This is a genomic window from Streptosporangium sp. OZ121, from assembly GCF_051918885.1.
GTDB lineage: Bacteria > Actinomycetota > Actinomycetes > Streptosporangiales > Streptosporangiaceae > Streptosporangium.
Genome location: NZ_JBPXMC010000026.1, coordinates 57,672 through 114,748 on the forward strand (window position 1 = coordinate 57,672; position 57,077 = coordinate 114,748).

Here is a 57,077-nt window from a genome sequence, read left to right on the forward strand (position 1 = left end):
GTGCCCGGCGACCGTACGAGCCCCCTGCGGGAGGCCGGCTGGGACGAGGCGCTCACGCTGGTCGCCGACACGATCAGGGCCACACAGCGGCGGTACGGCCCTGACAGCGTCGGCGCCTTCGGCGGAGGCGGGCTGACCAACGAGAAGGCGTACACGCTCGGCAAGTTCGTCCGGGTGGCGCTGCGGTCGTCGGCGATCGACTACAACGGCCGGTTCTGCATGTCGTCGGCGGCCACCGCGGCCAACCGCGCGCTCGGGGTGGACCGGGGGCTGCCGTTCCCGGTGGCGGACATCGCCGAGGCCCGGACCGTGCTGCTGGCCGGCGCCAACCCGGCGGACGCGATGCCGCCGTCCATGCAGTACCTGCACGCGGGGCGGGCCGCCGGAGCCAAACACATCGTGGTGGACCCGCGCAGGACGGCCACCGCGGCCGACGCGTACCTGCACCTGCAACCGCTGCCCGGCACGGACCTGGCGCTGGCCAACGGCCTGCTGCACATAGCGATTCGCGAGGGCCTGATCGACGACGCCTACATCCGGGACCGGACCACCGGCTTCGAGGCCGTCCGCGCGGCGACCAATCCGTACTGGCCGGGCCGGGTGGAGCGGATGACGGGGGTGGCTGAGGCGAGCCTGCGCGAGACGGCCCGGCTGCTGGCCGGCGGCGGCCCGGCGATGATCCTCACCGCGCGCGGCGCCGAGCAGCACAGCAACGGCACGGACACGGCCCAGGCGTACCTGAATCTGGCCCTGGCCCTCGGCCTGGTCGGCAGGTTCTGCTCCGGGTACGGGACGATCACCGGGCAGGGCAACGGGCAGGGCGGCCGCGAGCACGGGCAGAAGGCGGACCAGCTGCCCGGCTACCGGCGGCTGGACGATCCGGCCGCACGGGCGCACGTCGCCGCCGTGTGGCGCGTCGACCCGGACGAACTGCCGCGGCCGGGCAGGTCCGCGTACGAGATGCTCGACCGTCTGGGCACCGACGGCGGAGTCCGGGTGCTGCTCGTGCTGGCCAGCAACATCGCCGTCTCGGCGCCGGACGCCAACCGGGTCGCCGACCGGCTGAACGCCCTCGACCTGCTGGTCGTCTCGGACATCTTCCTGTCCGAGACCGCGGCCATGGCCGACGTCGTGCTTCCGACCGCCCAGTGGGCCGAGGAGGAGGGCACGATGACCAACCTGGAGGGTCGCGTGCTGCGCCGCAGGCGGGCCCTGCCGCCGCCGCCCGGGGTGCGCACCGACCTGGAGACGCTGACCGACCTGGCCGGTTTGCTGGGCCGGGGACGGTACTTCAGCGCGGATCCGCGCACCGTCTTCGACGAGCTGCGGCGGGCCAGCGCGGGCGGGATCGCCGACTACGCGGGCATCAGCTACGAGCGGATCGAGGCGGAGCAGGGCGTGTTCTGGCCCTGCCCGGCCGACGACCATCCCGGTACGCCGCGGCTGTTCGCCGACCGTTTCCCCACGCCCGACGGCCGGGCCCGGTTCGTCCGCGTCGAGCACCGCGACCCGGACGAGCTGCCGGACCGCGACTACCCGTACGTGCTGACCACCGGCCGCAACATGCGGCAGTACCAGAGCGGCAACCAGACCAGGCGGGTGAGCGCCCTGGCCGACGCCCTGCCGGGACCACGCGCCGAGATGCACCCCGATCTGGCCCGCCGGCACGGTGTCGCGGACGGCGACATGGTGGAGTTGCGCAGCCGCCGCGGCCGGGCGGTGTTCCGGGCCAGGCTCGATCCCGGCATCCGGCCGGACACCGTCTTCGCCCCCTTCCACTGGGTCGGCGCCAACCTGCTCACCAACCCGGCCCTGGACCCGCACTCCAAGATGCCCGCGTTCAAGGCGTGCGCGGTCGCGATCGCCTCCATCGACGAAGGGACCAGACCAGTGCACTCCACACCCCGCTTCCTGCAAGGCGTGTTCACCTTCGAGGGCAAGGGACTCGACCAGCCGGTGCCGGTCGACGGCGCGCTCAGCTACGTCGTCCCGGCCGGGACCGTCGCCCAGGCGGTCTACTTCCGCGGCGGCAACTCCAGCGACGAGCTGATCTGTGTGGTGCTGATGCGCGACGGCAAGCCGATGCGCTGGTTCCCGATCGGCGCGAAGTCCGACGTGCACATCCCGCTGCGCGTCGTCGAGGACCTCGATTCCGGCACGGCCGTGGAGCTCTACCTCTCCGCTCCGCCGGGGGTCGCCGGGATGGTCGTGGCCGATCTGGGCCTGATGGAGGTCTGATGAGGCGGCGACTCGTGGTCATCGGCAACGGGATGGCCGGCGCCCGCACCGTCGAGGAGATCCTGGCCCGCGGTGGCGGCGATCAGTTCACCATCATGATGTTCGGCGACGAACCGTACGGCAACTACAACCGGATCATGCTGTCCAACGTCCTCGCCGGCGTCGAGGAGGAGTCCGGGATCTTCCTCAACGACCTGGCGTGGTACGCGGCCAACGGCATCACTCTGCACTCCGGCCGCCGGATCGCCCGCATCGACAAGTACGCGAAGCGGGTGTACGCCGACGACGGCACCGTCACGCCGTACGACAAGCTGATCATCGCCACCGGCAGCCGCGCGCACGTCCCGCCGATCCCCGGGATCAGCCGGCCCGGCCGCGGCTTCCACCAGGGCGTCTTCGCGTTCCGCACGCTCGACGACACCCGCGCCATGATGCGGTACACCCGCGAGCACGAACGCGCCGTGGTGATCGGCGGCGGCCTGCTCGGACTGGAGGCCGCGCGCGGCCTGCAGAACCACGTCAGCCACGTGACGCTGGTGCACGCCGCCGGGCATCTGATGAACGCGCAGCTCGACCCGCAGGCCGGCGAGATCCTGCGGCGCGGCGTCGAACGGCTCGGCATCGAGGTGGTCACCGGCGCGCGCACCACCGAGATCCTCGGCAAGCACACGGTCACCGGCATCAAGCTCGCCGACGGCCGGCACATCCCGTGCGACGTGGTGGTGGTCGCCGCCGGCATCCGGGCCAACGTCGAGGTCGCGGAGGTCAGCGGGCTGGAGGTCGAGCGCGGCGTCGTCGTCGACGACCAGATGCGCTGCCTGGACGAGCCGGACATCTACGCCGTCGGCGAGTGCGTGCAGCACCGCGGCCAGACGTACGGGCTGGTCGCGCCACTGTGGGACCAGGCCAGAGTGCTGGCCGACCACATCACGGGACGGAACCCGCTGGCCGCCTATCACGGCTCGCGGGTCGCGACGAAGCTCAAGGTGGCCGGTATCGACGTCGCGGCGATGGGCCTGAAGCAGCCGGAGCAGGAGGACGACGAGACGCTGGTCTTCAGTGAGCGGAAGAAGGGCGTCTACAAGAGCGTCATCATCCGGGACGGCCGGCTGGTCGGCGCCACCCTGATCGGTGACGTCAGGAAGGTCGCGTTCTTGATGCAGGCGTTCGACCGCGGGCTGCCGCTGCCGGAGGAACGGCTGGAGCTGATGTTCGACCTCGGCGCGCCGCCCGCCGAGGTGAGCGCCGCCGAGCTGGCCGACGACGCCCAGGTCTGCAACTGCAACGGCGTCTCCAAAGGCATGATCACGGCCTGCGTGGCCGACGGCGTCAAGACGGTCACCGGGGTGGTGGACCAGACCAGGGCCGGCAAGGGCTGCGGCACCTGCAAGGGCCTGGTCACGCAGATCGTCGAGTGGGCCGCCGGAGGAGCGATCGAGGAGGACCCCGCGGCCTCCTGGTACGTCCCCGGCGTGCCGATGCCCAAGCCGGAGCTGATGAGGGTCATCCGCGAGCGCGGGCTGAAGTCGGTCTCGGCGGTGTTCGCCACGCTGGCGCCGGGCGGCGAGGAGGACGCCAGGAGCAAGATGGGCCTGGCGTCGCTGCTCAAGATGATGTGGGACGACGAGTACGTGGACGAGCGCGACGCCCGGTTCATCAACGACCGGGTGCACGCCAACATCCAGCGCGACGGGACGTTCTCCGTGGTGCCGCAGATGAAGGGTGGTGTCACCACTCCGGCCCAGCTGCGCAGGATCGCCGACGTCGCCGACAAGTACGGCGTGCCGATGGTGAAGCTGACCGGCGGCCAGCGCATCGACCTGCTCGGCGTCCCGAAGGAGAACCTGCCGGAGATCTGGGCCGACCTGGACATGCCGTCCGGGTACGCGTACGGCAAGAGCTTCCGCACGGTGAAGACCTGCGTGGGCTCAGAATTCTGCCGCTTCGGAGTGGGCGACTCGACCGCGCTCGGCATCGCCATCGAGGAGCGCTACCAGGGCGTCGAGGGGCCGGGCAAGATGAAGCTGGCCGTCACCGGCTGTCCGCGCAACTGCGCCGAGGCATACGTCAAGGACCTGGGCGTGGTGGCCATCGACGGCGGCAAGTGGGAGATCTACGTCGGCGGCGCGGCCGGGGCCCACGTGCGCAAGGGCGACCTGCTGGCCACCGTCGGCTCCGCCAACGAGGTGATCACGCTGACCGGGCGGTTCCTCCAGTACTACCGGGAGAACGCCAACTGGCTCGAACGCACGTACGCGTTCGTCCCGAGGGTCGGCATCGAGCGAATCCGCCGGATCGTCGTGGACGACTCCGACGGCATCGCCGCCGAGCTGGACGCCGCGATGGCGAGGGCCGTGGCGGCGTACCGGGATCCGTGGCGGGAACGGGCCGCGCCGGTCACACCCGGACAGTTCCGCCCATCGCTGCCGCTGATCGAGCAGCCGAGGGTGCCGGTGCGGGAGCCCGTACCGGTCGGCACTCCAGGGCCGGTGGTGCCGGCGGTCGGCTCGGCGGTGACCGGCCCATCGTCCTCGCCGGAACGGGAGGCGTGATGGCCGGCATGACGACCGGGCACCGGCTCGGGCCACTGGACGAGATCCCGGTCGGCGAGGGCCGGGCGTACGCCGTGGGGGACCTCGTGATCGCCGTCTTCCGGCTCCGCGACGGCGGTGTCCGCGCGGTGTCCGCCGTGTGCCCGCACGCCGGCGGCCCGCTCGCCGACGGGCTGATCGACCGGCGGCTCGTGGTCTGCCCGCTGCACCAGCACACCTTCGACCTCGGCACCGGGTGCTCCACCACCGGGCAGCCGCCACTCACGGTCTACCCGGTCCGCGTGGACGCCGACGACCAACTCGTACTGGAGATATGACCCGTGCCCGTATCGAGCCGCTACATCTGCCCGGCGGCCGAGACCTCCCTGCCGACGATGCGCTTGGCGCCGGACTCGCGGGAGCAGCGGGCGCAGTAATATCAACGGCCGTCGACCTCCACATCCCGTGCAGGGTGTCATGGAGCCGGTCGGTGGCCTCGTCACGCACCCGGGCGACCAGCCGGGCCAGCGTGATCACGCTCGGCCGCGACCAGGAGCACGCCAAGGTGAGCGTCGGCGCGGACGGCAGGTCAATGCGATGCGGGGTGTGCATCCTCGGTGCACCGCATCCCCCACGTCCGGACCACCTGCCGGGGCGCGCGATCGGGCCAGGCCGGCGGGGGGCTCAGGGTGGTCTCGGAGCAGTGGAGTCCGTGGTACGAGTATCGACCGTAGGTGGGACCGGCTCCCGGATCGATGTTGCGGGCGACGTACCAGAGGTAAAGGCCGTCCGCCCCCCAGCCGGGCGAGGAGTAGTTCAGCACCCTCAGCACGTCTTCCAGGTTCTCGTCGTACACGTAGAGGATGAAGTCCGCGCTGACGCCGTTCGTCCGGTAGTCCGGATTCTCGGCTCTGACCTCGTCCCACGCCTGGTGCATCGTCGTGTTCCGGATGTTCTTCATGATCACGAACCATTCCTCGATCCAGGGGCCGTAGGACCGGTATGTGCCGTCGGGCAGCTTGCGCAGCAGCCCGTATTTCAACGGCGCGTCCTCAAGGCACTCCTCGGGCTTGTCGTGTGTGATCACGCAGGCCAGTACGGTGCCGCGCCGCTGGCCGTACACGCTGTTCAATTGGGCGCGGAAGGACTTCCACTGCGCGGCGGTCTCGGCGATGGCGCCCTTGACCGCCCGCTCGAAGTTGTCGTTGATGCGCCCTCGCTCCGTCCGGGCGTGGCCGATGCCCGTGCCGGGCGGCAGGTCGATGTCGCCGTGGTCCTTGTTGATCGTGTCATGGGTGACGCGGTTGCGGCAGAGCAGGCCGAAGCAGTCGGTGGTGAGGTGCAGGGGGACGTCGGCCGGGGTGATCAGCGGCGCGGCCATGTCCAGCAGCTTCGACGGACCGTTCTTCCCGAGCCCGGGAGGGTTGTCGAGGCTGATGGGGCGTGAGGTGTCGGTCACGTCGGTGTAGTTGCTGTGTGCGTAGAAGTCCTGGGCGCCGTGCAGCAGCGCGCCGAAGTTTGTCAGGACCTCGCATTTTCTGGTTCTGATGAGGTCGCCGAAACAGCCGGTGATGCCCGGGTCGTCGAACTCCAGTGTTTCGTTCACGAGGTGCTCTGCGGCGCTGACGCCGTCGCGGAAGTGGCCTTTCAACTGGCTGATGCATGCGATGAACTGGGTGGAGGCGGCGTGCCTCGTCCGCGGGTAGGTGGGACCGCCGGGTGGGTATTCGAGATAGTCGGCGTTGTCGCAGTGCGCCTCGGGGTCGAAATTGTCGCCGGCGTCGGGCTCTCCGACCGCTCCCGCGTTGCTTTTGCCGCCCGCCAGCACACCGAGACTGCGCGGTGCGAAGCACTCTCCCTCAAGACTGGACTGGTCCGGTCTGCAGGCGAGGGCACGCCGCGTGATGCGTTCGTGTTCGGCTGTCTGCCCGAGGCCGTTGATGGTGCCGAAGGCTTGTGCCGGTGGCGCGGGGACCATCGTGAGGGCGGCCAGCAGTGACATCACCACCAGCGTGAGGACGAAGGACGGTGTGCGACGGACCGGTAAGGACGGCATCGGACTCCTTGTGGATCGGCTCGTGCGGCAGCGCCGCCCCAGTCTTGGGAGACCGGGGTGCGGCCACGGGAGAGGACGGGGCCGTGGCCAGGGGGCTGTTCGCCGGCGAGGTTCACGGACCGGGTGGGGATCGCGGCCATCCTGGCAGCTGCTCCCGGGCTGTTACATGAGTAAGAATTACTCAGTGACCGTATGAAGCCGTGTGAACACTGACCAGGTGACGGCGGCGCAGGCTGTGCTGTCGCCTGGGTGAGCAGGATCCTGACGTTTCCCCGCGGAGCGTGGACACCCGGTTTCATGCAGCCAGTGCGGTGACTCCAGCAAGCCGATCTTCATAGACGACCGGGGGAGGTTCCCGATCGCGGAGTGCCTGCGACGGTGGTTGGGGTGTCGGCCTCGGGGAACATCGGTACAGCGGTTAACGCCAAGCCGGTGATCAGGAGCGGCTGTCCACGCCCGAGCGCGACCACCGCCATGGGCTCGGCGAGGAGGTACGGCGCGGCCAAGACCTCGCCCGCCGCGACCCGGCCGCAGCCCAGCGGGTCCGCACCCGAAACGAACAGGCCCGCGAACGCACCGAAGCGCAACAGCGCCAGGCCGCCGCCCGGGCCGCCAGCCGGACACCTTCTCACCGGCCACCCACCCCCAAGGGCCCCAGCCGTGGGTTGGGCATGTGAGCGCAGGGGCGGACGTGGCGGAGCGTTCGGAGCCTGCTGCGGGCGCTTCGGTCAGGGCATGGTCGTCGCGGCCCAAGGAGGGCGCACGGGGGGACGCGCGGCGCGCCCCCCTTGATTTCGCGTCGTACCAGGTCAACTAGAGTGCAGGGAGGGCCGGATCGGATGAGGTAACCGGTCTGGAGCCTGCTCGTTTGGGCGGGGCGCTGCGCTGGGCCAAATGATGGCTGTCGGCCACCTTCGCCCGGGGTCCGGGGCTGGCCGTCGCGGCCCGGAGTATGGCGGTCGCCTCCGCGGCCCTCAAGGCCCCGGGGTTCTCGCTGCGCTCGCCCCGTGGCCTTGACCGCCGCAATCGCCGACCGCCTTACGGGCCACCACGACGACCACGCGGCCCGAAACGAGGAAATGAATCTACGTCGTAAGACCCTCCGCGCTTCGCGGTAGGGAGGCAAGCGGGCAAGGGGACCGGGAAGGACCTGACGGGGCTCTCATGGCGGCGTAGCGTCGAGGTATGGCCGAGGACAACGGGAAGCGCCGACCTGCGGTACCTGCCTGGGCGCGGGAGGCGAATGGATCGACCGCAACGGCAGCAGCAAGAAGCAGGGCGTCTGGGTGGCGTGCACCTTGTGCGCCGGGACGGGGCGGCGATGAGCGACCCGATCATCTGCCCCGAACGTGACGGAGAAGGAGACCGGCGGCTGGGTCGGCTGCGCGTCGCGTGCCGGTTTTGTCACGGCCGGGGCTGGGTCGGCGCCGAGCACGAGCTCGCCGAACCTCCACCACCGCCCACCGAGCCACCTCCGGCGTGGGAGCACCGCATCTGGTCCGACTCCGCGGCCGCCGCCGTCCTGGGATGCCGCTACCGCCTGGGCTCCAAGACCGTGGCGCACCTGGACGCGAGCACCCGCACGCTGGTGATGACCCCCTGCCGCTGCCAGACGTCCGGGGACTTGCCGGCGAGCGCTTAGGAAACCGCGGTCATGTTCGGCCCCGGTTCTGCGGCGCCGCTCCAGGACGCGACGACCGCTGCGCGCTACCGCGATGATGCGTACTCGGCGAAGGTCTGCGCGGTCGCCGGGAACGAGCTCCGCACCTCGGCCGCGCACCAGTCGGCGAACGCCTGGCCCTGGCGCTGGTAGGCCCGGCGGGTGTTCGCGGCGATGCCGTCCCGGATCCGGGCGCGCGTCGACTCCGACACCACGAGGTCGGCCGCACCGTGCCCGACTCCCGCAGGGACGCCGCTCGGTTCGGGCTCCCGGGCAACCGTGTCCCGGCTCGATGAAGGTGGCACGGCCAAGGGGTTTCGAGCTGGACGCGTGCCACTTTCACTGAGCCAGAACAGTCAGTAGGCGCACTGGACGACGACGTCGTCGAGTTCGGCGCGGGGGGCGAACGGGTGGTTGAAGGCCTTTGCCACGGTCAGCCGCAGCACGACATCGGAGCGTTGCGCGGTCCAGCTCACCGTGTGCAGGCGCCAGCTTGGGTCCACCGTCTGGTCCACCGGCACCGTCTTCAGGGCGATGTAGGTCCAGTCGGCCGGGTTGATGACCTCCAGGTTGAAGGTTGCCGCGGCGTTGCGCAGGTCCAGCCAGACGCCCGCGGTGCAGCGGGCGCCGGGGTGGGCGGGCACCGGGGTGAGGGAGATGGTCCGGCTGATCGAGCACCACCCGCCGGTGTTGCTGACGCGCAGGCCGGCCATGCCGGTGCCGGTACGGGGCGAGGCGATCCCGACGCTCTGGAAGTACGGGATGTCGCAGTCGCCCTGGTCGGTGAACGTCCACCGGGCGGCCGGGTTCGACGCCGGTTCGAAGCCGTCGGAGAGCTGCCAGATGCCCGCGGACGCGGGCCCGGCCGGGACGAGGACCGCTGCGAGGGCGATGGCCGCCGCCATCAGCGCGCGTGGGAGTGCTGAGCGCATAACCAAGCTCCTTGTCAGACCTGAGACGACAACACTGTCATTCTGCGGGCCGCTAGGGGGCTCGTCCGTAGTTTCCAGACCAAAAACAACGCTAAGCGGTTGATTTAGTGTGTTATGCCCCCATGATCCTCAGAGCACAGTGAAAACCCCCACGGCGAGGGGACCTCCGGGTCGGGAACACGGAGACGGCACAGATGCCGTCGGCGAGGTCCGTCACATCGAACGATGGAGCGATGACCCCTCATGCCGCGTCTTTCCCACCCCCTGCACGCCCTGCCGGCCGCCTTGTCCAGGTCTGCGATCACGACCGCACCGGCCGCACCCCAGCGACCCGCCGTAGCCCGCCTGGCCCCGCACCGCGGGCTCGGCCGACACCGCCACGCCATATCACCAGCGAAGGAGCGTGTCGCGAAACTCGCGAGACTGCTCTGCGCCATGGCGCTGGCCTTGGGGCTGATGGCGATCCCCGCCGCGTCGGCCTCGGCCACCGCCCTGGGGTCGTGGCCGGTCGTCCCCTTCCAGATTCAGGACAAGGACGACAACTGCCTCAGCACGGTGTGGGACCCCCGCAACAATACGCATGGCGGGGAACCCACAGTGGAGTTGGCCCGGTTTGGTGGACACCTGACCCCTGAGGAACCCTGGTTCCCGGAAGAAGGAGTCTGCTGTGCCGAACAACCATCCGCCGGAGTTTCGCCGGCAGATGGTGGAACTGGTGCGCGCAGGACGGTAGCCGGAGGAACTCGCCAAGGAGTTTGAGCCCTCTGCGCAGTCGATCCGCCTCTGGGTGCGCCAGGCCGACCTTGATGACGGTCGCCGCGCCGATGGCCTGACCAGTGCCGCGTAGCCGCAAGCCCTGATGTGTCTACCGAACCGGGGCGACTCCAGACCCACTCACCACCGCCCAATAGGTGGGGCCACATCACGTTGGTAGAACAACCAGTCAAGATCCCAAACTGGGGCCAACAATCACGCGGCGAATCCGGGGCCACCGAACACTCGCCAAATCACCCCGCGTGACTCCCCGGATAAGTTCGCTTATCCGGGGAGACTGGATACGACCTCCCCGGATAACCCCCGGGCAGGGGCAGGGTTAACGCCGGAAAAACTCCCCGGATAAGAAGCAGAGGGAGCCCGGAGGGTGACCGCGAGCGCCAACGACAAGATCAACGGTGGTGGCGACGGCGAGACCGGCAACCAGGATGGCGAGCGGGATGGTCGCCCAGCCGACAACCGCATTGCCGATCGGGGCGGCGCCGCCACGAAGGGGCCTGGGGAAATCCGCGCCAGATGGATGGAACCCGCGCTGAGCGGATGGCACGGGCGGCGGCGGCCGTCGTACCTTTTCACCAGGCGCCGCTCGATCGTTTCCCCGCTTCCTCGAAGCCTCCCCAAGGCTTCCCCGAAGCTCTCCGACCCTCTTCGAAAGGACACCTCACCATGCGCAGAATCCTCGTCGTCGGCGCCGGTCAGGCGGGCCTGCACCTCGCCCTCGGCCTGCTGCGGAACGGCTACGACGTCACCGTCGTCTCCAACCGGACCCCGGAGGACATCCGGGGCGGCCGGGTCATGTCCAGCCAGGCCATGTTCGGCACCGCCCTGGGCCACGAGCGGGACCTCGGCCTGGATCTGTGGGCGGACGGCTGCCCGCCGATCGAGGGGATCCAGTTCGCGGTGGCCGGGCCCGGCGGCGACCCGGCGATCCGCTGGGCCGCGCGGCTCGACGCCCCCGCCCGCTCGGTCGACCAGCGGCTGAAGATGCCCGCCTGGATGGCCGAGGTGGAGCGGCTCGGCGGGAAGATCGTCATCCACGACGCCACCGTGGAGGACCTGGAGGACTACGCCGCCCAGTACGACCTGGTCCTGGTCGCGGCGGGCAAGGGGTCGATCGCCTCGCTCTTCGAGCGGGACGCGCCGCGCTCGCCGTACCGCGCCCCGCAGCGGGCCCTCGCCCTCACCTACGTCAACGGCCTCGCGCCGCGGCCCGACTACTCCGCGGTGTGCTTCAACGTCATCCCCGGGGTCGGCGAGTACTTCGTGTTCCCCGCGCTCACCGTCACCGGCCCCTGCGAGATCATGGTGTTCGAGGGCGTGCCCGGCGGGCCGATGGACTGCTGGGCGGACGCCGGCACGCCCGCCGAGCACCTGGCGATGAGCAGGCGGATCCTGGAGACGTTCCTGCCGTGGGAGGCCGAGCGCGCCGCGGGCGTCGAGCTCACCGACGAGGGCGGCGTCCTGTCGGGCCGTTTCACCCCGGTCGTGCGCAGGCCGGTGGCGACGCTGCCGTCGGGCGCCCAGGTCCTGGGTGTGGCGGACGTGGTCGTGCTCAACGACCCGATCACCGGGCAGGGTTCCAACAACGCCGCCAAGTGCGCGGCCTCCTACCTGTCCGACATCCTCGAGCGCGGCGAGCGGCCGTACGACGCGGCGTGGATGGAGCGGGTCTTCGAGCGCTACTGGCTGGACGCCCGGCACGTCACCACCTGGACGAACGCGCTCCTCGCGCCCCCGCCGCCGCACGTGCTGGAGATCCTCGGCGCCGCGGGCGGGCTGCCCGAGGTGGCCTCCCGCTTCGTCAACGGCTTCGACGACCCGTCCGACTACGCCGGCTGGTTCCTGGACCCGGCCGGCGCGGTCGAGTACCTGGCCCGGGCCGGGAAGTGAGGGGACGTCATGAGATCCCTGCGCGACGCCCTCGGGCAGTTCGCCACCGGGGTGGCGGTGGTCACCGCCGCCACCCCGCGGGGTGACCGGCTGGGCGTGACCGTCAACTCCTTCACCTCCGTCTCGCTCGACCCGCCGCTGGTCCTGTGGTGCCTGTCCCGGCGCGCTCCCAGCGCGCCGGCCTTCGCCCAGGCCGGGCGGTTCGCGGTCAACGTCCTGGCCGCCGGCCAGGAGCACCTGTCGCGGCGGTTCGCCACGCCGCTGGCCGACAAGTTCGCCGGGGTGGAGACCCGTCTCGCCCCGGGCGGGGTGCCGGTGCTCGCCGGGACCGTCGCCCACTTCGCCTGCCGCGCGGTGGCCACCTACGACGGGGGCGACCATCTGATCTTCGTCGGGGAGGTCGAGCACTTCCGGCGGGAGGAGGGCGAGCCGCTGATCTTCCACTCGGGGAACTACCGGGCCTTCTCCGCGCCGGACCGCGAGATGGCGCTCTGCGAACCCGCCAGGTGATTAGGGCAGGTGAGCCGGGGTAAGGCCCCGAAGGTGACACGGGGGAGAGGGATCTCCCGCTGGCCGGTGATCCGGCAGCTCATGGGAGAGGACGCCAGGGGCGACGCCGCGCGCTCGGCGCGCACCGACGCGCTGCGGCCCCGCACCGAGGAGGCCGACAGCGTCGCGCGGTCGATCTGCCCGTACTGCGCGGTCGGCTGCGGCCAGCTGGTCTACGTCAAGGACGGCCGGGTCACCCAGATCGAGGGCGACCCGGACTCGCCCATCTCGCGCGGGCGCCTGTGCCCCAAGGGCTCGGCGAGCAAGCAACTGGTCACCCATCCCGGCCGGCGGACGCGCGTCCTCTACCGGCGGCCGCACGGCACCGACTGGGAATCGCTCGACCTCGAGACGGCGATGGACATGATCGCCGACCGGGTGGTGCGGACCCGCAGGGAGACCTGGCAGCAGGAGTACGAGGGCAGGACGGTCCGGCGCACCCTGGGCATCGCGAGCCTGGGCGGGGCGACGCTGGACAACGAAGAGAACTACCTGATGAAGAAGCTCTACACCGCCCTCGGCGCGATCCAGGTGGAGAACCAGGCCCGTATTTGACACTCCTCCACCGTCCCCGGTCTGGGGGCCAGCTTCGGGCGTGGCGGTGCCACGGACTTCCAGCAGGATCTGGCCGAGTCCGACTGCATCGTCATCCAGGGCTCCAACATGGCCGAATGCCATCCGGTGGGGTTCCAGTGGGTGGTCGAGGCGAAAGCGCGCGGGGCGAAGGTGTTCCACATCGACCCGCGCTTCACCCGCACCAGCGCGATCGCCGACCGCCACCTGCCGATCCGCGCGGGAAGCGACATCGTGCTGCTCGGCGCGCTGATCAACCACGTGCTCGCCAACGAGCTGGACTTCCGCGAGTACGTGCTGGCCTACACCAACGCCTCGGCGATCATCTCCGAGGACTTCGGGGACACCGAGGACCTGGACGGGCTGTTCTCCGGCTTCGACCCCGAGACGCGCGCCTACGACCCGTCGAGCTGGGCGTACGAGGGCGGCGAGGGCAGGGTGGAGGAGGCGGCCGGCGCCGCGGGCGAGCACGGCGAGCAGCTGGAGGGCGGGCCCCGGCACGCCGAGGCGGCGGGCGCCGAGCAGTACGGCTCCGGCGGCGCCGCCGCGCCGTCGAGGCCGCCCACGGACCCGACGCTGCGCCACCCGCGCTGCGTCTACCAGATCCTGCGGCGGCACTTCGCCCGCTACACCCCGGAGACGGTGGCGGAGCTGTGCGGCATCTCCCGGGAGAGCTTCGCCGAGCTGGCCGAGGCGATCACCGCGAACTCGGGCAGGGAACGCACCACCGCCTGGGCGTACGCGGTCGGCTGGACCCAGCACACCGTGGGCGCGCAGTACATCCGCACGGCCTCGATCCTGCAGCTGCTTCTGGGCAACATCGGCCGCCCCGGCGGCGGCATCATGGCGCTGCGCGGCCACGCCGGCATCCAGGGCTCCACCGACATCCCCACCCTGTTCAACCTGCTGCCGGGATACCTGCCGATGCCGCACGCCCACCGGCACGAGGGGCTCGACGACTACCTCGCCAAGACCGGGGCCGACACCGGCTTCTGGGGCAGGAAGCGCTGCTACATGGTGAGCCTGCTCAAGGCGTGGTGGGGCGACGCCGCCACCGAGGAGAACGACTTCCGCTTCGACCACCTGCCGCGCCTGACCGGCGACCACGGCCACTTCACCACCGTGATGGGACAGATCGACGGCACCGTGAAGGGCTACTTCGTGGTGGGGGAGAACCCGGCGGTCGGCTCCTCGGGCGGCCGGGCCCAGCGCCTGGGCCTGGCCAACCTCGACTGGCTGGTGGTGCGGGACCTGACCCTGGTGGAGACGGCCACGTTCTGGAAGGACGGCCCCGAGCTGGAGACCGGGGAGACGCGCACCGAGGACATCGCCACCGAGGTGTTCTTCCTGCCAGCCGCGAGCCACGTGGAGAAGGACGGCACCTTCACCAACACCCAGCGGCTGCTGCAGTGGCGGGAGAAGGCGCTGGAGCCGCCGGGCGACTGCCGCAGCGACCTGTCGTTCTACTACCACCTCGGCAAGCGGATCAGGCGGCTGATGACCGACGACGAGATCGACCGGCCCGTCCGCGAGCTGACCTGGGACTACCCCGAGGAGGGCGAGCACGCCGAGCCGTCGGCGCGGGCCGTGCTGCGCGAGATCAACGGCACCGGCCCCGACGGGCGGGCCCTGTCGGCCTACACCGAGCTCGAGCCCGACGGCTCCACCCGGTGCGGCTGCTGGATCTACTGCGGGGTGCACGCCGAGGAGGTCAACCAGGCGGCCCGGCGCAGGCCCGCCGGCGAGCAGAGCAGGGTCGCGCCCGAATGGGGCTGGGCCTGGCCCGCGAACCGGCGCCTTTTGTACAACCGGGCCTCCGCCGACCCCGAGGGCCGCCCGTGGAGCGAGCGCAAGGCCTACGTGTGGTGGGACCCCGACAAGGGAGAGAGGGGGGAGTGGACCGGTCTCGACGTGCCGGACTTCGAGAGGGACAAGCCGCCCGGCTACCTGCCGCCCGAGGGTGCCCTGGCCGAGGCCGCGCTGGCCGGGACCGACCCGTTCATCATGCAGCCCGACGGCAAGGGCTGGCTGTTCGCCCCTGCGGGCCTGGCGGACGGCCCGCTGCCCGCCCACTACGAGCCGCACGAGTCGCCGGTGCGCAACACGCTGTACGGGCAGCGGGCCAACCCGGCGCGCCGGACCTACCGGCGTCCCGAGAGTCCCTACAACCCGCCGGGCTCGGCGCGCTTCCCGTACGTGCTCACGACCTACCGGCTCACCGAGCACCACACCGCGGGGAGCATGAGCCGGCCGCTGGCCTACCTCGCCGAGCTGCAGCCGGCGCTGTTCTGCGAGGTGTCGACGGCGCTCGCCGCCGAGCTGGGGCTGGTCAACGGGGGCTGGGCGACGATCGTGACGTCCCGTTCGGCGATCGAGGCCCGCGTCCTGGTGACCGGGCGCGTCCGCCCGCTGCGCCTGCAGGGCAGGACGGTCCACCAGATCGGCCTCCCCTACCACTGGGGCTGGGGCAGCGGCGGCCTGGTGACCGGCGACGCCGTCAACGACCTGACGCCCCTCGTGCTCGACCCGAACGTCTACATCCAGGAGAGCAAGGCCATGACCTGCGACCTGCGGCCCGGCAGGCGCCCCGTGGGCGGGGCGCTGCTCGACCTGATCGAGGAGTACCGCGATGGCTGAGCGGATGGGGTTCTTCACCGACACGAGCATCTGCATCGGGTGCAAGGCCTGCGAGGTCGCCTGCAAGGAGTGGAACGACGTCCCCGACGACGGGTTCGTCTTCCGCGCCACCTCCTACGACAACACCGGCGGCCTGGGGGCCGACACCTGGCGCCACGTGGCCTTCATCGAGCAGCCGGGCGGCGGGAACGGCGGAGACGGGGGCGAGGGCATCGAGGGATGGCTGATGTCGTCGGACGTGTGCAAGCACTGTACGCACGCCGCCTGCCTGGACGTCTGCCCGACCGGGGCGCTGTTTCGCACCGAGTTCGGCACGGTGGTGGTGCAGGCCGACGTCTGCAACGGCTGCGGCTACTGCGTGCCCGCCTGCCCGTACGGCGTGATCGACCGCAGGGAGCGCGACGGCCGGGCGTTCAAGTGCACGATGTGCTACGACCGCCAGCTCGGCGGGCTGGAACCGGCCTGCGCCAAGGCCTGTCCCACCGACTCCATCCAGTTCGGGCCGCTGGACGAGCTGCGGGCTCGCGCCGAGGAACGGGTGGAACGGCTGCACGGCGAGGGCAGGCCGCAGGCCCGCCTGTACGGGGCGAGCCCCGACGACGGCGTGGGCGGGGACGGGGCCTTCTTCCTGTTGCTCGACGAGCCCGAGGTGTACGGCCTGCCGCCCGACCCGGTGGTCACCACCAGGGATCTGCCCGCCATGTGGCGCTGGGCGGCCGGGGCGGCGCTCTCCATGGCCGCAGTGGTGGCGGTGTCCTTCCTGGGCGCGGGAAAGGGCCGGTGATGGGCGGGTACGGGATCCCTCCCGGCCGGGGTCTTCTCGCCGGGGGCGGGGAGATATCGGTGACGCGTCCGTTCGACGGCCGCGCAGGGGGACGGGAACAGGGGCGGGGGTGGTCGTGGTGAGGCGCGGCGAGGAGGCGATGGTGCCCGAGGCCGAGTTCCGCTCCTACTACGGGCAGCCGATCATCAAGGCCCCGATCTGGCACGAACCCCACATGCCGCTCTACCTCTACCTGGGCGGAACATCCGGTGCCGCGTCGGTGATCTCCGCCGTGGCGACGCTCACCGGGCATGACCGGCTCGCGCTCACCGCCAGGGTGACCGCGGCCGCCGGTGCCGCGGCCGGTGCCGGTTTCCTGGTCGCCGAGCTCGGCAGGCCGGAGCGGTTCCTCAACATGCTGCGCGTGTTCAAGCCCACCTCGCCGATGAGCGTCGGCTCCTGGCTCCTGGCCGCCCACAGCGGCCTGACGGCCCTCGCGGCCGCCTCCGCGCTCGTCGCCGGGCGGTCCTTCCCGCGGGTTCCCGACCGGTCTGTCGCGGGGATTCCCGATTGGGGCGGTCAGCGGATTCCCTACCGGTCCGTCTCGCGGATTTCCGGCCGGTCCGGTCTGCGGGTCCCCGTTCGGTCCGGCCCGCGGGTCCCCGTTCGATCCGGGCTGCGGATTCCCGCCTGGGCGGGCCAGCGGATCCCCATTCTTCCGGTGAGGGGCGCCCGTGTCCTGGCCGCCCTCGGTGACGCGGCCGCCCTGGCGGCGGTGGTGACCGGGCCGCTGATGTCGACGTACACCGCCGTGCTCGTCGCCGACACCGCGGTGCCCGCCTGGCACGAGGCCCACCGCGAGCTGCCTTTCCTGTTCGCCGGGAGCGCGCTGGCCGGGGCGGGCGCCGCGGGCATGCTGACCACCCCGCGCCGCGAGGCGGGCCCGGCCCGCGTCACCGCGGTGCTGGGCGCCGTCGTCGAGACGGTCGCGGGCGCGGTGATGGAGCACCGGCTCGGCCTGGTCGGCGAGCCGTACCGGCGGGGCGGGCCGGGCCGCCTGATGCGGACGGCCCGCGCCCTCACGGTGGGCGGCGCCCTGCTCGCCACGGTCGCCGGGCGCGGACGTGCCCTCACCGCGCTGTCCGCCCTCGCCCTCACCGCCGGTGCCGTCTGCACCCGCTTCGGTGTCCTGGCCGCGGGCAAGGCCTCGGCCGCCGACCTCAAGTACACGGTGGTGCCCCAGCGGGAACGCCTGGAGGCGGGCAGGACCGCCCGGGCCCAGGCGGGCGAGAAATCCTGAGCGACGGCGTCCTTTCCCGGTGCTCCTGTTCGTCGGGTCGGTGAAAAGGCACCATGGGGGCGGCCCGCGAAGGGCCCCGAGAAGGAGGACGCGTGAAGTACATGCTGTTGATCTGCGGTGACGAGTCCGCGGCGGCCCACGCCATGGACGGCTGCGGCGGATGGTCGCAGGAGATGGAACGCCGCGGGGTGCTGCGGGGCGGCGTCGGGCTGCGGCCACCGGCCGACGCCACGACCGTGCGGGTGCGCGACGACGCGGTCCTGCTCTCCGACGGCCCGTTCGCCGAGACCAGGGAGCAGATGGGCGGGTTCTGCATGATCGAGTGCGCCGATCTCGACGAGGCCATCGAGATCGCCTCGAAGCACCCGGCCTCCGGCTACGGCTCGATCGAGATCCGGCCGCTCCTGCCGTCGTGACCGGGCGCGGAGTGACGGGGGCCGGTGTGACGGGGGCCGGAGCGACGACGGAGGTCGAGGCGGCGGTCGCCCAGGCGTTCCGGGACGAGTGGGGGCAGGTCGTGGCGACCCTGATCCGGGTCACCGGCGACTGGGACCTCGCCGAGGAGTGCGCGCAGGACGCCTTCGCGCTGGCCCTGCGGCGCTGGCCCGAGGACGGGGTTCCGCGCAGGCCCGGCGCGTGGCTCACCACGGTCGCGCGCAACCGGGCCGTCGACAGGTTGCGCCGCGAGGCGGTCGGCGCCGCCAAACTGCGAGAGGTGGCCGCGATGTCGTACGAACCCGGACCGGTGTGGGAGGACGACGGCGTGCCGGACGACCGGCTGCGGCTGATCTTCACCTGCTGCCACCCGGCGCTGGCCCTGGAGGCCCGGGTCGCGCTCACCCTGCGCACCCTGGCCGGGCTGACGACCGCGGAGATCGCCCGGGCGTTCCTGGTCGGTGAGCAGACGATGTCCAAGCGGCTGCTGCGGGCCAAGCAGAAGATCCGGCACGCCGGGATCCCGTACCGGGTGCCGCCCGCGCACCTGCTGCCCGAGCGCGTGCCCGCCGTGCTGGCCGTGCTTTACCTGCTGTTCAGCGAGGGGTACTCGGCCACGGCGGGCACCGACCTGCTGCGGCGCGACCTCAGCGCCGAGGCGATCCGGCTGGCCCGCGTCCTGGCGGGGCTGATGCCCGACGAACCGGAGGCGGCGGGGCTGCTGGCGCTGATGCTGCTGCACGACGCCCGCAGCGCCACCCGGCTCGACGCGGCCGGTGACCTGGTCACCCTGGAGGAGCAGGACCGCGCCCTGTGGGACACCGCCGCGATCACCGAGGGCGAGGAGCTGCTCGGCCGAGCCCTGCGCCGCGGCCACCCTGGCCCGTACCAGGTGCAGGCCGCCATCGCCGCCTGCCACGCCACCGCGACCGAGGCGGCCGGCACCGACTGGGCCCAGATCGCCGCGCTGTACGGGCAGCTCGCGCGGTTCACGCCGTCCGCGGTGGTGGAGCTGAACCGGGCGGTGGCGGTGGGGATGGCCGCAGGGCCGGCCGCGGGGCTGGAGCTGGTGGAGGCGCTGCGGGATTCGGGGGCGCTGGCCGGATACCACCTGCTGCCGGCGACCCGGGCCGACCTGCTGCGCCGCCTGGGCCGCGCCGCGGAGGCCGCGGACGCCTACCGCGAGGCGCTGGAGCTGGCGGCGACCGACACCGAACGCCGCTACCTCGGCCGCCGGCTCGCCGAGGTCACCGGTTCGTAGCCCCGGGGTGTCCGTTGGCGCCGGGCTCGTTCGTCGGTAGGGCGAGCACCTTCCTGGAATTCCCGGGAATCTGGAGAAGAGGACACCGATGGACATACCAATGGATGCGGCGATCTCGCGCGACGCGGCCGGGGGCACACGACCGGGGGAGCGGCGATGACGGGGACCACGGAGAGCGAGGTCAGGAAGGCCATCGCCGCCGAACGCCGCGACCTGGCGGACGTGCTCGCCGGCCTGCCGGCGCGCAGGTGGGACGAGCCGACCCTGTGCGCCGGGTGGCGGGTACGGGAGGTCGTGGCCCACATGACGATGCCGTTCCACTACTCGGCCCCGCGCTTCGTGATCGAGATGCTCAGGTCACGGGGCAACTTCGCCAGGATGGCCGACCGGTGCGCCCGGCGCGACGCGGCCGCCCTGTCGTCCGGCGAGCTCACCGCGCTGATGAGGGACAACGCGGACTTCGCGTGGAAGCCGCCGGGCGGCGGGTTCGAGGGCGCGCTGACCCACGAGGTGATCCACGGCCTGGACTTCACCCTGCCCCTGGGCCTGGACCGGCACGTCCCCGAGGATCGGCTGCGCATCGTGCTGGGGGGCTTCGAGGCGGAGAAGAGCCTGAAGTTCTTCGGGGTCGACATCCGGGGAATCGAGCTGCGCGCCGATGACGTCGACTGGTCCATCGGGGGAGGGACGCCGATGTACGGGGCCGCGCAGGATCTCATCCTGGTCCTGTGCGGCCGGAAGCTGCCGCAGGGGCGGTTGCGCGGAGAGCCGAGCCATCGGTTCGTCGCGTAGCGGCCGAGCGCCACCCGCTCCGGCCTGCCCCGGCCCGCTCCGGTCGGCCCCGGGCCCGCTCCGGTCGGCCCCGGGCCCGGTCCGGCCTGCCCCGGGCCCGGTCCGGCCTGCCCCGGCCCACTTCTGCCTGGACCGGGCCCGCTCCGGCCTGGACCGGGCCCGCCCGGGTCCGGCTCGGGGCCGATCCGGGTCCGGGCCGGTCAGCGCAGCCGCAGGGCCCGGCCCTCGCGGGGAACGAGCTCGCCGACGACCGGTGCGCCGGGGATCTCGCCCGCCACGAGCAGGCCGCCGGAGGTCTGGGCGTCGGCGAGCAGCAGCAGGTCCTCCTCGCCGAGGCGGCCCGGGTCCAGGTGCGGCGCCACCCACGCCAGGTTGCGGCGGGTGCCGCCGCTGACGTAGCCGTCCCGCACGGCCTCGCGGGCCCCGGCCAGGTACGGCACGGCCGCCACGTCGACCACCGCCGTGACGCCGCTCGCCCTGGCCAGCTTGTAGAGGTGGCCGAGCAGGCCGAACCCGGTCACGTCCGTGGCGCACCCCGCGCCCGCGGCCAGTGCCGCCCGGGAGGCGTCGCGGTTCAGCGTGGTCATCGCGGCCACCGCCTGCGGGAAGACCTCGCCGGTCGCCTTGTGCCGGGTGTTGAGCACGCCGACGCCGAGGGGCTTGGTCAGGGAGATCGGCAGGCCCGCCCGGCCGCCGTCGATGCGCAGCAGCCGTTCGGGATCGGCGAGGCCGGTGACGGCCATCCCGTACTTCGGCTCGGGGTCGTCGACGCTGTGGCCGCCCGCCACGTGGCAGCCCGCCGCCCGCGCCACCTCCAGGCCGCCGCGCAGCACCTGTCCGGCCAGCTCCATCGGCAATACGTCCCGGGGCCAGCCGAGCAGGTTGACCGCCACCAGCGGCTCGCCGCCCACCGCGTACACGTCCGACAGGGCGTTGGCCGCCGCGATCCGCCCCCAGTCGTAGGCGTCGTCCACCACGGGAGTGAAGAAGTCGGCGGTGGCCACGATCGCCCGGCCGCCCTCGACGCGGACCACGGCGGCGTCGTCGCCGTCGTCCAGCCCGACGATCAGCTCGCCGTCGAAGCGCGGGGGAGGCCCGTCCGCCTCCTCCAGCAGCCCCGCGACGACGGCCTCCAGCTCGCCGGGCGGGATCTTGCAGGCGCAGCCGCCCCCGTGCGCGTACCGGGTCAGCCGCACCGCGTCCCGCTCCGCGATGGTCTCCGCCATGCCGTGTCCTCCCTGGTGGATCGGCGCGCCGCCGTCCGGCACGCCGTCCCGGTGCACGTACCCGCTCGCGGGTATGTTCTCCCCCGGAGGTGTACGGGCGCCTGGTGGCCCCCGCGGTCTTCAAAATCGTTGAGGCCGAGGTCCTCGGCCTGGCGGGTTCGATTCCCGTCCGCCTCCGCTTATGTTCGAAGGGTGGATCCACGCAGGCTCGTGCCGCGCACCGACGCCGTCCTCGCCGACCCGCGGCTGGTCGCGGCGGCCGGGCGGCTCGGGCGGGCGGTCGTCAAGGACGCCGTGGTACGGGCACAGCGGCGCGCGCGCCAGGGCGGGCTCGATCCCGGCCAGGTCGCGGACGCGGCCGTGGCGGAGCTCCCGGCGTACCCGGCGAGCCTGCGGCCGGTGATCAACATGACCGGGGTGCTGGTCCACACCAACCTGGGCCGCGCGGCCCTGTCGGACGCGGCGGTGCGGGCCACGGCCGCCGCGTCGGGTCACACCGACGTGGAGTTCGACCTGGCCACCGGAGCCCGTGCCCGCCGGGGACGGGGCGCGATGGACGCGCTCGCCCGGGCCGTGCCCGCCGCGGGAGACGTGCACGTGGTCAACAACAACGCCGCCGCGCTCGTGCTCGTGGCCACCGCGCTCGCCGCCGGGCGGGAGATCGTGATCAGCCGCGGCGAGCTGGTGGAGATCGGCGACGGGTTCCGGATCCCCGACCTGCTCGTCTCCACCGGCGCCAGGCTGCGCGAGGTGGGCACCACCAACCGCACCTCCTACGCCGACTACCGGGCGGCCGTGGGGCCGCAGACGGGGTTCGTCCTCAAGGTGCACTCGTCCAACTTCCGGATCGAGGGCTTCACCGGTTCGGTCGGGGCCGCCGAGCTGGCCGGGCTCGGCGTGCCCGTCGTGGCCGACATCGGCTCCGGCCTGCTCGCGCGCGAGCCGCTGCTGCCCGGCGAGCCCGACGCGGCGAGCGCACTGGAGGCCGGGGCGGACCTGGTCACCGCCAGCGGCGACAAGCTGCTCGGCGGCCCGCAGGCCGGGCTGCTGCTGGGCCGCCGCGACCTGGTCGAGCGGTGCAGGAGACACCCGCTGGCCCGCGCGCTCCGGGTGGACAAGCTGGCGCTGGCCGCGCTGGAGGCCACCCTGCGCGGCCCCGCCACCCCCGTCCACCAGGCCCTGCACGCCGATGCCGCGCTGCTCGGCGAGCGCGCCGCCGCGCTCGCGGGCCGGCTGGCCGGGGCCGGGGTCGACGTGAGGGCCGTGCCGAGCGAGGCGGCGGTGGGCGGCGGCGGGGCGCCGGGCGTGACGCTGCCGAGCGCCGCGATCAGCCTGCCCGAGCGGTTCGCGGTGCCGCTGCGGACCGGGGAGCCCGCGGTCGTCGGCCGGGTGGAGGGCGGCCGTCTCCTGCTGGACCTGCGCGCCGTGCCCGCCGAGCGGGACGGCGACGTGCTGCGGGCCGTTCTCGGGGTGGGTGACCGGCGTGGGTGACCGCCGGGCCGGGATGGTGCCCGGTCTCACGCGGAGCGTCGACGCCGCGCTCTGGATCGACAGGGCCACCGGCCGGCTGCTGACCGGCCGGTCGGCGCGTGCGGCGTGGGCGTGCGGCTGATGCACGTCGTGGCCACGGCGGGCCATGTCGATCACGGCAAGTCCACCCTGGTGCGGGCGCTCACCGGGATGGAGCCCGACCGGCTGGCCGAGGAGCGGCGCCGGGGGCTGACGATCGAGCTGGGCTACGCCTGGACGCGGCTGCCGTCGGGGGAGCGGCTGGCCTTCGTCGACGTGCCCGGTCACGAGCGCTTCCTGGGCACCATGCTGGCCGGGGTCGGCCCCGTGTCCGCCGTCATGTTCGTGGTGGCGGCCGACGGGGGGTGGATGCCGCAGTCGCAGGAGCACCTGGTGGCGCTGGAGGCCCTGGGGGTGCGGCACGGCCTGCTGGTGGTGACCCGCGCCGATCTCGCCGACCCCGCCCCGGCCGTCGAGCGGGCCCGGGCCCGCCTGGCGGCGGCCGGTCTGGGCGGGGCCGAGGCGCTGGCGGTGAGCGGGCGCACCGGGCAGGGCCTCGGCGAGCTGCGGCGGGCACTGGACCGATTGGTGGCCGCGCTGCCCGTACCCGATCCCGGGGCGCCGGTGCGGCTGTGGATCGACCGGGCGTTCACCGTACGCGGCAGCGGGACGGTGGTGACCGGGACCCTGCCCGCGGGCACGGTCGGCGCCGGGGACGAGCTGGACCTCGACGGCGTGCCCGCGCGGGTACGGGCGCTGGAGTGTCTGAAGGAGCCGGTGACCTCGGTGACCGGCGTGGCCAGGGTCGCGCTCAACCTGCGCGGCCGGCGCGCCGCCGGGCGTGGCCTGGCCCTGGTCACCCCGGGCGGGTGGACGTACACCGACCTGGTCGACGTGCGCCTGAGCCCGGCCGGGTCCGTGGGCGGGGGTCCGCGGGGGCCTGGCGGTCCCGGGGCGGGCGGCTTCGGGGGCGGGGACCCGTGGCGGCCGGGGGGATCCCGGGAGCGGGGCCTTCCACCGCCCGCCGGGGGCTGGGACGCCGGTGACCTGCCGGGGCGGCTGACCGCGCACATCGGCTCCGCGGCGGTGGTGTGCGCCGTACGGCCGCTCGGCGGGCGGATCGCCCGGCTGCGCCTGGCCGGACGGCTTCCCCTGCACGCGGGCGACGTGCTGCTGCTGCGCGATCCCGGGCGCGGCCGGGGCGAGGTGCGGGTCCTCGCGCGGGCGAGCGTGCTCGACCCGCGCCCGCCGGGGCTGCGCCGCCGGGGCGCGGCACGGGAGCGGGCGGCCGAGCTGGCGGAGGCCCCGCCGGACGCCGCCTCCCTGCTGCGGACCCACCTCCTGCTGCGCACCGGCGACCTGGCGGCCATGGGGTGTGCCCGGGGAAGGCCGGTGTGCGGCGACTGGCACGCCGATCCGGCGCACTGGTCGAGGCTGGCGGAGCGTCTTGCCGAGGTGGTGCGGCGCCACGCCTCGGCGCATCCGCTGGAGCCGGGCATGCCGGTGGAGGCGGCCCGTCACGAGCTCGCCCTGCCCGAGCGGCGGCTGGTCGAGGCGCTCGTCCGCCCACCGCTCGCCCTCGGCGCCGGGCGGATCGTGAGCGGCCCCGCCGGCCGCGCGGCGCTGCCCGCGCCGGTCGTCCGGGCCGTCGAGCGGCTCGGCGCCGAGCTGTCCGCGCGCCCCTTCCTGGCGCCGGAGGCGGGCCGGCTGGCCGAGCTGGGGCTGGGGCCCCGCGAGCTGGCGGCGGCCGTACGGGCGGGGGCGCTGCTGCGGGTGGCCGAGGGGATCGTGCTGCTGCCCGGTACGGACGTCCTGGCGGGACGGCTGCTCGCCCGGCTGCCGCAGCCGTTCACGGTCAGCCAGGCCAGGCAGGCCCTCGGCACCAGCCGCAGGGTCGCGGTGCCGCTTCTGGAACACCTCGACCGCAGGGGGCTCACCGAGCGGGCCGACGAGGTCCACCGCTACTGCCCGGCCCGTGCCGGGCGGCGGTCCCCGGTGCCACGCTGATCATCCGGTTCGCCGGCGGCATCGGAGAGGCGTGGCTCCCCGATGCCGCCATGACCAGCAGGTATATGGTTAAAAAGGTGAGAAATCACTTTTGTTCGGGCTCGGTGGTCACAGTTCCCCTCGCGCCCCCTCACATCCCCTCGCGAACGATGACCGCCCGTTCCGCCGGCGTCGCGCGGAAGGGCACCACGAGGAGACAGGAGGACGTCATGCCGAGCAACAAGGTCGTCACGTACCAGGGGCCGGGCAAGGTGGAGGTCCAGGAGACCGACTATCCCGGGTTCGAGCTCAAGGAGGGGCCGGGGGTGCCCCCGGCCAACGTGGGCCGCAAGGTGGCGCACGGTGCGATCGTCAAGACCGTCGCGACGAACATCTGCGGCAGTGACCAGCACATGGTCCGTGGCCGCACCACCGCGCCCCTCGGGCTCGTCCTCGGCCACGAGATCACCGGTGAGGTCGTCGAGACCGGCCCGGACGTGGAGTTCACGAAGGTGGGCGACCTCGTCTCGGTACCCTTCAACATCGCCTGCGGCCGCTGCCGCAACTGCAAGGAGGGCAAGACCGGGATCTGCGAGAACGTCAACCCCGAGCGGCCTGGCGGGGCGTACGGCTACGTCGACATGGGCGGCTGGCCCGGCGGGCAGGCGCAGTACGTCCTGGTGCCCTACGCCGACTGGAACCTGCTGAAGTTCCCCGACAGGGACCAGGCGATGGAGAAGATCCTCGACCTGGCCATGCTCACCGACATCTTCCCGACCGGCTTCCACGGCTGCGTCACCGCCGGGGTGAAGCCCGGATCGACCGTCTACATCGCCGGCGCGGGACCGGTCGGGCTCGCCGCGGGCGTCTCGGCGTTCCTCCTCGGGGCGGCCGTGGTCATCGTCGGCGACCTGAACAAGGAGCGCCTGGAGCAGGCCCGCAGCTTCGGCTGCGAGACCGTCGACGTGTCGCGGGGCGAGCCGAGGGACCAGATCGAGCAGATCCTCGGCGAGCCCGAGGTCGACTGCGGCGTCGACGCCGTGGGCTTCGAGGCCCGCGGCCACGGCGGCGACTCCGCCAGGGAGCAGCCCGCCACCGTGCTCAACTCGCTCATGGAGATCACCCGCGCGGGCGGCGCGCTCGGCATCCCCGGCCTGTACGTGACCGGCGACCCGGGCGCCCACGACGAGGCGGCGCAGCGCGGGGCGCTGTCCATCCGGCTCGGCCTCGGCTGGGCCAAGTCGCTGGCCTTCTTCACGGGCCAGTGCCCCGTGATGCGCTACAACCGCTACCTGATGCAGGCGATCCTGAACGACAGGGTGCAGATCGCCAAGGCGGTCAACGCCGTGACGATCCCCCTGGAGCGGGCGCCCCAGGGGTACGCGGACTTCGACCAGGGCGCCGCGTCCAAGTTCGTGCTCGACCCGAACGGCATGCTCGGCACGACAGGCTGACCCGGGGCGGGGGCCGCGCCGCGGGGCCGCCGGAGCAGGCGCGGGACCGGAGGACTGTCAGAACAGGCGCGGGTCGTTGGCGGTGCCCGCGACGACGGGCGCCTCCTCGGCGAACTCCAGGTCGGGCGGCGGCCGCCGGAACACGCGGGTGAGGCAGGCGAGATAGATCACGCCCAGGCCGAGCCGGATCAGGCCCAGAGTGCGGGCGTGCGCGTCGAGGCGGCTGAGCAACCACAGGTTGACCCCCGCCCCGATCGCCGGGACCAGGACGTACGGCACCACCCCCGGCGCCCGGCCCGCGCGGCGTTCCCCGACGTAGTGGGCGATGACGCTGAAGTTGACGAAGGCGAAGGTGATGAAGGCGCCGAAGTTGATGAACGACGTGGAGGTGGCCATGTCCAGCCGCAGCGCGATCAGGCCCGCGGCACCGGTGATCACCAGGCCGAACACGGGCGTGCGGCGTGTGGGGTGGAGGTGGCCGAACACCTTGCGGGGCAGCACCCCGTCGCGCCCCATCGCGTACAGCAGCCGCGAGGTGCCGGCCTGCGCGGCGAGGCCGGAGGCGAACTGGGCGACGACCAGACCGGTCAGGAAGACCGCGCCGAACAGGCTGCCGCCGATCAGCCCGGCGATCTCGAAGGCCGCCGAGGAGGAGTCCTCGAAGAAGCCGCCGGGATGCACGAGCTGCGTGAAGTACGCGACCACGATGAAGATCACGCCACCGACGAGCGCGGTGAGCAGGATCGCCCGGGGGATCGTCCTCTCCGGCTCGACGGTCTCCTCCGCGAGGGTGGTGACGGCGTCGAAGCCGAGGAGGGCGTAGGCGGCGATGGCGGCCCCCGCCGCGACGCCGGGGACCGTGGTGGCCCGGTTGTCGAACGGCGCCAGGTCGAACAGCGCGGCGTCCGGGCCCGCATCGCGATGGCCGTCGAGCTGGGCCTGCTGAGACCCGGGGAGCGGCTGCCGCCCGCCGACGAGAGCGCCCGCGCCCTCGGCGTCGGGGAGATCACCGTGAGGAGGGCGCTCGTCTCACTCTGTGACCAGGGCGTCCTGGAGCGGCGGCGCGGGCGCGGCGGCGGCACCCTGGTGGCCGAGCGGCCTTTGCCCGGCGGGGTACGCGAGATCGAGGCCTACCGGTCGGCCGCCGCCGACGTCGACCGACTGATCGACCAGCGGCTGCTCCTGGAGTGCGGCATCGCGCACCTGGCCGCGACGCGCCCGGGCCCGCGTCGGCTGGAGGAGCTGGAACGGCTGGTGGCGTGCATGGACCGCGCCTCCGGCTGGGCCGAGTTCCGCCCCTGCGACGAGCGCTTCCACATGGAGGTGGCCGCGGCCACCGGCCTGCCGTCCGCGGTGGAGCAGTACGGCGCGGTCGCCCGGGAGCTCTGCCGCTACTACCTGCCCTTCCCCCTGGACCACCTGCGCGAGTCCAACCGCGGGCACGCCGAGCTCGTCGCCGCCCTGGCCGCGGGCGACCCGCTGAGGGCGGTGGAGATCACCCGCCGCCACGTCGAGGCGTTGCACCGGACCATGTTCGCCGGCGTCGAGGACCGGCCGGCCGGACCGGACTGAGCGCTCCACGGTCCCGAGGAGAGCGCGGGAGGGCCAGAGCGCAGGGGTGCGGGGAGCCTGGGAGGGGGGCGGCTGGAGGGGACAGGGAGCCCGGGAGGGCACTCGGGAGGGCTCAGAGGGCGTCGACGAACAGCTCGGCCTCGTGCTCGCCCATGCCGGTCTCGCCGCGCACCAGGTAGATCGCCTGCTCGGCGCGGCCGGCGGCCTTGAGCTCGCGCACGCGAGTGGCCAGGTCGGGGCCGGTGACAGCGGCGGCACCCGCAGCACCCGCAGCACCGGCGCCCGGCGGGACCATGGGACGGGCGGGGCGGAAACCGCCCATGAGGGGATGGCTCCACATGTCGTGCCCCGCGGCCACGGCGTCGACGATCGCCTTGGACTCCTTCAGGCCGAGCCCGGTGTACTGGCGCAGCTCCTTGATCGCCTGAATCTTGCGGCCCTGGCGCGTCAGCCCGGTGACGGTCTCGTACAGCCCCTGGGCCGTCGGCGGCGTGAGCGGCGCGAGGGGCGTCCGGCCGCCGGAGAGCGCCCGGCCGCCACTCCTGGCCGCCATGACGGCACCGACGACGATCGCCAGGACCACCGCGAAAAGGGCGGCGACGATCAGCAGCTCAGTGGGCCCGAGGTTCGGCATGCCCGCATCGTACGCCGGACCCGCGCGGGCCGCGCGGGCCGGTGACGGGCCGGGGCGGGAGGCTTTCCGGCCGGGCCCGCGACCGGGGGATTCTCCGGCCTCCGGCGGGCGGTGGACACGACGGACGGCGACGGCTGTTAAATGGCAGCGTCCACATGGCAGCGTCCCGACCTGCCCGCAGCAAGCCCGTACCCCCATTCCCGCGACCAGGGTTCGTTCCCCACCCGCGCCCCGTGGGCGGCGCGCGCATCAGATCGAGAGGATCGTCATGGCCGCATTCCATCGAACGGGCCGGGTCACGGCCGCGCTGACCGCCTTTCTCGCCTCGGTGGCGCTGGCCGGGTGCGCGAGCGGCGACGCCACGGCACCCCGGGCCGCGACCCCCGCCCCGGCCGGCACCGGAGCGAAGACGGACGGCGGCACCGTGCTCGCGGGCCAGCCGGACGTCAACGGCGACGGCAAGGTCGTCATCGGGGTGTTGAGCCCCGGCGACATCAACGACAAGGGCTACTACCAGAGCTTCGTCGACACGGCGGAGCGGTTCGCCACCTCGAAGGGCTGGACGATCATCAAGCGCGGCGGCGTCAACCCCAGCGAGGCGCTCAACGCCGCGCGGGCGCTGTGCCGGCAGAAGGTCGACATGGTGGCCCTGGGCGCCGCGGACCTCAGGGACGCGATCCCCGCCTCCGAGGAGCCGGCGTGCGCCGGCACCGCCTGGTACGTCCCCTCCTCCGACAACGTCCCGCAGACCCCGAGGATCATGCTCTCCACCGACGAGGCGGACCAGAGCCTGCTTGCCGCCGGGTACGCGGCGGGCCTGCTGATGAAGGAGAAGGGCATGACCAAGGCCGGGTTCGTGACCGGCCCCGAGGTCGACTTCACCACCGCGGCGGCCAGGGCCTTTCGGGCGGGCATCCGGCTGGTGGTCCCCGAGGCCACGCTGACGGTCACCTACAGCGGCGACCTCAACGACTCGGCCAAGGCCAAGGAGGCCACCCAGGCCCAGATCAGCCAGGGCGTCAAGGTCGTCTACCCCTACCTGGGCGGGGCCACCGACGCGTCGGCGGAGCTGGCCGACGCCAACGGCGTGCTCACCCTCACCCCGGGCACCGACCGGTGCGCCTCCACCGCGCCCACGTTCGACATCTCGGTGCTCTTCAGTCCCGGAGACTACTTCGGGGCCGCGCTGGAGGACTTCGCCGAGGCGAAGCTGCGGATGGGCGTGGAGAAGGTCTGGAAGCTCGGCGTCGACCCGTTCCCCACCGTGAGGATCTGCGAGCCCACCCCCGAGCAGGAGGAGAGGCTGAAGACGTTCATCGCCGACGTCGGCAGCGGGAGGATCGACCCCAAGGCGGAAGTGAAGAGGCTCGGTTCCTGACGTGACGGACGACGAAAGGGCGAGGGACATCACCCCGCCGCCGGTGCCCGCCCTCCGGCTGCGGGGAGTCAGCAAGAGCTACGGTCCGGTCGTCGCCTGCGACGCCGTGGACCTCACCGTCCACCAGGGCGAGATCCACGGCCTGCTCGGCGAGAACGGGGCAGGCAAGTCGACGCTCATGAAGATCCTGACGGGACTCGTCCAGCGGGACGCCGGAACCGTCCTGCGCCATGACGAGCCCGTCGAGATCGGCGGGCCGAGGCAGGCCGCGGCGCTCGGCATCGGCATGGTGCACCAGCACTTCAGCCTGGTCGACCCGCTGACGGTCTGGGAGAACGTCATCCTGGGCGACACCGGGAAGATCGACAAGGCCGTGGCCCGCGACCAGGTACGGGAGATCTCCCGGCGCTACGGCCTGCCGGTCGATCCGATGGCCAGGGTGGCGCGGCTCTCCGCGGGCGAGCGGCAGCGGGTCGAGCTGATCAAGTGCCTGCGCCGGGACCCGGCGGTGCTCATCCTCGACGAGCCGACGTCCGTGCTGACCCGGGCGGAGTCGGCGGAGCTGTTCGGCGTGCTGCGCCGCGCGGTCCGCTCGGAGAACCGCGCGGTCATCCTGATCAGCCACAAACTGGACGAGATCACCACGGCCACCGACCGGGTGACCGTGCTGCGCAGGGGGAAGGTCGTCTTCCGGAGCGCCACCGCGGAGACGGACCCGCGGGAGCTGGCCCGGCGGATGGTCGGCAGGGAGGTCTCCCTGGGCACCGAGGCCGCCGCCCTCGGCCTGCTGCCGGCCGGCCCCCTCGGGACGCGCGGGTCCGCGACCGGGAAGACCACGGCGAACGAGACGGCGACCGGGGAGCACGGAACCGGTGAGGCGGGCGCGAGGAGGGCGGGGATCCCGGTGCCCACGCCCGCGCTGCGGCTGCGCGACCTGACCCTCACCCTCGACGGCGTGCCCGTCCTGTCCGATCTCAGCCTGGACGTCGCCCCCGGTGAGATCGTCGGCCTGTACGGGGTCGAGGGCAACGGCCAGTCGGCCCTGGGCGACCTGCTGTCCGGGCTCGTCGTACCGGACTCCGGGTCGGTCGAGATCTCCGGGCGGCCGGTCGATCCGCACCGCCCGGGGGCGCTGCACGCCGCCGGGCTCGGTGTCGTGCCGGAGGACCGGCACGGCTCCGGGCTGGTGCTGGACATGAGCGTCGCCGAGAACCTGGTCATGAAGTCACTGGACGCCGTGAGCGGCCGGGTCTTCCTCGACCGGGGAAAGGCGCGCTCCGTGGCCCGCCGCCTGGTGGCCGAGTTCGGCATCGTCACCCCGTCGACGGACACCCCGGTGCGCGACCTGTCGGGAGGCAACCGGCAGCGGGTCGTGCTCGCCCGCGAGCTCTCGGCCCGCCCGGCCGTCCTGGTCGCGGCACGGCCCTCGCACGGGCTGGACGTGGGCGCCACCGAGGACGTGTACCGGCGGCTGCGCGACGTCGCGGCGGGAGGGGCGGCCGTGCTGCTGATCTCCACCGAGCTGGAGGAGGTCATGACGCTGGCCTCCAGGATCGCGGTGATCTCCTCGGGAAGGATCACCGGCGTCCTGCCCGCGGGGGAGGCCACCGCCGAGCGGCTCGGAATGCTGGTGGGCGGGGTGGCCGCGTGAACGGAATCCCCAGAAACCCCGGCCGAAACCCCGGCCGGCACCCCGGCCCGGATCCGTCCGGCCGCCGCCTGCTCGCCCTCCTCGTCCCCGGTCCCGGCGCGCCGGGCCGGCAGACCGGCCTGGTGACCGTCGCGGGCGTGGCCGGGGCGCTCGCCCTGTCGTCGCTGCTGATCGCCGTGACCGGCGGCTCCCCCCTCGCGTCGGTGCGGGCCCTCTTCCAGGGCAGCGTGGCCGACCCGGCGGCCTGGACCTCCACCCTGCTGTACGCGGCACCGCTGCTGCTCGTCGCCGCGGGCGCGTGCGTCAGCGCCAGGTCCGGCGTGTTCAACATCGGCCAGGAGGGTCAGCTGCTCGTCGGCGCCCTCCTCGCCGCCTGGGTGGGCCTGCGCCTGGCGGTCACCGGCCCGGCGCTGCTGGTGGCCGTGCTGGCGGCCGCCGCGCTGGCCGGTGGCGCGTGGGCCGCTCTCAGCTCGCTGATGTACCGGCTGCGCGGCGTCGACGTCGTGGTCAGCACGCTGCTGATGACCTTCGTCGCCCAGCAGCTCGTCGCGTTCGCGGTGAACACGCCGTGGCTGCTGCGGGAGTCGAGGGTCGGCGACGCCGTCGTCGCGCCGCAGTCCAACCCGCTGCCGGACAGCGCCCTGCTCGGCTCGATCGGGGAGTACCCGGACCTGCAGGTCAACGGGGGCCTGCTGATCGCGGTGGCCGGGGCCGCGATCGTCGCGACGGTGATCGCCCGCACCCGGTGGGGGTTCCGGCTGACCATGCTCGGCCTCAACCCGCTCGCCGCCAGGCACGCCGGGGTACGCGCCGGCGCGCTGGGCGGCGCGGCGCTGGCCGTCTCCGGCGCCTTCGCCGGGCTGGCCGGAGCCGTGCTGCTGACCAGCCCGGTGGGCGTCCACCGGCTGCAGCCCGGCATGGCGATGAGCATCGGCTGGGACGGCCTGCTGGTCGCCCTGATCGCCCGCAACCGGCCGTTGCCGGCGATACCCGTCGCCCTGCTGTTCGGCGTGCTGCGCTCCGGCGGCGGCTTCCTCGCCGCGACCGGGGTGCCCCCGTTCGTCGTGGACGTGGTCAAGGCCCTGCTGGTGCTGGCCTTCGTCGCCCCGCCCGCCGTCATCGCCGTGCTCCGGCACCGGGGGAGCGGCGTCCGCGCCGCGCGCGCCGGGCACCGCTCCGCGCCCGTCGCGGAGGGGGCCACCCGATGATCACCGCGGACGACGTCTCCACCATCCTGTCCAGCGGGGTACGGCTCACCGTGCCCCTGGCCTTCGCGGCGTGCGGGGAGTATCTCGCCGAGCGGGCCGGTGCCATGAACATCTCCGTCGAGGCGATGATGCTGGGCGCCGCGTTCGGCTCGGTCGCCACGGCCAGTGCCACCGGCAGCGCCACCGCCGGGCTGGTCGCGGGCGTGCTGGTCGGGCTCCTGGTCGGTCTCGTCCACGGCAACCTCTCCCACCGCCTGGAGATCAACACCTTCGTGGCCGGCCTGGTGCTCAACGCCCTCGTCCTCGGGCTGACCGGCTACCTGATCACGATCAGTGACTTCGACTCCCACCAGGTGTCGCAGGTCAGCGTCCCCTGGCTGCGCGACATCCCGCTGATCGGCGCCCCGCTGTTCGTCGAGCGCTGGCCGGTCTACCTGCTGATCGTCATCGTCCCGCTGACCTGGTGGCTGGTCGAGCGCAGCAGGTGGGGCCTGGAGCTGCGGGCGGTCGGAGAGCATCCGAGGGCCGCCGACGCCACCGGCATCCGGGTCAACGCGCGCCGCCGCCAGGCACTGCTGTGGTGCGGCGCGCTGGCCGGGCTGGGGGGTGCGTACCTCGCGGTCGGCGAGGTCGGCTCGTTCAACCAGAACATGACGGCCGGTCGTGGGTACATCGTCATCGCGGCGGTGATTTTCGGCGGCTGGCGACTGGGACGCACCCTGCTCGGCTGCGCGCTCTTCGGCCTGGCCGACGCCCTGCGCCTGGCGCTGCCCGCGCTGGGCCTGACGCTGAACTCACAACTGCTGATAGCGGCGCCGTACCTGGTCGCGCTGCTCGCGATGCTGCTCTTCACGAACCGGCGCCGCGAGCCGGGAGCGCTGGGACGGCCCTTCGAACGGGGCTCCACTTGAGGGTCCCGGACACCGGCGGCCGGCCGGATCGGCGCACACCGCCCGGATCGGCCCCAAGGAAGTGGGGGATCCTCATGAGTGATCTGACCCGGGCGCGGTGGACGCATGTCGCCCTGCCCACGGGCGATCTCGACGAGGCGATCGCGTTCTACACGTCGCTGACGCCGCTGGTGGTCGTCGAGCGCTTCCAGGACGCCGACGGGGAGAGCGCCTGGCTCTCCAACGAGGGGCAGGCCGAGACCCCGATGGTCCTGGTGCTCGTCTCGTTCGACAAGGACAGGGGCGGGCGGCTGGGGCTGCTGACGCCGTTCGCGCACCTCGGCATCGAGGTGCCCGAGCGCGCCGACGTCGAGGAGATCGCCGAGCGAGCGCGCGAGCTGGGCCGCCTGCACTGGGAGCCCCGCGACATGCCCGGCCCGGTCGGCTACGTCTGCGCCCTGAAGGACCCCGACGGCAACGTCGTCGAGATCTCCCACAACCAGCGGGTCTTCGCCACGGTACGCAGGCTGTGGGCGGACCCCTCCTGAGCGGGGAGATCCGGATCCCGCTTCCGGGGGAGGGTACTCGCGGTGGGGAGCCGGCGGGGGCACGGGGGCGAGGGGGAGCTGGACGGGGCAGGAGGAGGCCGAGGGGGAGTCGAGGGGACTGAGGGGGAGTTGGGCGGGGGTCAGGGGCCGTGCCCGGCCACGCCCGGGGCCGGTGGGTTCTCCGCCTCCCTGAGGCGACGTTCCCGCCTTCCCCGCGCGATCTCGGTGCCCAGGGCGTCGAGGTGCTGGTTCCAGAAGTGCCGGTAGCGGTCGAGCCACCGGTCCACCTCCCGCAGCGGGGCGGGGTCGACGGCGTACAGCCGCCGGGTCCCCTGGGCGCGTACCGTCGCGAACCCGTTGTCGCGCAGCACGCGCAGGTGCTGGGAGACGCCGGGCTGTGAGATCCCGAACTCCTCCTGCACCACGGCGCTGATCTCACCGGCCGCCAGCTCGCCGTCGGCGAGCAGCTCCAGGATCCGGCGCCGGACCGGATCGCCGAGAACGTCGAGCGCGTGCATGACCTCACTGTCTCAGGATCGGCTTATATAAGTAAAGTCTGAAGCCCACGGGGCCGTTCAGTCGACCTTGCCATGCTCCTGACCTGGACGAATGCGCCACGGAGTGATGCGATGGAAGGGGAGGACGGCCGGAGAGCCGGCACCCTGCTGATCCAGCTGATCCAGGAGGCCACAGTGAAGGCGACCGTAGGCGACAAGTTGATCGTGGAGAGTGCCCACGACGGCGCTCCCCGCAAGATCGGATCCATCATCGAGCTACGCCACGAGGACGGGAGCCCGCCCTACGTGGTCCGCTGGGAGGGCGACGAGCACGAAAGCCTCGTCTTCCCCGGTCCCGACGCCCACGTGATGCCGAGCGTGCCGGGGTAGGTCCGGGGCCCGTGCCGCGCGTCCCGCCTGCCTGCCGCGCCCGGGTGCCGGTGATTCCCACCGCGTCGTGCGGACTACGATCGCTGATGTGGAACAGCGCGAATTGGGAAGAACAGGCAGGCGGATCGGTGTCGTCGGGCTCGGCGCGTGGCAACTGGGGGCCGACTGGGGTGAGGTCGGCGAGGACGAGGCCCTGGCCACCCTCGACGCCGCCGTGGACGCCGGGGTCACCTTCGTCGACACCGCCGACGTGTACGGCGACGGGCGCAGCGAGCAGATCGTCTCGCAGCTGATCAAGGCCAGGCCGGGGCTCACCGTGGCCACCAAGATGGGCCGCCGCGTCGCGCAGGAGCCGTCGGCCTACACCCTGGACAACTTCCGGGCGTGGACCGACCGCTCCCGCGCCAATCTCGGCGTCGACACCCTCGACCTGGTGCAGCTGCACTGCCCGCCCACCCCGGTCTACGCGACCGACAGGGTCTTCGACGACCTCGACACCCTCGTTCAGGAGGGCCGTGTGGCCGCCTACGGGGTGAGTGTGGAGACCTGCGACGAGGCGCTGACCGCGATCGCCCGGCCGGGCGTGGCCACCGTGCAGATCATCCTCAACGCCTTCCGGCTCAAGCCGCTGGAGAGGGTGCTCCCGGCGGCGGCCGAGGCCGGGGTCGGCATCATCGCCCGCGTCCCGCTGGCCAGCGGCCTGCTGTCCGGCAAGTACGACGAGTCCACCGTCTTCGGTGCCGACGACCACCGCACCTACAACCGGCACGGCGAGTCCTTCGACGTCGGCGAGACCTTCTCCGGGGTCGACTTCGCCACCGGTCTGGAGGCGGTCCGCCGCCTGGCCCCGCTGGTGCCGCCGCAGGCCACCATGGCGCAGTTCGCGCTGCGCTGGATCATCGACCAGCCCGGCGTCTCCGTGGTCATCCCCGGTGCCCGCAACCCCGGGCAGGCGCGCGCCAACGCGGCCGCCGCCGCCGTGGACCCGCTGCCCGAGGCCACCCTCGCGGGCGTGCGGGAGATCTACGACGAGCTGATCCGCCCGCAGGTCCACCAGCGCTGGTGACCCGCCGGCCGCTCCGGCGGGCCCGGACGGCCCGGCACAGGCCGGAGCCGCTGAGGGAACAGGCCGGAGCGGCTGAGGGAGCGGGCTTGAACGGCCGGGAGACGACAGGCTGGAATAGGCCGGATCAGCTCAGGCGGGCCAGCAGCCGCAGGCTCCGCTCCTCCAGGTAGGCGAGGCCGAGCCGCCGGTGCGTCTCGGCCGCCTCGCGGGCGTGCTCCCGAGCCAGGCCGGCGCGGCCCAGCCGCGCCGCCAGCTCGGCGAGGACCAGGTGGGTGGAGCCCCACGCCGCGCTGCCCGTCCCGGAGACGATCAGCTGGTCGGCGTACGGGGCGAGCCGGTCGTACAGCTCCTCCGGGTCGGGGACGCCGAGCCGGGCGGCGACCAGGCCCCAGACGGGGACGAGGAAGTCGGCGATCCAGTCGTCCGCGATCTCGGTGCCCCAGCGGGCGACCAGCTCGCGGGCGAGATCCGGACGGCCGGAGTCGAGGGCGGCCAGCACCGCGATCGGGCGCAGCGGCGCCAGTGACGGGTCCTCCGCAGAGGCGAGCAGCCCGTCGAGGGTCTCCGCGACCCGGCCGCGCCCCCGGTCGCAGGTGAACGTCGTCAGCCGCAGCCGGAACTCCTGCCCCCAGAGGCTGGAGCCGTACCGCATCTTCCCGAAGCGGGTGACGAGGGACTCCGCGTCCGCCCAGCGACCCTCCAGGGTGCACCTGGCGGTCTGGGCGATGCGGACCATGGCCTCCAGCTCGGGCCGGCGCACCTCCTCGATCAGCCGCTCGCAGCGGGCCAGGTCGAGATCCCAGCCGGTCAGGTCGCCGGCGCGCAGCAGGCAGGCCATCCGGAAGGCCCGGGCCACCAGCTCGGTGGCGCGCGGCAGGCGGGGCAGGGCCAGCATCTCCTCCGCGGCCCGCAGCCGCTCCGGATTGCGGCCGGGCACCCAGCAGGCGAGCAGGTAGTTGTTCAGGGTGCGAGCCAGCAGCGCGGGATCGCCAAGGCCACGGGCGATCTCCACCGCCCGCGCCGCGTGCCGCTCGCCCTCGGCGCGGCGCGGCCCGTAGTGCAGCTCCACGGCCAGGGTGCCCAGCAGCGCGGCCCGGTCGCGGTCGTCGAGCGGCCCGGCCAGCAGGTCCTCCAGCACGGCGACCATCGCGGCGTCGACCACTCCGTACGGGCGCCACAACCACAGGGCGAGCCCGCCGGAGACGGTGATCGCGGAGATCAGGGCATCCCTGTCGCCCAGCCGCAGGGCCAGCTCGATCGCCTCGTCCAGGTCCCGGCGGGCCGCCGCGGCGTCCCCCACCGTGCGGCGGGCCTGCCCCAGCTCGGTCAGCAGCGCGCACCTGGCCCTGCCACCGTCGCCGCCGTCGGCCGGCAGCGAGCTCAGGGCCAGCTCCCACAGCTCGACGGCCTCGGTGTACGCGAGCTGGGCCGCGGCCCGCCCGGCCGCGCGGGAGGCGTGTTCCACCGCCTTGGCCGCGCCGCCGACCCTGGCGGCCGCGGCGAAGTGGTGGGCCAGCGTGGCGGGCTCGGTGCCCGGCCTGGTCTCCAGGCACTCGCCCGTACGCAGGTGCAGCCGGGCCCGCGCCAGGCGGCCGAGCCCGGACAGCAGCGCGTCGCGCACCAGGGCGTGGGAGAAGCGGTAGTCGGGGCCGCCGGGCGGTTCGGCCAGCAGCCCGCTCGCCACCGCCGGTTCCAGCAGGGACATCACCCGCTCGGCGGGGATGCCGGTGACGGCTTCGAGCACGTCGACCTCCACCTCGCGTCCGGTGACCGCCGCCGCCCGCAGCAGCTCCCGCGTCTCCTCGGGAAGCCTGGCCGCCCGGCGTTCGATGACGTCGCGCGCCCCGGAGGGCAGCCCGGCCGCCAGGCACCGCTCGCTCTCGCGCAGGCGCAGCAGCTCACCCAGGTAGAAGGGGTTGCCGCCGCTCCGCTCCAGCAGCACGTCGACCAGCCCGGGATCCTCGGGGATCCGCCGCAGGCGCAGGTACGACGACACGTCTCCCGCGCCGAACGGGGCCGGTTCCACGCGTACGGTCCCCGGCTCCCTCGACAGCGCGCCGAGGGTGTCGCGCAGCTGCGCGGGATGGTCGCCGGGCTCGGGCCGCAGCGTCGCCACCACGAGCACCGGGTGGCGGGCCAGCTCGCCCGCGACGAAGGCCAGCAGCCGCAGCGAGGAGGCGTCGGCCCAGTGCAGGTCTTCCAGGACCACCAGCAGCGGGCCGCCGGTGGAGGTCAGGGTCGTCACCACCCGCTCGTACAGCTCGAACAGCGCGGCATCGGGGTCGGAGGCCGATGACGCCGCCTCGCCGTGGAACTGGCTCGCCCCGCCGCACTCGCGCAACACCTGGATCCAGGGACGGAACGCGGGTGCCGTGCCGTCCACGCAGCGCCCCCAGGCGACCCGGAAACCCCGTCCGGCGGCCTCGTCGGCCGCGGCCCGCGCGAGCCGGGTCTTGCCGATCCCGGCCTCCCCGGTCACCAGCAGCACCCCGCCTTCCCCGCGCCGCGCCGAGGCCAGCCGCTCGGCCACCAGGCGTAGCTGCGCCTCCCTGGCGACCAGGGTCTCACCGGGCACGAGGTGCCCGGCCCCGGCCTCGTCTCCCGTCACGGCCGGGACAGAGGCCGGGGCGAGCGGGACGGGCGCGGCGGGAACCGGGAGCGGGCCCGCATCGGGAGGCGGGCCGGAAGCGACGCCGTGGGTCTCCAGTTCGGCGGCCTGCTCGAACACCGCCCGCTCCAGGCGCCGCAGCTGCGGCCCCGGCTCGATGCCGAGGTCGTCGGCGAGCAGGGCACGGACCCGGCGCAGCGCGGCGAGCGCGTCGGCCTGCCGGCCGGCCCGGTACAGCGCCAGCACCAGCAGCTCCCAGAGCCGCTCCCGGTAGGGGTGGGCCTCGGCCAGGGCTTCCAGGTCCGGCACGCAGGCGCCGCCCTCGCCCAGCGCCAGCCGCGCCTCGAACCTGTCCTCCACGGCGGTGGCCCGCAGCTCGCGCAGCCGCGCGACGGCGGGCCGGGCGAACCCCTGACCGGCGAACTCGCCCAGCGGCTCACCCCGCCACAGGTCCAGCGTCTCCTCCAGCACCCGCAGCGCCTCCCCGTGGTCGCCGCGCGCCAGCGCCCTGCGACCCTCCTGCGCGCCCGCCGTGAAGCGCGCCAGGTCGACCTGGCCGGGAGTGACGGCCAGCAGGTAACCCGGCTCGCGGGTGAGCAGCACCCCCGGCGGCGTGCGCGGCCTGCGGCCGGGCTCCAGCACCCTGCGCAGGTGCGCGATGTAGGCCTGCAGGGTCCTCGTCGCGCCGGAGGGCGGCTCGCCCGCCCACAGCTCGTCGATCAGGCGGTCCAGCGAGACGACCTTGCCCGGCTCCAGCGCCAGCATCGCCACCAGGGCACGCTGCTTCCTGGTGCCGAGGTCGAGCGGGTCACCGGCCTCGCCGGCGACCTCCAGCGGGCCGAACAGCCGGAAGGTCAGGCTCGCCGGCATGCGTTTTCTTTCGTCATGGCAGCCGGAAGCCTACGTTCCCCCACCGTCATTTCCGCTGTCGTCTCCGAAGTGCGCAAGCGAAACAGGAGCCCGCACGTCAAGGACCGGACAGGCGGGACCCACGGGACCCAACTGACGAAAGAACGCGGTGGCCCGGCGAGTGATCACGCCTTGGTGTAGCTGTGCTTGGCGCCGGGCGGGAAGTGGTCGGGGTCGCCCGTCTCGCGGAGGTGGACGACCGGGGGCTGCTTCGCCGGGGGCACGTAGTCGGCGAACTCGCTGTTGAGGCGGCGCAGCTGGGTGAGGATCGAGCGGCCGATCGCCTGGGCCGTCTCGTCGGCGCCGCGCAGGCCAGGCGCCGGCTCGACGGTCACCGTCAGATGCCGGTCGCGCTCGGCGTCCTCGGTCACCTCCAGCGCGAACTTGCCGGTCACCAGGGTGTTGACCTCGGGCTGCTCCAGGCCGATCGCGGTGTTCTCCGGATACACGTTGGCCCCGTAGTAGGAGACCGTGAAGTGGCCGCGGCCGAAGACGTACGCGAACGGCAGGTCCGGCCCGTCGTCGCCGGGGTGGAAGCCGTGCTCGGCGAGGAAGGCGAGCATGCGGTCGTGGGGGATCAGGCCGCCCTCGTCGGCGATGTGGTAGCGGATCAGCGGGATGCCGTTGTCGCCGGAGAACAGCAGGGTGCCCTCGTGCTCCTCGAAGAAGCGCACCCGCGGGTCGTACTGGACCAGGGTCGGCAGGCGGGAGGCGCCGATCTCCCGTTACCGGGGGCGCGGGGAGACGGCGAGGCGCTCGGCAACACGCCGGTACCCTGTCCCCGCGCCTCGGTGTCAGGTGTCCTGATCTCCGTTGAGGACGCGGGTCACCCACTTCGGCCAGGCCTTCTCATTCGGATCGCCCTCACGGGCGTGCGGTAGGTTGCACGCCATGGCTGAACTCGGTCCCGTCGCCTGGCCCCCTGCCCCTGTAAGGACTGAACGGCTCGTGCTCCGTGAGCCCGAGGCCCGGGACCGTGCGGCGCTCATCGAGCTGTTCACCTCGTCCGAGGTGGGCGCCTACATCGGTGGCCCTCGGCCGCGGGATGAGCTCGAACGTGCGTTGCCTGCCGTGCCCAGGCGGCGCCCTGGCCTTTTCGTGGTCGATCTCGACGGGGCGATGATCGGCATCGTCGAGATCGACCGGCGCGACGCCGAGCGTCCGGGTCACGTCCGTCCGGATGGCGGTGAGGCCGAGCTCGGCTACATGTTCCTGCCGGAGGCGTGGGGATACGGGTACGCCGCCGAGGCGTGCGCGGCGGCACTCGACTGGGTCGCCGGCGCGCTTCCCGGTGAGCCGGTGGTGCTCAGCACCCAGACCGCCAACGACCGATCGATGCGCCTCGCGGCGAAGCTGGGGTTCACCGAGGTGGAGCGGTTCGAGGAGTACGGCGCCGAGCAGTGGTTCGGTGTGTGGTCCTCGGCCACGCCGTCCGGCTGAGCGCCGTCCGGTCGAGCGCCGTCCGGTTGAACTCGGCCGGGGCGGCCGCCCGCCTGCTCCGGGAAAACCGGGGCGCCTGCTCCGGGAAAAAACGGACTGCGCGAGACGGCGACGGCGGTGCATGGTGTGTCAGTGGATCTCAACGACGCGACGCACGCCTGGCGCACTCACGGGTTCGTCGTCCTTCCGGGGTTCATCCCCGCCGATGAGCTGGCGCCGGCCGCGGGAGAGCTGGGACTGCTCTTTCCCTCCGCCGAAGGGTTCCACGGCGGTGGTGACGCACGTCGTGAGCGCTTTCTGGGCGACGAGTTCGCCGGGATCGACGCCTTTCCCTTCGCCGGCGTCGAGCTGAGCCTTCTGGCGGTGCACCCGCGTCTGTCGCGGCTGGCCGAAGCCTTGCTGGAAGACCAGGACATTCGGATCTACTCTGCCGAGGCCTGGGCGAAATACACCGGTGCCGCCGACTACGACCAGGTCATGCACCGGGATTATCTCAACCACACCATCCTGGTGCCCAGCGACGCCCCCGGCTGCCGGCAGCTGGAGATGTTCGTCTACCTGGCAGACGTCCCCGACGAGCTCGGGCCGCCGCATCTCGTCTCCCGCACCCGCACCGCCGATCTGCCGGCCAGACCCAACTGGTATCCGCGTGACGACGCCGCCGGCAGTGAGAACGGGTTCGTCCGCACCGGCGGCAGCCCGGAGCTCTACGAGGCGGAGGTGTCGGCCGCAGGGCCGGCGGGGACCGTCGTCGCCTTCCAGCTCGGTACCTTCCACCGGGGCACGGCGCTGACCGCCGCGCGAGGCGCTCGTTACAGCATGCACCTGAACTACCGGCCGGCCGGTGTCGAGTGGGGTCAGCGTCAAGGCTGGGCCGATCGCAGCCACGAGCCCGCCTGGTACCGGTTCGTCGAGCGGGCCTCGCGACGCCAGCTCGAGCTCTTCGGGTTCCCGCCGCCCGGTCACGCCTTCTGGACACCCGACACGCTCGCTGCCATGGCGCTTCGGTATCCGGGCCTCGATCTGTCGCCCTGGCGCGAGACGATCTCGTCCCCGCCGGAGTCCGGCACCGCGGGCGCCGGCTTGACGTAGGTGCCGTCGCGGCGGGCCGGCAGCTCCTCCGGGAGGGCGTCCCATCTGGCGCCGACGGACTCCACGTCGTAGGTGGCGGCGGTCGCCGGAGCGCCCCCGGCCGGCCGGTGGCGCAGCTCCTCGTCCTCGATGACGCGGATGAGGGTGGCGGCGAGGCCGGCGTTGGCGCGCGGCTTGACCGGCAGCCCGTCGACCTCGCCGGTGATCATCCCCTTGGGGCCGTGCGGGCTGTCGAAGCTGACGGTCGCCGGTCCCCTGGCCGTCGCCTCCGGGATCGTCGTCATGGGGAGGCCCTCGCGGCGGGGGCCGTGCCCGGACCCCAGCTCGACCTCAGCTCGATCCCAGCCCGGTCGTCCGAGAGTGGGGGCGTCGAAAGGGAGAGATCATGACGATCGGGAACGACCTGCGGCGCGCGGTCAGGGGGCCGGTGCTGGCGGCGGGCGACGAGGGGTTCGAGCGGGCCGGGCGGGCGTGGAACCTGGCGGTCGACCAGCCGGTGCTGGCGGTGGTCGAGGCGGAGGACGCCGACGACGTGGCCGCGCTGGTCACCTGGGCCCGCCTGGCCGGGCTGAGCGTGACCGCCCAGCCCCTGGGACACGGCGCGAGCGGCGACGTGGAAGGGGTGATCCTGCTGCGTACCGGGCGGCTGGGCGGGGTGGAGATACGGCCGGAACGGCGCACCGCGCGGGTCGGCGCGGGGGTGAGGTGGAACGAGGTGCTCGCCGCCGCCGGACCGCACGGCCTGACCGGGCTGGCCGGCAGTTCCCCGGGACCCAGCGTGGTGGGCTACACCCTGGGCGGGGGCCTGAGCTGGTTCGGCCGCCGCCACGGCTTCGCCGCCGACAGCGTGCGCGCCTTCGACGTGGTCGGCGCCGACGGCGCGCGGGCCGCGGTCGACGCCGCGTCCGACGCCGAGCTGTTCTGGGCGCTGCGCGGCGGAGGCGGTGACTTCGCCCTGGTGACCGCCGTCGAGTTCGACCTGCACCCGGCGCCGCGCCTGTACGGGGGGCGCGTCCTGTGGCCCGCCGACAGAGCCCCGCGCGTGCTGCGGGCGTTCCGGGAGATCACCGCCGACGCCCCCGAGGAACTGAGCGTCTGGTTCGACCTGCTGCACTTCCCCGGAGCGGCGCCCACGGTCGCCGTGGACGTGACGTTCCTGGGCGAGACGGGGGAGGCCCAGGACCTGCTGCGCCGCCTGGACAAGATCGACGGAGTGATCTCCGACAGCCGGGGCCCGCTGCCGGTGGCCGACCTGGGCTCCATCTGCGCCGAGCCCCTCGCCCCCGGGGCCGGGCGGAACCGGGGGGAGCTGCTGACCGATCTGGACGACGCGGTCGCGGCGACGCTGCTGGCCGCGCCGATCGAGCCGCTGCTGAGTGTGCAGATCCGCCACCTCGGCGGCGCCCTGTCCCGCCCGGCCGAGGACGGCGGCGCCTGCGGGCACCTGGCCGAGCCGTACCTGCTGGCCATGTTCGGCCTCACACCCTCGCCCGAGGCCGCCGACGCCGTACGGGCCCGCCAGGACGAGATCACCGACGTGCTGGTCCCGCGGACCAGCGGGCGCAAGCCCTACACCTCGCTGAGCCCCGGTGAGCGGGCCGCGGCCGCGTTCCCCGGTGACGTGCTGGCCCGGCTGCGCGACGTCAAGCGCTCCCGCGACCCGCGCGGTCTCATCCGCGCCAACTATCCGGTGCTGCGCTGACCGGGCGTGTCATGTCTGGTGTGAGCCGTCTGATGTGCGCTGTTCTGGCCGGGAACGCGGGCGGCGACCTAGTGTGGAGCCGTGCAGGGACTACTGCTGCGACTGTCGGCGCTCGACTCCGACGCGGAGAGCGCCGTCCGCGTCATCGCCTACTTCGACGTGCTGGTGCGGAACCACGCCGACATCCCGGTGCTGCTCCAGGCCACCGCGCGCCTGGCGCGGTGCCCGGTCGGGCTCGTCGACGCGGTCACCGGCGGGCGGACGCGGGTCGTTCCCGGCGGGGTGCCCGAGCCGTGCGAGGAGCCTCCCGGCCCGGCGATCCACCGCCGGCTCGGCTCGGGGCTCGGCGCCGTGTGGATGGAACGCGAGGGGACGGCGCACGGCCTCGACGAGATCGTCCTGGAGCGCTTCGCGGGCGCGGCGGAGGTCACCCTGGAGCGGGCCGCCGCCCAGGCCCGGGCCGGCACCGACCCCGCCCTGGTGGAGCTGGTCCTGTCGGCCGACGCCGGCGAGGCCGAGCGGGCACGCGCCCTGCGGCTGCTCGGCTTCGCCCCCGCCGCCCCCCTCCGGGTGCTCGCCGTGCTCGCCGACGACGACCGGGAGGGCCGCGACGGGGCCGCCGTGGCCGCCCGGCTGCGGGTCGCCGACCGCCACGTCCGCGCCGCGCGGCTGGGTGACACCGTGGCGCTGCTGGTCGGCCCGGCGATCGACGGGCCCGGCGAGCTGCCCGGGACCCCGGACACCTGGCGCGTCGGCGTCGGGCCGGAGACGCGCGGAGCCGGGGCCGCCGAATCCTGGGCGGCGGCCCGCACCGCCCTGCGTTTCACCGGTCCACACCCGGCGGACCGGGTGGTCGAATGGGGCGGCCTCGGCGCGCTGGCCCTGTTCGCCACCCACGTGCCGGCCGAGGAGATCGCCGCCCTGCCCGACGTGCGAGCCGTCGAGGAGCTCGCACGGCGGCCGTACGGCGCCGAGGCGCTGGAGGCGGTGCGCGCGTTGTGCGCCGAGGGCACGGTCCGCCGGGCCGCCGTCGCCGTGCACCTGCACCACAGCTCGCTGGCCGCGCGCATCGCGCGGGCGGAGGCCGTCCTCGGCTTCTCCCTCGCCGACTCCGCGGGCAGGCTCCGGGCTCACCTGGCCATGCGGCTGGTACGCCTGCGTCCCTCCGTCAGCGAGACAGGGCCCGGCGCGGCGCGACCACCCGCTCGGCGGCGGCCCGGCGGCTGATCTCCGCGCCGAGGACCGTCCCGAAGCCGTGGAAGGCCCCGGGCAGAGGTGAAGCCCGGCAGAGACGTCCGGCCGCACCGGTCGCTGATTTCACGGCCGGAAAAGCGGGACGGGCGGAGTGAGCGAGATGGACAAAGGGCTGCCGGGATTTTCGGTCCCGAAACAATTATCTTTACCGGTTCTCCCGAGCTTCCCGGCATTCCGGCCTCCCCCGGAGGGGCCCGCCGGGGCGTGGCCCGTTAAGGGAAGCACGGAAAGTCCTTTTAATGGGTCATTTATCGTTTTACGCGCTTTTATCAAGCCCGGGAATCGGTCGCCGGGCCCGATCGGGTGCGGGCACGCGCCTCGCGGAGCCGCCTCTCGACCGCCGTGCGCTGAGTCGCGGACTCCTCCCGTTCCAGCCGCTCGCGCGCGTACAGGCGCAGCCAGTCGGCGATCAGATAGACCGGAGAGGGCCGGGACTCCGCGGTGACCACGTGGGCCTCGACCAGCTTGTCGGCGACGCCCGCGGCGAACCGCGCGTCGGAGCCGATCAGCGCCGCCAGGTCGTCGACGCTGAACTCGCCGGTCGGCAGCGCGCCCAGGCGCCGCAGCGAGGCCCACAGGTCGGGCCCGAGGTCGCGCTCGTAGGTGGCCGCGCACGCGCGCATCGACAGGTCGTCCACCGACAGTTCGTCCAGCAGCGAGTGCTCGTCCGCGAGGCGGTCGGCGAACAGGGGGAGCGGGACGTGCCGGGAGGCGGCCAGCCGCGCCCCGGCGATGCGGACGGCGAGGGGCAGGTTGCCGCAGGTGGCGACCACGCTCAGGGCCGCCGCGGAGTCCGCGTCGACGCGCTCCGTGCCGGCGGTCCGCCGCAGCAGCTCCACGCCCTCCCCGGGGGTGAAGCCCTCCAGCGCCACGTGGTGCGCCGACTCCAGGGCGCTCAGACGCCTCCTGCCGGTGATCAGCACTCCGTTGTCGCCGGTGCCGGGCAGCAGGGGCCGTATCTGCGCCGTGGTCGACGCCTCGTCGAGGATGAGCAGGATGCTGCGCTCCGCGAGCCAGGCCCGGCAGGCGGCGACCCGCTCGCCGGCCCGGCGCGGCGGGTCGCCGTCGAAGCCGCAGGTGCGCAGGATCTCGGCCAGCACGTCGGGAACCGAGCGCTCCCGGCCGCCCGCCGTGCGCAGCCGCACGAAGAGCTGCCCGTCGGGGAAGCGCTCGCGGAGCAGGTGGGCGGCGTGTACCGCCAGCGCCGTCTTGCCCGTTCCCGCCGGGCCGGAGATCACCACCGGCGGGCTGTGCCGGCGGGCGCGGAAGACGTCGAGAACGTCCTGGACGGTCTCGCGGCGGCCGGTGAAGTCGGCCAGGTCGCGGGGGAGCTGGCTGAGGTGGGCGATCACGTCCTGGCTGTTGCCGGTCGAGGAGCGCGGTCTGAGCACGGCCGCGCCACCACGCCGCGGGCCGCCGGCCAGCGTGGCGCCGAGGTGCTGCGGGCCGCCGGAGGACGGGCTGTCCAGGGACGGGGCGCCCGCGAGAATCGCCCGGTAGAGCCGTTCGAGGACCGGGCTGGGCTGCAGCCCGAGATCCCTGGCCAGCGTCTGGCGCATGTCCTCGTACTGCGCCAGGGCCTCTGACTGCCGACCGCAACGGAACAGCGCGATCATCTGCGTGCTGCGCAGCCGCTCCCTGAGCGGATGGCTGCGGACGTTCTCCTCCAGGGAGTCGATGATGTGCGCATGGTGCCCGAGGATGAGCTCCGCCTCCGCCCAGTCCTCGTAGACCGACATGCGCTCGCTGTGCAGCCGAGAAAGCTCGTCGCTGATCAGCGGCACCTGCGCCATGTCGGGCAGGGGGTCGCCCCGCCAGAGCGTCAGCGCCTCGTGCAGCAGGCCCGCCGCCTTGGTGATCTCGCGGTCGCGCAGGTACTGGCGGCCCCTGCGGGCCAGGGTCTCGTAGTCCAGGATGTCGAGGTGCTGCGGGCCGAGCCGCAGCTGGTAGCCGGGGGGGCGGTAGGTCAGCCGGTCGCGGTTGGCCGTCCCGAGCACGTTCTTGCGCAACGCGGACACGTAGACCTGGACGTTCTTCAGGGCGGTCCGGGGTGGCTCCTCGCTCCACGCCGCCGTGCTGAGCTGGTCCACCGGCACGATCCTGTTGGCGTGACAGAGCAGCAGGGACAGGAGCACGCGTTGCTTGAAGGGCCCGAGCGGAACCAGGCTGCCGTTGCGGCGGGCCTCGAGAGGGCCGAGTACGGCGAAGGTGGTTTCTCCCGCCTCTGCCTCCTCGCGCACTGCGGTTGCACCCACGGGGGAATTCTCCATTGACTGGTCAGGCGACTTCGGAAGGCTAGCCGGGCTTTGTGAGGCGGGCTCATGGAATTGTTATGATATATGCGCTTTAGTATTAGTAAATGGGTGAATCCTGCCTGAATTGGTCAGGTCTGGTTGTCAACCAGGAGCTCGTGAAGCGAACCGATCAGGCGCAGCCCGGCCTGCCGTTTTCCCGCGGTCCCGCCCGCCAGCGCGGAGACGATGGACACCAGGTCGCCGAACTCGGCTCCGGTGCCGTCCAGGACCCGCCGGGCATAGCGGTTGCGCTGCACGATCCGCAGCGCCGCCGAGGCCTGCGAGGCGAAGAGCGTCAGCAGCGCCAGCTCGTCGATGCTCGCCCGCGCCTGCGGGTGGGGGTCCAGGACCTCCAGGACCCCCAGCGCCTCGTCGTCGTGGACGAGCGGCACCGCCATGAGCCCGCCCGGTACGTACGCGGTCGACTCGGCGATGTCGCGGGCGAACACGGTGCTCGCCGAGAGGTCGTCGACGATCAGCGCGTCCCTGGCGTTCAGCACCCACCCGGCGATGCCCCGCGTGGCGGGGAAACGCCGCCCGACGAGCACCTGCTCGCCCTCGCCGGAGACCGCCTCGAAGACGAGGTCCCCGTGCTCCTCGTTCACCAGGAAGATCGAGCTGGCCTTGGCGCCGAAGATCACGCGCGCCGTGTCGACGATCGACTGGAGCAGGAGCCGGTGTTCCCTCTCCGAACCGGCGACCGCGGCGGAGATCGCCGCGACCATCTCACCGTTCCCTGTCATCGGGCCTCCTCACGTTCTGAGCGGTCAGGTACATGACGGTCTTCACCTGGAAGGGTGTCAACCCGGGGTGCTTGCTCAGGATCAGCGCGCACCGGGCCGCGACGTGGGGGGTCGCGAAGCTGTTCCCGGTGCACCGGGTGCGCCCGCCGCCGGGCCAGGCCACCTCCACGTCGGATCCGTGGGCGAAGAACTCCACGGGCGGGCGGGGGTTGTAGAGGATCAGGCCGGGATCGTCCTCGGCGTGACTGCCCACGGAGATCACCGACGAGAACCGCCAGGGGAAGCTTTCCACCGGCAGGTTGTGCGCGGACGCCACGAGCACCGTCCGCCGGAAGTAGGCGAGGTCGCCGAGCTCGCGCAGCGGCTCGGCCAGGTGCCTCCTGTTGGTCGACAGGCTCAGGCTCACCACGTCGAACTCCCGCTCGATGGCCCAGCGGAGCCCGGTGACGAGGGCGTCGCCCGTTCCCGAGAAGCCCGCCCCCAGCACCTGGACGCTGTGCAGCTCGCACCCGGGCGCGATCGAGCGGATGATCCCGGCGCACGCCGTTCCGTGCCCGCAGCTGTCGGCGCCGTCGCTCTCCCGCACGACGGCCTTGCCGTCCGGGCCCGTCACCACGGCGTGGGTCGCGTGCACCGGGGCGAGCATCGGGTGGTCACGGTCGACCCCGCTGTCCACGACGCAGACCCGCACGCCGCGCCCGGTGGCGCCCTGCCACGCCCACTCCGGGGTGACGGCGGCGTTGCCCGCGGCGGACACGGTGATGTCGGCCTCGGCGCCGAGCCGCCAGGTGAGGTCAGGGTGGGCGGTCATCGCCGCCCCGCCGACGCCCAGCTCTTGCCGACCAGATGCCCCTTGGCCGCGAACTCGGCCGCCGCGCCGCGCGCGGCCGCCCCGCTCTCCTCGTACGCCCCCAGGAGGGCGAGGCCGCGGGCGTTGCCGAGCAGAACGGTGGCGCGGCAGGTGGGGGAGTCGGTGTCGCGGGCCTCGCGCAGGGCCAGGTCCATGAGCTCGCGGGCGGCGTCCCCCGCTCCTCGGGCGGCGAGCACCTCGGCCCGGATCGCGTGCAGCTCGGCCGTGTTCATCGGCGCGTCCCCCGGCGAGCCCTCCAGGGCCGTGCCCGACCACCGCTCGGCGCCGGCCAGGTCCCCCCGGCGCAGCAGCGTGCCGGCCAGGTCGCGCGAGGCGGTGACCAGGAGCTGGGTATCGCCGAGCTCCTCGGCCCTGGCGCACGCCCGGAGCAGCAGGTCCCCGGCGACGTCCCAGCGTCCGGCCAGCGACTCGACGGCCGCGGAGAAGATCGGCATGAACGCGTCGGCGTACGCGTGCCGCAGGTCGGCGAAGGATCGCTCGGCCGCCGCGAGGGTGGCCCTGGCCTCGTCGAACTTCCCCCGCGTGGCCAGCAGGACCGCCAGCGGGCAGCGGACGACGGCACGTACGGTCCCGCGGTCCCTGCCGTGCGCGGCCAGCAGGTCGCGGCACCGGGAGATGGCCACGGGGGCCGGCTCGGGGCCGAGCCAGAGGGAGGCGGCCATGTTGCCCAGGATCGTCGCGCGTTCCAGCTCGGCGCCGGAGCGCACGGCGTACCCCAGGGCGCGCTGCAGCATCCCCCTCGTCTCGGCGAACCTGCCGCGCCCCTGAGCCTCCTGGGCCACCAGGGTCCAGGCCCTGGCCAGCCCCAGGTCGTCGCCGGCCACCTCGAAGACCGGGATGGCCCGGCGCGCGACCTCGAAGGAGCCCGCGGGATCGAAGTGGCTCAGGTAGAGCGAGGCGTGCGCGGCCACCAGCGCGTCCGAGTCGTCCGTCGCGCGTTCCAGCACCTCGGTGAGCAGCCGCCGCCCCCGCTCGACGTCGCCCAGGGTGATCGCGGTCTCCGCGACCCGCCCGCTGATCTGCGGCCAGCCGGGATGGGCGGGCCCCAGCAGCTCCGCACCCCTGCTGAGCAGCTTCTCCGCCCTGGACAGGTCACTCCTGCGCAGCGCGAGGGTGCCCGCCCCCGACAGCCGGGCCGCGGCCGCGCCGCGCAGCCGAACGGTGTGGTCGTCGGGAGGGCCCAGGTCGGCGCGGTGCCGGTAGGCCCGCTCCAGGTGCGTGCCGACGGCCTCGTCCCCGGCCTCTCCCGCGGCCAGCCAGCCGGCGAACCGCTCGTGCAGCTCGGCCCGCCGGCGCTTGGCCATGCCGCCGTACACGACCTCCTGGATGAGGCCGCCGGCGAACCGGAACGTCGCCTCCGTGCGGTGCTCGACGAAGGACTTGCGCTCGAGCTCCTCCAGCAGCTCGCCCGGCTCGTCGGCTCCCGAGACGGCCCGCAGCTCCTCGACGCTGAACTCCCTGCCGACCACGGTTGCGCACTCCAGCATCGCCCTGGCGTCGGGCCCGAGCCTGTCGACGCGGGCCGCGATGAGCGCGCGCACGGTCAGCGGCAGGCCGTGCGGCTCCCCGCCGTCACCGAGCATGGCCACGAGCTGCTCCAGGTACAGGGGATTGCCCTCGGCGCGCTCGGCGATCCGCTCAAGCAGGGCGCCGTCGTGCGCCGTCACCTCGGCCAGCTCGGAGACCAGGAGCCGGGAGTCGGCCGGCCCGAGCCGGGGCAGGGCCAGCCGGGAGGCGGGCTGCCAGCCCGGCATGCGGTCGAACAGGTCGGAGCGGGCCACGCACAGCACCATCATCGCGGTGTCACGCAACTCCTCGGCGAGGTCGCCGAGCATGTCGAAGACCGGGCCGTCCGCCCACTGCACGTCGTCCAGCACGATCAGCACATACGTGGAACGCCCCAGGCTTTCCAGGACGCTGCGCAGCGCCCAGGCGGTCTCCTGCTGGGAGGGATTGGGAGTGCCGTCCTTCAGGAGGCCGTCGCGGAGCACGGCCAGGGCCTCGGGGTCGGGCGTGCCCACCGTCACCAGCTCGCGCACCGCCTCGGCCACCCCGAGCAGCGTGCCCCCCGCGCCGTACGGGCGGCAGCGGCCGGAACCGACGAGGACGCCCCGCCGCCCCGCGCGCTCGGCCCACAGCCGCGCCAGCCGGGTCTTTCCCACCCCGGCCTCGCCGTGCAGGGTCACGATACGGCAGTGGCGCCGGCTGATGATCCCGTCGAGGGTGCGGTCCAGCTCGTGCAGCGGCTCGCGCCTGTCGACGAACGGGATGTCGAACCGCCGGATCACCGCCGGGTCGTCGGAGCGCATCGAGTCCAGCCGCCAGGCGGTGACCGGATGCCGCTTGCCGCGCAGCTCCAGGGGCCCGACCGCGACGCCCACCGCGGAGGAGCCCACCAGGCGCCACGTCTCGGGCCCGAGCAGGATCTCCCCCGGCCCGGCGAGCTGCTGGAGCCGGGCGGTGGCGTTCACCGTCTCGCCCGCGACGAGCGCGTGATCGCCGTGGGCGTGACCCGAGGTGACGACCTCGCCGGTGTTGACGCCGATGCGGGCCCTGAGCCGGATCCCCAGGTCGCGTTCGAGGTCGTCGTTGAGACGTTCGAGCGCCGCCTGCATGTCCACCGCCGCCCGGGCGGCGCGCAGCGCGTCGTCCTCGTGCAGCTCCGGGACGCCGAAGACGGCCATGACGGCGTCGCCGATGAACTTCTCCACGGTGCCGCCGTGCCAGGCGAGCTGGTCGCGCATGAGCGTGAAGTAGCGGATCAGGACCGCGCGGAGCGACTCGGGGTCCAGGTGCTCGCTCAGCGCGGTGGACTCGGCCAGGTCGCAGAAGACCACCGTGACGATCTTGCGCGCCTCCGCCGCCGGCGCGGCGAGGCGCGTGCCGCACGACGGGCAGAACCGGGGCCGCCCCGGTGTCTCGGCCAGGCAGGAAGGGCATCGCATGACCGTCTCCGATCAGAACAGGAGTCCGCCGACGATGTGGGCCTCGACCTCGGGGGCGCTGTCCCTCAGCCGCTCGTGGATGCAGGCCAGGAGAGCGACCTCGGCCTCGCTCAGCGCGAGGACGACCTCGCGTTGCTCCGGGCTGACCAGGGTGAGGTCGATCCCCGCGCGGGCCAGTTCGTGAACAGGGTCAAAAGTCATGGTCCCTCTCAGGGTGGCCGAGTGACACGAGGTGGTCGTAGGGAGGACATCCGTAACGCCTGGCGAATCCCGTACCGCCGCCGGCCAGCTGCAGGTCGCGGACCTGCCGCTCCACGAAGGCGGCGGGCGTCGGGGCGGGGGGCGGCACGTCCAGCGTCCGGCAGGTCTCGCAGTACCCCCGCTCCGGCGGGGCGCCGGCCAGCCACAGCGGACCGTACGTTCTCAGGGCGCGCAGCACGCCGGACTCCAGGCAGCGCCGCCTGACCGTGTCCCAGTCGTCGGTGCCGGCGTGTCCCAGGCGCAGGTGGCCGGGGACGGGACGGTGGTCGACGACGTCCTGGTTGCAGCACGCGGTGATCGTCCCGTCGAACCCGACGGTCGGCCAGGCGGCCATCGCGCACGGCAGCGCGCTCCCGGCGGTTCCGGTTCCGGCGGGCGGGCCGGCTTCTGAGGCCGTCACCGCTCCGGAGGTTCCGGTGGGCGCGGGGGGCGCGGGGGGCGCTGTGCGCGAGGCGGTCCCGGCCGGTGCGCCGGGCGCGGCCTCGCTCCCCGTCGCCGCGGGGAGCGAGGGTATGGCGAGCGCGGCGGTGCGGGCCCGGCCGACGGCTCCCACCCGGCCCACCAGCATCGGCACCCGGTCGCCGAACTCCCGCCGGATCGCCGCGGTGACGTCGCGCAGGTAGGGGTCGCCCGGCCCGGTCCCCGTGACGTGGAAGCTGAGGTCCTTGCCCCGCGCCAGCAGCGCCCGCATGACCGCGAAGACGCTCTCCCGGGGCACCTCCTCCTCGTGGAAGGCATCCAGGCTGGCGGAGAAGTGGTCGGCCGCGTCGATCGCCGCGTCGATCGCGGGAGGGATCCGGGCCGCCCCGCCGGCGGCGGGGGGCACCCGGGGGGCGAAGAACATGCCCGACAGGATCATCGTGCGGGCACCGCCGCGGGCGGCGGTCTCGGCCAGCGAACGGGCCAGGCGGGGCCGGAGCAGCGGCTCGCCCCCGGTGAGCATGACCAGCCGCGGCCCGTCCCCCGGCGCGAACGTCCCGGCGAAGCGCTGGAAGATCTCCCCGGGGTGTTCCTCGGAGGCGGGCAGCGAGCCGGTCGAGCAGTGGCGGCAGCGCAGCGGGCACCGCCGCGTGATCGCCATGAGGACCGCGGCGGCGGGGACGGGGCGCAGCGCCAGGATGTCCATCAGGTGCACGAGAACATCCCGGCGGGTTCGCCGGCCAGCTCGCGCAGCAGCTCGGCCGCCGCGCGCACGGTGTGCAGGGCGCTGGTCCCGACGGCGTCCTGCCGCTCCCGCACCGCCGGCAGGCCGTCGAGCATCCGGTCGAGGTCGTCACGGTGCCCGGGGTCCAGCGAGGCGTGCCGCCACAGCGTGCGGAACGCCGCCCGCGGGTGTCCCGTGCTGCGCTCGATGTGTTCGAGCAGGGCGGGGGAGGGGGCCTCGCCCTCGAGCACCGCGATGTACCCGAGCAGGGCGACGGGGTGGTGGTGCAGCACCCAGTAGTACTGGGCCCCGACGAGTCCGGCCACCGAAGGGGGCGGCGTGCCGCGCGGCGCGTCCCCCGCCGAGGGGTCGACCAGCGCCAGGTCCTCCAGCAGCCAGTCGTCGTGGTCGGCCTCCTCCTCCGCGTGCCGGTCCAGATATTCGGCCAGCTCCGTCTCGCCCAGCTCCTCGGACCTGGCCGCCGCGACCCGCAACAGCGGCACCGACGCCCTGATGACCATGTGCATCGCGCACAGGTAGTCGCGGTAGCGCCGTCGCGGGTCGGGAGCCCGCCACAGCGAGCTCCCCGCGCTCCGGAGCGCGGGACCGGTCAGGTCGATCTTCGCCCGCAAGGTGATGCTGGGGGGTGTCATCGGACTCCCGTCGTCTGAACGAAGTGTCGGCTCGGCCGGTTGGATAACGGTTGGGACTCGGTATGGAAATGCCTGATAACCGCTCTGGGCAGGGGCGCCGCGACGTCTCAAACCGGATTCCAACCGTCATCAAGGCGCGCCTTAACCGGGCGCTCCCACACTGGGCGCCACGTGCCGAAGAGGGAGCCCGACATGGCGGACGTCGCGGTCGAGACCAGCGAACTGCGCAAGACCTACGTGAGCTCGTCCAGGGTGACCGAGGCGGTGGCCGGGCTCACCCTGCGGGTGCGAAGGGGCGAGCTGTTCGGCCTCCTCGGGCCCAACGGGGCGGGGAAGTCGACGACGATCGGGATGCTCACCACCAGGATCGCCCCGAGCGGCGGCGTGGCCAGGGTGGCGGGCGCGGACGTGGTGCGCGACCCCATCGCGGTCAAGCGCTGCATCGGGGTCGTGGCCCAGTACAACAACCTCGACCGGCAGCTCACCGCGGGCGAGAACCTGGAGTTCCGCGGCCGCTACGCCGGGCTGCCCGCGCGGGAGGCCAGGCGGCGGGCGGCCGAGCTGCTGGAACGGTTCGGCCTGGGCTCCCGCGCCGGGGCCAAGGTCACCGAGATGTCGGGTGGCCAGGCGCAGCGCATCATGATCGCGCGGGCGCTGATGCACCGGCCGGACATCCTCTTCCTCGACGAGCCCACCTCGGGCCTGGACCCCCAGACCCGGGTGAACCTCTGGGACATCCTGCGGGAGATCCGCGACGGGGGCCAGACGGTCGTCCTGTCGACCCACTACATGGAGGAGGCCGAGGAGCTCTGCGACAGGGTCGCGATCGTCGACCACGGGGCGGTCCTGGCCTGCGGGACGCTCGCCGAGCTCAAGGCGTCCACCAGCCTGCGGACCGTGCTGACCCTCACCTACGACGGCGACCCGGAGAAGATCGTCGCGCAGGCCGGGCAGCTGGCGGGCGTCGCGGACGCCGAGGTCGCCGACAACCGGCTGCGCGTCTTCACCCCGGCCCCGGAGAGCGTCCTGGCCCTCCTGGTGAGCATGGGCCAGGACGCGGGGCTGGCACTGGCCGACGTCCGGGTCGTCCGGCCCAGCCTCGAAACCGTGTTCCTCGCCCTGACCGGGCGGGAGTACCGGGATTGACCGCCTCCCCGCGGAAGACCTTCCGAACTACCCGAACCACGCGGCCGCCGCGCCGCGGTTCCGCCCCGGGGCCAAGGCCCGGGGTCTCCACGCTCAAGGAGATTCGATGACGGCATCGACCATCGCACCCCTGGCCGCGCCCCCGGCGGTGTCACGCCACTACGCGCGCACCTTCGGCGCGCTGCTCGCCCGCGACCTCCGGGTGCTGCGGCGGGACCTGCGCTCCTTCATGGCCCGGACCGTGGTCCAGCCCGTCCTGTTCATCTTCGTCTTCGCCGTGGTCCTGCCGCGGATCGGGTACGGGGCGGGCCAGGGACTCTCCGCGGACGGGCGCGCGGAGACGTTCACCACGATCCTGGTCCCCGGCCTGGTCGCCTCGGGCATCGTGCTCCAGGGCATCTTCGCCGTGACGACCCCGCTGGTCATGGAGCTCTCGTACACCAAGGAGATCGACGACAGGGCGCTGGCCCCGATCCCCGTCTGGGTCGTCGGCGTCGAGAAGATCGTCGCGGGCGCGATCCAGGGAGTGATCGCGGCGGTGGTCGTCTTCCTCGCGGTGCTGTTCGTGCACGCGCCGGGTGAGGCCCCGAACATCGACTTCGGGCGCTGGCCGCTGCTGGTCGCGGTCCTGGTGCTGTCGTCCCTCCTGACGGCCTGCATCGGCCTGCTCATCGGCACGCTGCTCCCGCCCCAGCAGCTCAGCACCCTGTTCGCGATCTTCATCGTCCCGCTCATGATGCTCGGCTGCGTGTACTACCCCTGGGCGGCGCTGGAGGCGATCCCGTGGCTGCAGACGGCCGTCCTGGCGAACCCGCTCGTCTACGTGAGCGAGGGGCTGCGCGGCGCGCTGAGTCCCGCCGTCCCGCACATGCCCGAGGCGGTCGCGCTGGCCGTCCTCGCCGCGGGAACGCTCACCACGGGCGCGCTGTCGCTGCGGTCGTTCTCCCGGCGTCTGGTGGCCTAGCGGTGGGCGGCGATCTGCCCAGGGACTGGTCCGGCGGCCCCGTCGGCCGCGACACCGAACTCGCCGGCCTGCGCGACCTGCTCGGTTCGGCGCGGCTGGTCACGCTCACCGGCGCTCCGGGGGTCGGCAAGACCCAGCTGGCACACGCGTACACCCGCGCCTGGGCCGACGCCTATCCGGGCGGCGTCTGGTTCCGCGACCTGGCCGCCGGTTTCGACGGTCCCGCCACCGGCGCCCCCGGCCTCGCGGGCGGTCCCGGGGGCTCCGGCCTCGCAGGTCTCGGCGTCGTCCCCGGTGAGGGGCCCTCGCTGCTCGTGCTCGACACCTGCGAGCGCGTCGCCGACCGGTGCGCCGTGATCGTCCCGGAGCTGCTCGGCACCCACCCGGGGCTCGGCGTGCTGGCCACCAGCAGGGAGCCGCTGGGCGTCCCCGGCGAGGTGACCTGCCGCCTCGCCCCGCTGGACGCGGTGCTGTCCGCCCGCCTGTTCGCCGAGCGCGCCGCCGCGCAGGGGCGGCCCGCCACCCCGGAGACCGCGGACGCGGTGCGGGAGATCTGCCGCCGCCTCGACGGCCTGCCGCTCGCCGTCGAGCTGGCCGCGGCGCGATCCATCATGCTGTCGCCGGCGCAGATCGCCGAGCGGCTCGACGACC

The 57,077-nt window shown here is 73.4% G+C and carries 46 protein-coding genes, 1 tRNA gene and 1 pseudogene (2 of these 48 cut by a window edge); 32 read left to right on the plus strand and 16 right to left on the minus strand.

Annotated features, from left to right (window positions below; genetic code table 11):
* The 3 genes and pseudogenes from ACTOQ1_RS33240 to ACTOQ1_RS33250 form a co-directional block, all read left to right on the plus strand.
* Positions 1–1,872, plus strand: a pseudogene (locus tag ACTOQ1_RS33240) (molybdopterin oxidoreductase family protein); its annotated part reaches 192 nt to the left of the window's first position; the annotation flags it as partial.
* A gap of 365 nt (positions 1,873–2,237) precedes the next feature.
* Positions 2,238–4,790: a nitrite reductase large subunit NirB gene (gene nirB, locus ACTOQ1_RS33245; protein ID WP_440071931.1), complete on the plus strand. Its 2,553-nt coding sequence runs from the start codon at positions 2,238–2,240 to the stop codon at positions 4,788–4,790.
* Positions 4,790–5,107 (plus strand): Rieske (2Fe-2S) protein, encoded by a 318-nt coding sequence (locus ACTOQ1_RS33250; RefSeq protein ID WP_440071932.1) that lies wholly within the window; start codon positions 4,790–4,792, stop codon positions 5,105–5,107. Before nirB ends, ACTOQ1_RS33250 begins: the two co-directional genes overlap by 1 nt.
* A gap of 251 nt (positions 5,108–5,358) precedes the next feature.
* Here the strand turns inward: ACTOQ1_RS33250 and ACTOQ1_RS33255 are convergent, their stop codons facing one another.
* The gene (locus ACTOQ1_RS33255) at positions 5,359–6,825 is read right to left on the minus strand and encodes a hypothetical protein (protein ID WP_440071933.1); all 1,467 of its coding nucleotides are present in this window, start codon (positions 6,823–6,825) and stop codon (positions 5,359–5,361) included.
* Between the two features lie 1,321 nt (positions 6,826–8,146).
* Between ACTOQ1_RS33255 and ACTOQ1_RS33260 the strand changes: the two genes are divergently transcribed.
* On the plus strand, positions 8,147–8,467 hold the full coding sequence (locus ACTOQ1_RS33260; RefSeq protein WP_440071934.1) for a hypothetical protein: 321 nt from the start codon (positions 8,147–8,149) through the stop codon (positions 8,465–8,467).
* A gap of 65 nt (positions 8,468–8,532) precedes the next feature.
* On the opposite strand, the gene ACTOQ1_RS33265 is transcribed toward ACTOQ1_RS33260, so the two are convergent.
* Complete coding sequence (locus ACTOQ1_RS33265; protein WP_440071935.1) at positions 8,533–8,697, minus strand: hypothetical protein; 165 nt, start codon at positions 8,695–8,697, stop codon at positions 8,533–8,535.
* A gap of 144 nt (positions 8,698–8,841) precedes the next feature.
* Positions 8,842–9,417 carry a hypothetical protein gene (locus ACTOQ1_RS33270; protein ID WP_440071936.1) on the minus strand — a complete coding sequence of 192 codons (576 nt, stop codon included), beginning with the start codon at positions 9,415–9,417 and terminating at the stop codon, positions 8,842–8,844.
* Positions 9,418–10,857: 1,440 nt separating this feature from the next.
* On the opposite strand from ACTOQ1_RS33270, the gene ACTOQ1_RS33275 reads away from it, so the two are divergent.
* From ACTOQ1_RS33275 to ACTOQ1_RS33310, 8 genes are all read left to right on the plus strand, one after another.
* Positions 10,858–12,081, plus strand: a complete 1,224-nt coding sequence (locus ACTOQ1_RS33275; protein WP_440071937.1) for a styrene monooxygenase/indole monooxygenase family protein — start codon at positions 10,858–10,860, stop codon at positions 12,079–12,081.
* A 9-nt stretch (positions 12,082–12,090) separates the two neighbouring features.
* Positions 12,091–12,591, plus strand: a complete 501-nt coding sequence (locus tag ACTOQ1_RS33280) for a flavin reductase family protein (protein ID WP_440071938.1) — start codon at positions 12,091–12,093, stop codon at positions 12,589–12,591.
* Positions 12,592–12,672: 81 nt separating this feature from the next.
* The gene (gene fdh, locus ACTOQ1_RS33285; RefSeq protein ID WP_440071989.1) at positions 12,673–15,840 is read left to right on the plus strand and encodes a formate dehydrogenase; all 3,168 of its coding nucleotides are present in this window, start codon (positions 12,673–12,675) and stop codon (positions 15,838–15,840) included.
* Positions 15,833–16,624, plus strand: coding sequence for a 4Fe-4S dicluster domain-containing protein (locus ACTOQ1_RS33290; protein WP_440071939.1), 792 nt, complete (start codon positions 15,833–15,835; stop codon positions 16,622–16,624). The genes fdh and ACTOQ1_RS33290 overlap by 8 nt, the downstream gene beginning before the upstream one ends.
* Before the next feature lie 118 nt (positions 16,625–16,742).
* Positions 16,743–17,903 carry an NrfD/PsrC family molybdoenzyme membrane anchor subunit gene (gene nrfD, locus ACTOQ1_RS33295; protein WP_440071940.1) on the plus strand — a complete coding sequence of 387 codons (1,161 nt, stop codon included), beginning with the start codon at positions 16,743–16,745 and terminating at the stop codon, positions 17,901–17,903.
* A 101-nt stretch (positions 17,904–18,004) separates the two neighbouring features.
* Positions 18,005–18,319 carry a YciI family protein gene (locus ACTOQ1_RS33300; protein ID WP_440071990.1) on the plus strand — a complete coding sequence of 105 codons (315 nt, stop codon included), beginning with the start codon at positions 18,005–18,007 and terminating at the stop codon, positions 18,317–18,319.
* A complete protein-coding gene (locus ACTOQ1_RS33305) occupies positions 18,316–19,599 on the plus strand; it encodes an RNA polymerase sigma factor (RefSeq protein WP_440071941.1) in 1,284 nt (427 codons plus the stop codon). The genes ACTOQ1_RS33300 and ACTOQ1_RS33305 overlap by 4 nt, the downstream gene beginning before the upstream one ends.
* 156 nt (positions 19,600–19,755) lie before the next feature.
* Positions 19,756–20,391, plus strand: coding sequence for a maleylpyruvate isomerase family mycothiol-dependent enzyme (locus ACTOQ1_RS33310; RefSeq protein WP_440071942.1), 636 nt, complete (start codon positions 19,756–19,758; stop codon positions 20,389–20,391).
* Between the two features lie 200 nt (positions 20,392–20,591).
* Here ACTOQ1_RS33310 and selD read toward each other — a convergent pair whose 3' ends face one another.
* Positions 20,592–21,605, minus strand: coding sequence for a selenide, water dikinase SelD (gene selD, locus ACTOQ1_RS33315; protein WP_440071991.1), 1,014 nt, complete (start codon positions 21,603–21,605; stop codon positions 20,592–20,594).
* A gap of 97 nt (positions 21,606–21,702) precedes the next feature.
* Here selD and ACTOQ1_RS33320 point away from each other — a divergent pair.
* The 5 genes from ACTOQ1_RS33320 to fdhA all read left to right on the plus strand — a co-directional run bounded on the left by ACTOQ1_RS33320 (position 21,703) and on the right by fdhA (position 26,566).
* Positions 21,703–21,796, plus strand: a tRNA-Sec gene (locus ACTOQ1_RS33320).
* 13 nt (positions 21,797–21,809) lie between these two features.
* Positions 21,810–23,108 carry an L-seryl-tRNA(Sec) selenium transferase gene (gene selA, locus ACTOQ1_RS33325; RefSeq protein WP_440071943.1) on the plus strand — a complete coding sequence of 433 codons (1,299 nt, stop codon included), beginning with the start codon at positions 21,810–21,812 and terminating at the stop codon, positions 23,106–23,108.
* Complete coding sequence (locus ACTOQ1_RS33330) at positions 23,101–23,229, plus strand: hypothetical protein (protein WP_440071944.1); 129 nt, start codon at positions 23,101–23,103, stop codon at positions 23,227–23,229. The genes selA and ACTOQ1_RS33330 overlap by 8 nt, the downstream gene beginning before the upstream one ends.
* Positions 23,229–25,133, plus strand: coding sequence for a SelB domain-containing protein (locus tag ACTOQ1_RS33335; protein ID WP_440071992.1), 1,905 nt, complete (start codon positions 23,229–23,231; stop codon positions 25,131–25,133). Before ACTOQ1_RS33330 ends, ACTOQ1_RS33335 begins: the two co-directional genes overlap by 1 nt.
* A 209-nt stretch (positions 25,134–25,342) precedes the next feature.
* Positions 25,343–26,566, plus strand: a complete 1,224-nt coding sequence (gene fdhA, locus ACTOQ1_RS33340) for a formaldehyde dehydrogenase, glutathione-independent (RefSeq protein ID WP_440071945.1) — start codon at positions 25,343–25,345, stop codon at positions 26,564–26,566.
* Positions 26,567–26,623: 57 nt separating this feature from the next.
* On the opposite strand, the gene ACTOQ1_RS33345 is transcribed toward fdhA, so the two are convergent.
* Entirely contained in the window at positions 26,624–27,463 is an 840-nt protein-coding gene (locus tag ACTOQ1_RS33345) for an APC family permease (protein WP_440071993.1), read from the minus strand.
* Positions 27,464–27,487: 24 nt separating this feature from the next.
* On the opposite strand from ACTOQ1_RS33345, the gene ACTOQ1_RS33350 reads away from it, so the two are divergent.
* Entirely contained in the window at positions 27,488–28,138 is a 651-nt protein-coding gene (locus ACTOQ1_RS33350; protein WP_440071994.1) for a FadR/GntR family transcriptional regulator, read from the plus strand.
* A gap of 112 nt (positions 28,139–28,250) precedes the next feature.
* Here ACTOQ1_RS33350 and ACTOQ1_RS33355 read toward each other — a convergent pair whose 3' ends face one another.
* Positions 28,251–28,772, minus strand: coding sequence for a ribosomal protein L7/L12 (locus tag ACTOQ1_RS33355; RefSeq protein ID WP_440071946.1), 522 nt, complete (start codon positions 28,770–28,772; stop codon positions 28,251–28,253).
* Positions 28,773–29,040: 268 nt separating this feature from the next.
* Between ACTOQ1_RS33355 and ACTOQ1_RS33360 the strand changes: the two genes are divergently transcribed.
* The 5 genes from ACTOQ1_RS33360 (at position 29,041) to ACTOQ1_RS33380 (ending at position 34,447) form a co-directional block, all read left to right on the plus strand.
* Positions 29,041–30,150 carry a BMP family ABC transporter substrate-binding protein gene (locus tag ACTOQ1_RS33360; protein ID WP_440071947.1) on the plus strand — a complete coding sequence of 370 codons (1,110 nt, stop codon included), beginning with the start codon at positions 29,041–29,043 and terminating at the stop codon, positions 30,148–30,150.
* 1 nt (position 30,151) lies between these two features.
* Positions 30,152–31,801: an ABC transporter ATP-binding protein gene (locus ACTOQ1_RS33365; protein WP_440071948.1), complete on the plus strand. Its 1,650-nt coding sequence runs from the start codon at positions 30,152–30,154 to the stop codon at positions 31,799–31,801.
* Complete coding sequence (locus tag ACTOQ1_RS33370; RefSeq protein WP_440071949.1) at positions 31,798–33,009, plus strand: ABC transporter permease; 1,212 nt, start codon at positions 31,798–31,800, stop codon at positions 33,007–33,009. The genes ACTOQ1_RS33365 and ACTOQ1_RS33370 overlap by 4 nt, the downstream gene beginning before the upstream one ends.
* Positions 33,006–33,920, plus strand: coding sequence for an ABC transporter permease (locus ACTOQ1_RS33375; RefSeq protein ID WP_440071950.1), 915 nt, complete (start codon positions 33,006–33,008; stop codon positions 33,918–33,920). Before ACTOQ1_RS33370 ends, ACTOQ1_RS33375 begins: the two co-directional genes overlap by 4 nt.
* A 74-nt stretch (positions 33,921–33,994) precedes the next feature.
* The gene (locus ACTOQ1_RS33380) at positions 33,995–34,447 is read left to right on the plus strand and encodes a VOC family protein (RefSeq protein ID WP_440071951.1); all 453 of its coding nucleotides are present in this window, start codon (positions 33,995–33,997) and stop codon (positions 34,445–34,447) included.
* Positions 34,448–34,587: 140 nt separating this feature from the next.
* On the opposite strand, the gene ACTOQ1_RS33385 is transcribed toward ACTOQ1_RS33380, so the two are convergent.
* The gene (locus ACTOQ1_RS33385) at positions 34,588–34,965 is read right to left on the minus strand and encodes an ArsR/SmtB family transcription factor (protein WP_440071952.1); all 378 of its coding nucleotides are present in this window, start codon (positions 34,963–34,965) and stop codon (positions 34,588–34,590) included.
* A gap of 111 nt (positions 34,966–35,076) precedes the next feature.
* On the opposite strand from ACTOQ1_RS33385, the gene ACTOQ1_RS33390 reads away from it, so the two are divergent.
* Positions 35,077–35,334, plus strand: coding sequence for a DUF1918 domain-containing protein (locus tag ACTOQ1_RS33390; RefSeq protein ID WP_440071953.1), 258 nt, complete (start codon positions 35,077–35,079; stop codon positions 35,332–35,334).
* 88 nt (positions 35,335–35,422) lie between these two features.
* Positions 35,423–36,400, plus strand: coding sequence for an aldo/keto reductase (locus tag ACTOQ1_RS33395; protein ID WP_440071954.1), 978 nt, complete (start codon positions 35,423–35,425; stop codon positions 36,398–36,400).
* A gap of 124 nt (positions 36,401–36,524) precedes the next feature.
* Here the strand turns inward: ACTOQ1_RS33395 and ACTOQ1_RS33400 are convergent, their stop codons facing one another.
* Both ACTOQ1_RS33400 and ACTOQ1_RS33405 read right to left on the minus strand, forming a co-directional pair.
* Positions 36,525–39,878, minus strand: coding sequence for a BTAD domain-containing putative transcriptional regulator (locus ACTOQ1_RS33400; protein WP_440071955.1), 3,354 nt, complete (start codon positions 39,876–39,878; stop codon positions 36,525–36,527).
* A gap of 164 nt (positions 39,879–40,042) precedes the next feature.
* Positions 40,043–40,591, minus strand: a complete 549-nt coding sequence (locus ACTOQ1_RS33405) for a hypothetical protein (RefSeq protein WP_440071956.1) — start codon at positions 40,589–40,591, stop codon at positions 40,043–40,045.
* A 274-nt stretch (positions 40,592–40,865) separates the two neighbouring features.
* On the opposite strand from ACTOQ1_RS33405, the gene ACTOQ1_RS33410 reads away from it, so the two are divergent.
* The 4 genes from ACTOQ1_RS33410 to ACTOQ1_RS33425 all read left to right on the plus strand — a co-directional run bounded on the left by ACTOQ1_RS33410 (position 40,866) and on the right by ACTOQ1_RS33425 (position 45,378).
* Positions 40,866–41,357, plus strand: coding sequence for a GNAT family N-acetyltransferase (locus tag ACTOQ1_RS33410; protein ID WP_440071957.1), 492 nt, complete (start codon positions 40,866–40,868; stop codon positions 41,355–41,357).
* 132 nt (positions 41,358–41,489) lie between these two features.
* Positions 41,490–42,449, plus strand: a complete 960-nt coding sequence (locus ACTOQ1_RS33415) for a phytanoyl-CoA dioxygenase family protein (RefSeq protein ID WP_440071958.1) — start codon at positions 41,490–41,492, stop codon at positions 42,447–42,449.
* Positions 42,450–42,834: 385 nt separating this feature from the next.
* Entirely contained in the window at positions 42,835–44,151 is a 1,317-nt protein-coding gene (locus ACTOQ1_RS33420; protein WP_440071959.1) for an FAD-binding oxidoreductase, read from the plus strand.
* 81 nt (positions 44,152–44,232) lie between these two features.
* A complete protein-coding gene (locus tag ACTOQ1_RS33425; protein WP_440071960.1) occupies positions 44,233–45,378 on the plus strand; it encodes a helix-turn-helix domain-containing protein in 1,146 nt (381 codons plus the stop codon).
* A gap of 296 nt (positions 45,379–45,674) precedes the next feature.
* Here the strand turns inward: ACTOQ1_RS33425 and ACTOQ1_RS33430 are convergent, their stop codons facing one another.
* From ACTOQ1_RS33430 to ACTOQ1_RS33460, 7 genes are all read right to left on the minus strand, one after another.
* The gene (locus ACTOQ1_RS33430) at positions 45,675–47,660 is read right to left on the minus strand and encodes a BTAD domain-containing putative transcriptional regulator (protein ID WP_440071961.1); all 1,986 of its coding nucleotides are present in this window, start codon (positions 47,658–47,660) and stop codon (positions 45,675–45,677) included.
* A 128-nt stretch (positions 47,661–47,788) separates the two neighbouring features.
* The gene (locus ACTOQ1_RS33435) at positions 47,789–48,442 is read right to left on the minus strand and encodes a GAF domain-containing protein (RefSeq protein ID WP_440071962.1); all 654 of its coding nucleotides are present in this window, start codon (positions 48,440–48,442) and stop codon (positions 47,789–47,791) included.
* Complete coding sequence (locus tag ACTOQ1_RS33440; RefSeq protein WP_440071963.1) at positions 48,426–49,253, minus strand: S8 family peptidase; 828 nt, start codon at positions 49,251–49,253, stop codon at positions 48,426–48,428. The genes ACTOQ1_RS33435 and ACTOQ1_RS33440 overlap by 17 nt, the downstream gene beginning before the upstream one ends.
* Positions 49,250–52,258, minus strand: coding sequence for an adenylate/guanylate cyclase domain-containing protein (locus tag ACTOQ1_RS33445; protein WP_440071964.1), 3,009 nt, complete (start codon positions 52,256–52,258; stop codon positions 49,250–49,252). Before ACTOQ1_RS33445 ends, ACTOQ1_RS33440 begins: the two co-directional genes overlap by 4 nt.
* Positions 52,259–52,270: 12 nt before the next feature.
* A complete protein-coding gene (locus ACTOQ1_RS33450; protein WP_440071965.1) occupies positions 52,271–52,459 on the minus strand; it encodes an aroma-sacti cluster domain-containing protein in 189 nt (62 codons plus the stop codon).
* A complete protein-coding gene (locus ACTOQ1_RS33455; protein ID WP_440071966.1) occupies positions 52,449–53,645 on the minus strand; it encodes a radical SAM protein in 1,197 nt (398 codons plus the stop codon). Before ACTOQ1_RS33455 ends, ACTOQ1_RS33450 begins: the two co-directional genes overlap by 11 nt.
* A complete protein-coding gene (locus ACTOQ1_RS33460) occupies positions 53,645–54,316 on the minus strand; it encodes a hypothetical protein (protein WP_440071967.1) in 672 nt (223 codons plus the stop codon). The genes ACTOQ1_RS33455 and ACTOQ1_RS33460 overlap by 1 nt, the downstream gene beginning before the upstream one ends.
* Before the next feature lie 192 nt (positions 54,317–54,508).
* On the opposite strand from ACTOQ1_RS33460, the gene ACTOQ1_RS33465 reads away from it, so the two are divergent.
* The 3 genes from ACTOQ1_RS33465 to ACTOQ1_RS33475 all read left to right on the plus strand — a co-directional run.
* Positions 54,509–55,462, plus strand: a complete 954-nt coding sequence (locus ACTOQ1_RS33465; protein ID WP_440071968.1) for an ABC transporter ATP-binding protein — start codon at positions 54,509–54,511, stop codon at positions 55,460–55,462.
* A gap of 106 nt (positions 55,463–55,568) precedes the next feature.
* Complete coding sequence (locus ACTOQ1_RS33470; RefSeq protein WP_440071969.1) at positions 55,569–56,426, plus strand: ABC transporter permease; 858 nt, start codon at positions 55,569–55,571, stop codon at positions 56,424–56,426.
* Between the two features lie 2 nt (positions 56,427–56,428).
* Positions 56,429–57,077, plus strand: partial view of a helix-turn-helix transcriptional regulator gene (locus tag ACTOQ1_RS33475; protein WP_440071970.1) — the beginning only. Its footprint extends 2,180 nt past the window's final position; only the first 649 of its 2,829 coding nucleotides appear in the window; it begins with the start codon at positions 56,429–56,431; its stop codon lies off the right edge, out of view.

What these genes read in the sequence shown, in the direction of transcription:
- nirB (WP_440071931.1), top strand. Translation starts at nt 2,238, where the DNA reads ATGAGGCGGCGACTCGTGGTCATCGGCAACGGGATGGCCGGCGCCCGC.
- ACTOQ1_RS33250 (WP_440071932.1), top strand. Translation starts at nt 4,790, where the DNA reads ATGGCCGGCATGACGACCGGGCACCGGCTCGGGCCACTGGACGAGATC.
- ACTOQ1_RS33255 (WP_440071933.1), bottom strand. Translation starts at nt 6,825, where the DNA reads ATGCCGTCCTTACCGGTCCGTCGCACACCGTCCTTCGTCCTCACGCTG.
- ACTOQ1_RS33260 (WP_440071934.1), top strand. Translation starts at nt 8,147, where the DNA reads ATGAGCGACCCGATCATCTGCCCCGAACGTGACGGAGAAGGAGACCGG.
- ACTOQ1_RS33270 (WP_440071936.1), bottom strand. Translation starts at nt 9,417, where the DNA reads ATGCGCTCAGCACTCCCACGCGCGCTGATGGCGGCGGCCATCGCCCTC.
- ACTOQ1_RS33275 (WP_440071937.1), top strand. Translation starts at nt 10,858, where the DNA reads ATGCGCAGAATCCTCGTCGTCGGCGCCGGTCAGGCGGGCCTGCACCTC.
- ACTOQ1_RS33280 (WP_440071938.1), top strand. Translation starts at nt 12,091, where the DNA reads ATGAGATCCCTGCGCGACGCCCTCGGGCAGTTCGCCACCGGGGTGGCG.
- ACTOQ1_RS33290 (WP_440071939.1), top strand. Translation starts at nt 15,833, where the DNA reads ATGGCTGAGCGGATGGGGTTCTTCACCGACACGAGCATCTGCATCGGG.
- ACTOQ1_RS33300 (WP_440071990.1), top strand. Translation starts at nt 18,005, where the DNA reads ATGCTGTTGATCTGCGGTGACGAGTCCGCGGCGGCCCACGCCATGGAC.
- ACTOQ1_RS33310 (WP_440071942.1), top strand. Translation starts at nt 19,756, where the DNA reads ATGACGGGGACCACGGAGAGCGAGGTCAGGAAGGCCATCGCCGCCGAA.
- ACTOQ1_RS33335 (WP_440071992.1), top strand. Translation starts at nt 23,229, where the DNA reads ATGCACGTCGTGGCCACGGCGGGCCATGTCGATCACGGCAAGTCCACC.
- fdhA (WP_440071945.1), top strand. Translation starts at nt 25,343, where the DNA reads ATGCCGAGCAACAAGGTCGTCACGTACCAGGGGCCGGGCAAGGTGGAG.
- ACTOQ1_RS33350 (WP_440071994.1), top strand. Translation starts at nt 27,488, where the DNA reads ATGGCCGTCGAGCTGGGCCTGCTGAGACCCGGGGAGCGGCTGCCGCCC.
- ACTOQ1_RS33355 (WP_440071946.1), bottom strand. Translation starts at nt 28,772, where the DNA reads ATGCCGAACCTCGGGCCCACTGAGCTGCTGATCGTCGCCGCCCTTTTC.
- ACTOQ1_RS33360 (WP_440071947.1), top strand. Translation starts at nt 29,041, where the DNA reads ATGGCCGCATTCCATCGAACGGGCCGGGTCACGGCCGCGCTGACCGCC.
- ACTOQ1_RS33375 (WP_440071950.1), top strand. Translation starts at nt 33,006, where the DNA reads ATGATCACCGCGGACGACGTCTCCACCATCCTGTCCAGCGGGGTACGG.
- ACTOQ1_RS33380 (WP_440071951.1), top strand. Translation starts at nt 33,995, where the DNA reads ATGAGTGATCTGACCCGGGCGCGGTGGACGCATGTCGCCCTGCCCACG.
- ACTOQ1_RS33385 (WP_440071952.1), bottom strand. Translation starts at nt 34,965, where the DNA reads ATGCACGCGCTCGACGTTCTCGGCGATCCGGTCCGGCGCCGGATCCTG.
- ACTOQ1_RS33390 (WP_440071953.1), top strand. Translation starts at nt 35,077, where the DNA reads ATGGAAGGGGAGGACGGCCGGAGAGCCGGCACCCTGCTGATCCAGCTG.
- ACTOQ1_RS33400 (WP_440071955.1), bottom strand. Translation starts at nt 39,878, where the DNA reads ATGCCGGCGAGCCTGACCTTCCGGCTGTTCGGCCCGCTGGAGGTCGCC.
- ACTOQ1_RS33420 (WP_440071959.1), top strand. Translation starts at nt 42,835, where the DNA reads ATGACGATCGGGAACGACCTGCGGCGCGCGGTCAGGGGGCCGGTGCTG.
- ACTOQ1_RS33435 (WP_440071962.1), bottom strand. Translation starts at nt 48,442, where the DNA reads ATGACAGGGAACGGTGAGATGGTCGCGGCGATCTCCGCCGCGGTCGCC.
- ACTOQ1_RS33440 (WP_440071963.1), bottom strand. Translation starts at nt 49,253, where the DNA reads ATGACCGCCCACCCTGACCTCACCTGGCGGCTCGGCGCCGAGGCCGAC.
- ACTOQ1_RS33445 (WP_440071964.1), bottom strand. Translation starts at nt 52,258, where the DNA reads ATGCGATGCCCTTCCTGCCTGGCCGAGACACCGGGGCGGCCCCGGTTC.
- ACTOQ1_RS33450 (WP_440071965.1), bottom strand. Translation starts at nt 52,459, where the DNA reads ATGACTTTTGACCCTGTTCACGAACTGGCCCGCGCGGGGATCGACCTC.
- ACTOQ1_RS33455 (WP_440071966.1), bottom strand. Translation starts at nt 53,645, where the DNA reads ATGGACATCCTGGCGCTGCGCCCCGTCCCCGCCGCCGCGGTCCTCATG.
- ACTOQ1_RS33460 (WP_440071967.1), bottom strand. Translation starts at nt 54,316, where the DNA reads ATGACACCCCCCAGCATCACCTTGCGGGCGAAGATCGACCTGACCGGT.
- ACTOQ1_RS33465 (WP_440071968.1), top strand. Translation starts at nt 54,509, where the DNA reads ATGGCGGACGTCGCGGTCGAGACCAGCGAACTGCGCAAGACCTACGTG.
- ACTOQ1_RS33470 (WP_440071969.1), top strand. Translation starts at nt 55,569, where the DNA reads ATGACGGCATCGACCATCGCACCCCTGGCCGCGCCCCCGGCGGTGTCA.